This window comes from Buttiauxella sp. S19-1, from assembly GCF_022134725.1.
GTDB lineage: Bacteria > Pseudomonadota > Gammaproteobacteria > Enterobacterales > Enterobacteriaceae > Buttiauxella > Buttiauxella ferragutiae.
The window spans coordinates 1-54,827 of the sequence record NZ_JAHWLU010000020.1; the positions used below are offsets into that span (position 1 = coordinate 1).

Below are 54,827 nucleotides of genomic sequence, written 5' to 3' on the forward strand. Positions count from 1 at the left end.
GATTTACCAGGGGGAAGCTCAGGCTAACACCGGCATACCGGGGAATATTAAGGGCGAAACCACCCGTCGGGTGATGCGTGCGACGGTCGCCGGGAAAATACGCTGTTGTGTGAAGCTCGGTGATGTGGTGAATGAAGGGGACACGGTGGCGTGGATTGATGACACACCGGTGATTGCGCCGTTAGGCGGTATGGTGCGCGGGCTGCTCAATGAGGGGTTAAGCGTCACCGTCGGTTTTAAAATTGGCGATGTAGACCCGCGAGGACTGGCGGCAGATTTTACCACGGTGTCGGATAAAGCCCGCGCAATTGGCGGTGCGGTGCTGGAAGCGATGATGGCGTTACCAAAAAAGCCGCAACAAATGCAGCAGAAGCCAGTGCGTGAAGTTGATCTGGTGGATTAGGGTTTTGGCGGATGACGCTTCGCTTATCCGCCCTACGAAAACCGATTGGGCGGTTTGGTTTCGCAGGCGTCATCCACCATTGGCTACTGGCAAATCACCGTCCCCGTTTTCCCCTCAATACCTTCTTTGGCTTTTTCCAGCACCGTAATCAGCGTCTTACGCCCTGGGCGGCTGGCGGCAAACGCCACGGCGGCTTCCACTTTCGGTAACATTGAGCCTTTGGCAAAATGCCCCTCGGCAATAAAACGCTCAGCATCGCTCAGGCTCAGGTTATCCAGCCATTGTTCGGCCGGCTTGCCGTAGTTAATCGCCACTTTTTCCACCGCGGTGAGAATAATTAACATATCGGCGTTGATCATCTCGGCGAGTTTGGCGCTGGCCCAGTCTTTATCAATAACCGCGTTAGCGCCGCGTAGGTGGCTTCCTTCGCGAGTCACCGGTATGCCGCCACCGCCAACGGTGATCACCAGTTGTCCGGCACTGAGCATCGCTTTCACTGTCTCTTTTTCGATAATATCAACCGGTTTCGGTGAGGCGACCACGCGCCGCCAGCCGCGTCCGGCGTCTTCCATCATTTGATGCCCGTTAGCCATCAGCACTCTGGCTTCTTCGTGGGTGAAGAACGAGCCAATAGGTTTGGTCGGGGAGAGGAACGCAGGGTCGTTTTTGTCGACTTCCACCTGGGTGATAATCGTCGCCACGGGCGTTGCCAGCCCGCGCAGATGAAGCTCCTCACGAAGGGCGTTTTGCAGGTCATAACCGATATAACCCTGGCTTAACGCCACACAGACCGACATCGGCAACATCGGTGTATGGGCTTCGGTTTTGGCGGCTGCCTCAAACGCCCGGTTGATCATACCAACCTGTGGGCCGTTGCCGTGCGTCAGGACAACTTTATGTCCCTGCTCAACCAAATCGACAATAGCGCGAGCGGTGATTTTCACAGCGACCATTTGCTCTGCCAGGCCATCGCCTAAAGCGTTACCCCCCAGAGCCAGTACAATTGTCTTTTTCATCATCCTTACCTTATTCGTAGATTAGTGACAAACCTCAATGGTGGATGACGCCTGCGGCTTATCCACCCTACAAAACCAGAGCTTTCTGGAACGGGCAGGTCGGATAAGTGCTGCGTCATCCGACACTCGTGGAGCAAATGGTGGATGACGCCTGTGGCTTATCCACCCTACAAAACCAGAGCTTTCTGGAACGGGCAGGTCGGATAAGTGCTGCGTCATCCGACACTCGTGGAGCAAATGGTGGATGACGCCTGCGGCTTATCCACCCTACAAAACCAGAGCTTTCTGGAACGGGTAGGTCGGATAAGTGCTGCGTCATCCGACACTCGTGGAGCAAATGGTGGATGACGCCTGCGGCTTATCCACCCTACAAAACCAGAGCTTTCTGGAACGGGCAGGTCGGATAAGCGCTGTTTCATCCGACACTCGTGGAGCAAAGGGTGGATGACGCCTGCGGCTTATCCACCCTACAAAACCAGAGTTTTCTGTAACGGGTAGGTCGGATAAGCGTAGCGTCATCCGACATCAGCAACTTATTGTTAAGTATCGGAATAGTTAAAAGGCTGGCGCTTCAGGAAACGTCCATCTCCTGCTATTCCGGTAAATTTTCCGAGACTGAAAACCTTTTTGCCGCGTGACAAGGTGTGGCGTATTTGCCCTTCGCAAACCATGCCTTCATACGGGCTGTAATCGGCATTGTCGTGCAGTTCGCTGTGGAGAATCGTGGTGCGGGTTTTGGGGTCGATAATCACCACATCCGCGTCGAAGCCTGGGGCAATACAGCCTTTTTGTGGCCATAGCCCGAATAGCTGCGCGGGCATGGCACTGGTCAGTGAAACAAAGCGTTCGGGTGAAATACGCCCGCTCATGACCGCGGCGGAAAACACCAGCAGTAAGCGGTTTTCCACACCCGGAAGCCCGTTCGGGCAGCGGCTGAAAACACCGCCGGAAAGTGCTACCCGTTGTTGGTAAGGGAAAGTGCAGTGGTCGGTCGCGACGACATCAATCGCACCGTCGTTGATTCCACACCACAAGGCGTCTTGTTCGCGGACATCACGCAACGGTGGGCTGAGAATAAATTTCAATGCGTCTTCGCGTGAATACAGACGTTCATCCAGCATTAAATATTGCGGGCAGGTTTCCACCCACACCGGCTGATGGCGCGCTTTTGCCAGCCGTAGGTAGTCAAGCCCAAGGCCATTAGAAAGATGGACGATATACAGCGGTGCATTACCCGAAAGCCGCGCGAGGTTAATCATGCGTGCGATGGCCTCGGCTTCACATTCCGGCGGGCGGCTGCGGGCGTGGTAGAGCGGGGCGGTGAGGTTGGCTGCCAGGAAATCAGCACGCCGTTGGGCAATCACCGCATCATTTTCCGGGTGGACGGTGGTCAGCGCCCCGGCTTCGTTAAGCCGTTGCAAAGCACGCAGTACATCGCTGTCGTTCAGCTTGTAGAGATAGGTCAGATAGAGTTTAAAACTGCTGATACCCGCATCGACCATCGAGGGGATCTCGTCGATGATGGCATCATCAATGTGCTGGATAACACCATGAAAGCTATAGTCGACAACCGCTTTGCCACGCGCATAACCGTGATAAGCCTCGAGCTGGTGGTGCAGGTTGCAACCTGCCGGGCCAAATCCCATATGGTCAATAATGGTTGTTGTACCGCCACACGCGGCGGCGCGGGTGCCGGTAAAAAAATCATCACAGCTACGGGCCATTCCAACATCAATATTAAAATGCGTGTGCACATCGACTCCACCTGGCATCACGTAGCAGCCAGCGGCATCAATAACGTCGCAGTTGTCTGGAGCGGGAATATCCGCAGCAATGCGCTCGAACAAACCGTTGGCGATGAGTACGTCATGTTGTGCCTGGCCTGTGGCATTCACCACGCAGCCGTTTTTAATCAGCACTTTTTTGGGCGGCATTTGGGAAGGAATCATGTTGGAAACTCCGTCAACAACAGGCTCCGTTGGTGGCCCAACGGAGCATCGCCAGTAACAATTATTTTTTCAGTTCAGACAGGTAGGCTAAAGGAATCGAGGCATACAGCGCAGCACAAGTCACCAGATGGTCTTTCCAGGTTTTTTCGTTCGGCGCGTGGGCTTCAGGCTCTTTACCTGGGCCAAAGCCGATCACCGGAATACCGTGGCGGCCCATGATGGAAACGCCGTTGGTCGAGAACGTCCATTTATCCACCACCGGATCTTTGTGGAACAAGCCCTGGTAGGCTTTGCTGAGGGTTTTCACCGTGATGTGGTCTTCTTCCACTTTCCAGGTCGGGAAGTAACATTCGGTTGGATACACCAGACCGGTCCATGATGGGCGGTCATATTCGTACATCGACACCGTGGCGTTAACGGCTTTGACCGAGTCGAGCGCGCGGATCTCTTCCAGCGCACCTTCCCAGGATTCGCCCCAGGTTAAGCGTCGGTCAATGGAAACCGCGCAACTGTCTGCCACTGCGCAACGGCTTGGCGAGGTGAAGAAAATTTCCGAAACGGTTAGCGTCCCTTTGCCGAGGAAGTCGTCGTTACCCAGACGGGTGGCCAGTTGCTGCAACTCGTTGAGGATTGGCCCCATTTTGAAGATGGCGTTATCGCCGCGCTCTGGTGCGGAACCGTGGCAGCTCACGCCCTGCACATCAATGCGGATTTCCATGCGCCCGCGTTGGCCGCGATAAATCTGGCAATCAGTCGGTTCGGTACTGACCACGAATTCCGGGCGAATGCCGGATTGTTCAATGATGTACTGCCAGCACAGCCCATCGCAGTCTTCTTCCTGAACGGTGCCGGTCACCAGCAGGGTGTACTGATCTTCCAGCCCTAAATCTTTGATAATTTTACCGGCGTAGACCATTGAAGCCATGCCGCCTTCCTGGTCCGATGCGCCACGTCCACCAATCAACTCCTCGGTTTCCATGCCCTGATACGGGTCGAATGACCAGTTTTTCATGTTGCCGACGCCAACGGTATCAATGTGGGCGTCCATGGCAATCAGGTGTGGGCCGTGGCCGATGTAACCAAGAATATTGCCCATCGGGTCGATGACGATTTTATCGAAGCCGACTTTTTCCATCTCTTCTTTGATGCGATGCACGACGCGTTTTTCGTCGCAGCTTTCGCTTGGGATGGCAATCATGTCGCGCAGGAAGCGTGTCATATCGGCTTTGTAGTGTTCTGCTTTTTCTAATACTAATTTGAATGGAACCTGCTTAGTCATTTCTTTAACTCCCTTAATGAAACTCATCTGTGAACCGCCAGGGTTCACGCAGTTGTCGGGTACGCGCCTTCCCAGACCACTTCGCGGTAGTGCTTCACGTCGGTATCACCTTCGGTACTGATAACCAGTACGACGGAATCGCGGTTCAGCCCCAGTTTTGCCATCAGTGTTTCGCGTTGCGGGTGGTAATGAACGGCGGCCAGCACGCCGAGGCCAACGGCTCCCGATTCGCCAGAAATAATGCGCGGATCGTTGCCTAACGGGTTGCCCAGCACGCGCATCCCAAGTGCGGCAACCGAGTCCTGGCAGGAGATAAATTGCGTGGCGCAGTTGCGCAGCACCGTCCAGCCGAGTGGGTTAGGTTCACCACAGGCAAGACCTGCCATGATGGTGGCCATATCACCGCCAACGTTGACGATGTCGCCTTTCACACCCGAGCGGTAAATGCAGTCAGCCAGTTCTGGCTCAACCACTACGGAGTGCAAGTGCTGCGCCCCATAAACATCGGCCAGATAACCGAGCACGCCACCGGCCATTGCGCCGACACCCGCCTGTAAAAAGACGTGTGTTGGCCGCTTGATGCCCAGCTGTTTCATCTGTTCAACGGCTTCGTCGGCCAGAGTCGAATAACCCTGCATAATCCAGGTCGGGATTTTGGTGTAGCCTTCCCAGGCGGTGTCCTGTACCACTTCCCAGCCGCGTTCTTTGGCGGTTTGCATGGTCATACGCACGGTGTCGTCGTAATTCATGTCGGTGACGATACATTCCGCGCCGAGATTCAAAATGTGGTCTACACGTTCTTGCGCCGACCCTTTCGGCATATAAACCACTGCATGCTGCCCTAATTGCCGCGCAGCCCAGGCCACGCCGCGCCCGTGGTTGCCATCGGTGGTGGTGGCGAAGGTCATTTTTTCTTTGATGGTGTTTTTGATTTTCTCAAACGAGAAATCGTTGATATCCATCTGGTATTTTTCACACAGCAACTGTGCAATGGCGTAGGTGCCACCCAGCATTTTGAAGGCATTGAGGCCAAAACGCTGGGACTCATCTTTCACCAGAATTTTGCCGATACCGAACAAGCTGGCGAGCTCATTAAGCTCACACAACGGGGTCGGTTGATAACCGGCTATCTTCTGGTGAAAAGCGCGGGCTTTGCGGGTTTGTTCGCTGGTGAACAGCGGAGATATTTCACCATTGAATAAACGGTTTTGTTCGATAGCTAACTTCAATGAGAAAACAGACATAACCCAACCTCATTTAGCAAAAGATGTTTTGCTGAAGGAGGCTCTGGCCTGTAGGCCAGAGACCCTTTTATTTGACACGTTTCACAGCATCTTTAAGCAGTTTTTCAAGGATTTGACCCGGGTTCGCATATTTACGCGACAGGATCATTGCGGCGATGATGTACGGCTTCCAGCTGGCTTCTTTGTAGGTTTCGATGCGGTATTTTTCGAACACGCCTTCGGTGACTTCACCTTCTTTACAAGACACGCCGGAAATATCCGCAGGCAGGCAGTGCATATAAAGGGCTTCGCCGTCGCGGGTCAGCTTCATCATCTCTTCGGTGCAGTGCCAATTTTTGTGGTTAGCGTTTTGTGCCAGGCACTGTTTTTCCAGCGCTTTCAGGCCGTCGTGGTCATTGGCGCGCAGCAGGGTGGTGCGCTCTTCCATGACTTTGTAAGGCGCCCAGGATTTTGGATAGACGATATCGGCGTCTTTAAATGCCTCTTCCATTGAGTTGACCTGGCGGAAGCTGCCGCCGGAAGATTTGGCATTGTTTTTTGCTACTTCCACGACATCAGGAATCAACTCATAACCGTCGGGATGTGCCAGCGTGACGTCCATTCCAAAGCGGGTCATCAGGCCGATGATGCCTTGTGGTACGGACAGCGGTTTGCCGTAGCTTGGCGAATAGGCCCAGGTCATGGCAATTTTTTTGCCTTTTAGATTTTCCAGCGAACCGAAATGCTCACGCAGCCAGGCCAGATCGGCCATAGATTGCGTTGGGTGGTCAATGTCGCATTGCAGGTTGACCAGCGCAGGGCGTTGCGGCAGAACACCTTCTTCGTAACCTTCGTCCAGCGCGGCCCCCACTTCACGCATATAAGCATTGCCTGCACCAAGGAACATGTCATCGCGAATACCGATGGCGTCAGCACAGAAGGAGATCATATTGGCGGTTTCGCGCACCGTTTCGCCGTGGGCAATTTGTGATTTGCCTTCGTCGAGGTCTTGTTGCGCCAGGCCCAGCATGTTTAAAGCAGATGCGTAAGAGAAACGGGTACGGGTCGAGTTATCACGGAAAACGGAGATGCCTAAACCATTGGTAAAGACGTTGGTGGCAATGTTATCGGCACGCATGGATTTCAGTGCGGCCGCGACGTCGAGGACTTGTTTAAGCTCATCCGGACTCTGTTCCCAGGTTAACAGGAAATCCTTTTCATGAAGATGAGAGTTAAGTTTGCTGAGATCTTTAATTAAATCATTAATCGTTTTCATCAAAACACCCTTTGTTATGACTGGTCACAGGACGGCTGCACTGTGCAGGATTAACCCAACAAATCTATACTCGTCATCCTTCAAGCTACTGGGGTGTTGGCTGCACTAACAAACCCCAGTCACTTACCTAAATAAGCTCCTGGGGACTTGCTCCCTTGCCGCCTATCTGCAACTTGAATGCTAACGGGTATATGTGAGCTATTTATTGATTAACAATAATTATGCCAGGTGCGGGAAAATGGCCGATTGAGCGGGGCAGGTGAATTAAATGTGTGAACGCAATCGCTAAAATCATGCTTTCTTAATGAATTGAGTGTCGATTATTTCATGTCGGGATAAATCAAATAAAAATAAAATTTAGCGGGCTGACGGCACATTGCAGGATTATCATAAGCTCACTCCCCAAATTGATAACAGCACATGGTGGATTATCAATTTGATAAATTAACGGTGAAAGCATCGGGGTGTTAATTTGTGAGTAAATGAAAATAGGCCGATTATTATCACTGTTTTCATTTGCCAGATTAGTATTATGAACCTTGTTTTAAGGTCACCAGGAGTTCAGTAAGGGATAGTTAGACTATCAATAATTGCAAAGGGAAATTATCGATCATGATGGCTGTGAATACTCAGTCGGTGCTGATGCAGATTCAACCGACGATCATCCGTTTTGCGAAGATGCTGGCAAGTGTGTTGCAACTGGAAATTGAGATTGTTGATATCAACCTGGTTCGTGTAGCAGGCACCGGCCCTTATGCTAAGTCTTTGGGACGAAAGCTAAATGCTAATTCACGTTTGTTGAAACATGTCATTGAATCAAAGAAGGAAAAAGTCGTCACCCAGTCTGGTGTTGACCCTATTTGTGAAGGATGTACAGATAAGCAAAATTGCCGGGAAAAAGCCTTCCTTGGTACACCGGTCATGTTTCAGAACTCCTGCGTTGGTGTGATTAGCCTGGTGGCACTTAATTGCGAACAGCAAGAACGCATAAAAGACAATTTGCGCGAATTTTCAGATTACGTGCAGCATATTTCCAATATCTTTATATCCAAACTTCTCGAAGACCAAAGCGGTGAGAGTAACGCCAGCGGGATACTGTTAAGCCTGATCGATAATATGGATCAGGGGGTGTTGATCTTTGATAAAAATAATCAGCTGAAATTTGCGAACCCCGTCGCATTAAAAATATTAAAATCCAATCACGAGCAGTTGCTGGGGAAAACGATTTCTGCACGCGCGCTGACTTTTCAGAATTCTTTTACTAGCGGAAATATGCAATATATTATTTCCCTCGATAATCGTAGCGAAATAATTATTGGCCAGTTGCTTACGGTGCAGGAAAACCAGATTTTTTTAATGGCATTTCATCAATCACACACGGTTATTAATACTGATTCAAGTAACGAAGTTCCGCAGATCGAACATCTTATTGGCGAATGCCAGCCTATGCAGGCGTTAAAGCGTTTGATAGGCCGCATCGCACCTGGCCCGTCGAGTGTGATGATTACCGGTGAAAGTGGCACGGGTAAAGAGGTGGTCGCCTGGGCGATTCATAAACTTAGCAACCGTAATGACAAACCCTTTATCGCGATTAACTGCGCCGCCATCCCTGAACAACTGCTGGAAAGCGAACTGTTTGGTTACGTCAAAGGTGCATTTACAGGTGCGTCGACCAACGGTAAGCAAGGGTTGATTCAGGCCGCCGATCAGGGGACGCTGTTCCTTGATGAAATTGGTGATATGCCATTAGTCATTCAGGCTAAATTGCTGCGTGCCATTGAAGCACGCGAAGTTCAGCCTATTGGCTCAAGCCGCCCCATCCCGGTTGATATCCGCATTATTTCTGCCACCAATCAGAATCTGGAAAAGTATGTTTCTGAAGGGAAGTTTCGCGAAGATCTCTATTACCGTCTGAATGTCATTCCGGTGATACTGCCGCCGCTGCGCGATCGCAAAGAGGATTTGTCTTTACTGATCCACTATTTTCTCAATTTGCACACTAAGCGTATTGGGCTGGTTTATCCGGGGATTGCAGCTGATGTTATGGCGCTGCTGGCAGCGTATCAATGGCCGGGAAATCTGCGTGAGTTAAGCAACATGATGGAGTATTTGGTGAATGTGGTTCCTTCCGGCGAAGTGATCACCACGTCGCTGTTGCCACCGAACATCGTCAATCAGCGGCATATTGTGGTTGATTTCAGCCGTGCGCGTACCGAGCAACCTCAAGAAATCAGCGAGTTACCTGAACATGGCGCACATGCGCTTGAGGAGATGGAAAAGCAGCTTATTGCCGAAGCGTTGGTGCGCCACGGTAATAAGAAACTGGCGGCGGATGAATTGGGGATAGGGATTGCGACCCTGTACCGCAAAATAAAGAAGTATGGTACTGACGATAAGCCTCTTTCGTAGATCGGATGACGCAAAAGGTGGATGACGCCTGCGGCTTATCCCCCTACAAAACCCAATCACGGGTCGGATGACGCAAAAGGTGGATGACGCCTGTGGCTTATCCCCCTACAAAACCCATTCACGGGTCGGATGACGCAAAAGGTGGATGACGCCTGCGGCTTATCCCCCCTACAAAACCCAATCACGGGTCGGATAAGCGTTAGCGTCATCCGACACCTGTGGCTAATGGCTGCTCCCGGCATCACATTTGCGCACCGCATCGACAATCATCTGGTAACCGGTGCAGCGGCATAAATTGCCCGCCAATCCCTGGCGAATTTGTAGCACTGTCATGGGCTGGCTGCGCGGTTTTGCCAGTAATGCGCTGGTGGCCATGATAAACCCAGGGGTGCAAAACCCGCATTGTACCGCGCCGCTTTCGGCAAAGGCTTGCTGAATGGCGGACGGCTTCCCGTGCAATGATTCCCCTTCGCTGGTACGAATCGTTTTACCGTGCGCCCATACCGCCAGATAAAGGCAGCTATCAATCGCGGTGCCGTCAACCAGCACCGTGCAGGCTCCGCATTCCCCGACGCAGCAACCCTGTTTAATACTGAGAAAACCCTGGGCGCGTAATACATCGGATAACGGCATCGCCGGGGAGACATTCAACTGATAGTTGGCGCCATTAATCCGGCAGTTGATGGTTTTGCTGTTCATTGCGATGTCGCTATTCATTAATTTCCCCTCCAGCCTGTTTCACCGCCTGTTCGATAACGCGTTTGGTTAGCGTGCTGATCAGGTGCAAACGGAACGATTTTTCAGCACGCCAGGACGTTCTGGGTGACACATCCTGCGCGACCGCTTCCGCAATTGCCGCCAGGGTTTGTCGGGTTAAAGGCTGCCCAGCCGCGGCTTGTTCGGCATGAGCACAACGTACCGGCGTGGGGGCGGCAACCCCGAAGGCGAGTTTGATTTCCCGGAAGCGGCCCGCATCTAATTCACATAATGCGCTACAACCAATGGTGGAAATATCCATCGCATCGCGCATCGCGTATTTGAAACTCGCAGCTCCTTTATTACGGTAATTTTCTGGCTTGAAATGGAAGGCTACCAGCACTTCTCCGGCGGTTAATGCCACTTTACCTGGCCCGGTGTGGAAACCGTTAATCGAGGTCAAGCGCGTCCCCTGCGGGGTGGCAATTTCCAGCTCGGCTTCGTAAATCAGCGACGGGCAGGCAGAGTCGGCACTGGTTGCGCCATTGCAAATATTACCGCCGTAAGTGGCGACATTACGGATTTGCGGCCCGGCGATGACGGCAGCGGATGCTGCCAGCGCCGGAAGGTGTTGCTGCACTAGCGGATGTTCGATGAGTTCGCTAAAGGTGGTGCCGGAGCCGATGCGAATTGCGCCGTGGGCGTTGCATGTCACGCCGCGCAATTCGGCTAAATCATGAATGTCGACGATATGGCGAAAACGTGGGTTGAGATGATGGAGCTGAATTAATACGTCGGTTCCACCCGCCAGCAAGCGGGCCTGGTCATCTTCCATCAGCAGGGCGACCGCGTGCGCGACGCTCTCTGCATGGTGGTAACGTTCAATGTCATACATAGCATTATCCTTTTATCAGCCCGGCCTCGACAAACTCCTGGTACAGGCGTTTTGGCGTCAGGGGAAGCGTGTTGATGGCAACACCTGTCGCCATGCGCACCGCGTTGCGAATCGCTGCGGCAGGGGAGATAATCGGCGGTTCGCCCAGCGCTTTGTGACCGTAGGCTGACTGCGGTTCGTCAGTTTCCACAAAGGCGCACTCCAGCGTCGGCAGGTCGGGCATGGTCGGCATTTTGTAATCCAGCAGGTTAGGGTTACGCACCACGCCGCTTTGCTCATCGACAATGATTTCTTCAAACAATGCCCAGCCAATGCCCATTCCCATACCGCCATGAACTTGCCCTTCAGCCAGCGTAGGGTTAAGGATTTGCCCCGAATCATGCAGATTTAAGATACGGTTGATGGTGACTTTGCACAGCGGTATATCGACGGTGACGTCCACAAATGTGCAGCCGTAAGTCGGCGGGTTGGTCTGGGTTTTAAAGGAAGTTTCTGCCGAAAGTTGCCCGCCCAACTCTGGATGGTAGAAAGTGTGCATCGCAAGCTCAGCCACGCTCAGCAGCACCTGTTCAGGACGAGTTTCCAGTACGATATTGCCATTGATAATCGTCAGGTTCATTTCGGGAAGATGTAGCATTAGTGCCGCGTGCTGGAGGATTTTTTGCCGTAAAATTTGCGCGGCTTCGCGCAAAGCCGGTGCGGTGACATAGCTTTGGCGCGAGGCAAATGCACCGGGGTCAAAAGGCGTGATGTCGGTGTCCTGCGTGGAAATGGTATGGACCATCTCGAAAGGCATGCCGATGGTTTGTGCGACCATTTGTGCAAACACGGTATCGGCACCTTGCCCGACTTCGGTGGCGCCGCTTTGCAGATTGATGATTCCGTCCTGGTTGAGCACCAGGCGCACGCTGGCAATTTCGACGCCAACTGGCCAGGTGTTTGAGGTATAGCTAAAACAGGCGACACCTACGCCACGTCGCACGTCGCCCTGAGTTTGCAGGCAGGCCGCTTTGCGCACATCCCAGCCGAAACTTTCGCGCCCTTGTTTCAGGCATTCAAGTAAACCGGCGCTGTATATTGGCCTGTTGTACAAGCTGTTGATATCGCCTTCGCGGGCGGCATTGAGTAAACGGATGTCTACCGGGTCGATGTTTAAAGCAACGGCGGCATCATCCAGTAATGATTCCAGCGCAAAGATCACTTGTGGCGCGCCGTAGCCGCGCATCGCCCCCGCTGAAGGAAGATTGGTGTAGGCGGTAGTCGCCTTGAAGCCATAGGCACTGCGCGGATAGAGCCAGGAAATTTTACTGCCCGCGGCGGCGGCAATCGAATGCCCGTGCGAGGCGTAAGCGCCCGTGTTGGAGAGAATATCGAGCTGAAACCCTTTTAACTCACCTTCAGACGAGATACCCAATTGCGCATCAATCTGGAAGGCATGACGGGTGCGTGAGGCGTAGAAACACTCTTCACGGCTGATTAACACTTTGACCGGAATACCGCCCAGTTTCAGCGTCAGAAAGGCCGCCATCGGCTCTTCCAGCACATCCTGTTTATTGCCAAAACCGCCGCCAATATATGGCTTTATCACGCGGATTTTTGACCAGGACATATTGAGCGCTTGCGCAGTCACGCGGCGCACGATGTGCGGAATTTGGGTGCTGGAAATTATGGTGATGCGGCCGGGTTGTTCCATCCAGGCAAAGCAGGTGACGCCTTCCATATGGCAGTGCTGCACGACAGGGGTTTTAAAGCGCCCGGAGTACTGGTGATCTGCCGCTTGCATCGCTGCGATGGGGTTGTTGGTGGCGGCTTCGCTGCGTTTGAGCAGATTGCCCCCTTCATGAATCGCGGTGGCATCAGCGGTGAGGGCGGCTTCGGGCGAGGTGATAACGGGTAACTCTTCCCAGGTGACCACCACCGTTTCAGCAGCTTTTTCCGCCGTGAGTTCATCTCGTGCCACGACAATTGCCACAGCATCGCCGAAATGCCGGACATGTTGCGTCAGCAAACGGCGGTCGGCAATATCCTGTTTTGTGGGGTCGAGCGTCCAGGCATGTCCTGCGGTGGCAAAGAGGGTATCCGGCACATCTTCCCAGGTAAAGACGGCGACAACACCGGGAATTTCAAGCGTGGCGCGGTAATCAATGGCACGGGCATAGCCGTGGGCGATTGGGCTGCGAACGTATTTGGCATAGCACATGCCAGCCATCAGTATATCGTCGGTATATCTGGCTTGCCCGGTGATTTTGGCAAGCGCATCCACCCGCAAGCAGGGCAATCCTAATGGTGCTTTACCCATTCTTTCTGACATGGTTTTGTCTCCATCCTCAGGAATAAGGTCACGCTTCGTTTAGCTCCTGAGTGAAGCAAGATGTACGCCAGTCATCGCTAATGGCCATTTCTTATCATCAAACTGTGATAGTCATCGGAAAATAAGCTGTTGTTCAGGAAGGGGATGGTGCCAGGAAGAAGAAATTTTTTTCTCACAATGATAGGCAATGATCATTATGATAAATCGACGATATGTTTAGTGTGGACTCACCTTTCTGGCAGTCCATCACTCAAATTTTGACCGCGGCTAAATCGTTATTTTTTTGCCACCGCGACTGACTGTCGTTGCTTGTCCATCGGCACCGTAGAGGTTCGGTTCCTGATGTGGTTTGAGTACCGCAAGCGCTTGTTCATTGCGCGCTAACTGGTCCTCTAATAACCAACCGTTATGCTGGTTAATATCACGTAAGTGCTGTGTTTTTTGCGTAATCGTCTGCCAACGTTGGCTAATATCAGTGCTGCCGATACTTTCGACTTTCTGTGCGGCACGACGCTGCTGCTCAAGATAATCAAGCGTCGCTAACAATGAGCTTTTATCTTCAGTGATACGTTGTAATGCACTGCCATTCACATGGCCTGCTGATAATTGTTGTTGCTCAGCGTCCATCACCTCTTTAAGAGAGTTGAGTACCGCAGTCATTTGATCCATCACTTCTAACAGACGATTCATGCCATTATTTACTCAAGATAGAGCTTTGAGCTTCCTGGATTAACGCATCGGCGATCTTGCCGGTATCCATTTTCAGCTCACCGTTACGGATCGCTGTTTTGAGTGCTTCAACGCGTTCCATATTGATATCCCCGCTACCCGGCTGAATTAACTTAGCCTGTGCGTCACTGAGTGTCACATTGGTGCTTTTCGGGGTGGTGCTTTTTTCCAGTTGGCTCTTTTGAATCGGCGCTTCTGGCGTTTCGCGTGGTTGTACAGTGCTTACCGGTTTCAAAGGCGACGTGCGATCAATGCTCATTATTAATTCCTCATCGAGGGGTAATATCTATCATCTGTTAATACACTATCGGCAGACATCTCGGAACCTTTAAAACCTTCTTAATCCCTAACGGAATTTTATAAGTTAATCAGAATATTCCCATCCGTGTCGACGACTCCGCTGACTATCTGACCCGAACTCATTCGTACCCGTGCATTCTGTGCCACGGCGGCATTATTCAGTGCCTTGCCCTGGCTATTGACGCTAAATCCTTCACCAGCGGCGACCACTTGCACCTGCTGCCCGGCTTTGACTCGCCATGTCTGGCGCACCATTGACAGCAGAATCGGTTGATCTGCGGCGATGTCGCGCAGCGTCACGGCACTGCTGGCCTGGTTGATATCGAGCATAGCGCGTGGTGGCAGTTGATCGAGCCGCCCACGTTTGAGCTGAAGCTGGCCTGCATCTATGACGCTACCGCGCGGTAATGGCTGCGCGGCTACAACGTAATTTCCGGTGGCCTGCACCTGGGCCTGTATGTAGCGTTTGTCGTTACCGCAGCGCGCCATCACGCTCACGTTTCCCCACAGGCGGCTATTCCCCGGCATAGAAAAATCAGGGAGTGGGCAGGGAGGTAATTGCGCATCAGGCGTTTTGACTATTACCGACACTTCATCACTCATGCCCGCCAGGCGCTGCTGGAAAAACTGGCTCAACGGCGCATCCAGAATGCTGGCTAATGCCTGCGGGCAAGCCAGCAAAAGGGCAATGGTGCTCCAGGTTTTCAGACCGGTCATGACGTTTCTCCTTGTTCAGGTGGCAGTGATTTTAACTGCACAGCGAAATGATCAAGGCGACAAATAGCGACGCATTTTGCGTCTATTCCAACGATAACGCACGCGTAAGGAGCTTTAAGCTGTCGGACAAATCCTAATTATGCGGAGGGAACATGCTAGACAAACTGGATGCCGCGCTGCGATTTCAGCAAGAAGCGATAAATTTGCGCGCCCAGCGTCAGGAAATTCTGGCAGCAAATATCGCCAATGCGGATACCCCGGGCTATCAGGCTCGCGATATTGATTTTGCCAGTGAAATGAAAAAAGTGATGGAACGGGGTCGTGCCGAAGGCAGCGGTGTTGCGCTTGCGCTCACGTCCGCGCGCCATATCCCTGCGGCAACACACTCAGCACCTTCGCTTGATCTTCTTTACCGCGTTCCGGACCAGCCATCGATGGATGGTAACACCGTCGATATGGACCGCGAGCGTACACAATTTGCCGATAACAGCCTGAAATACCAGTCCGACCTTACGGTTCTCGGTGGCCAAATCAAGGGCATGATGTCGGTGCTGCAACAGGGTGGCTAATAGATGGCATTACTGAATATTTTTGATATCGCAGGCTCGGCGATGACGGCCCAATCCAAGCGGATGAACGTGGCGGCGAGTAACCTGGCTAACGCCGATAGTGCCACCGGCCCTGACGGACAGCCTTATCGCGCTAAGCAGGTTATTTTCCAGGTTGATGCCGCTCCGGGGGCTGAAACGGGTGGCGTAAAAGTGACGGGCGTTGAAGAGAGCCAGGCACCGGACAAACTGGTGTTCCAGCCGGGTAACCCGTTGGCTGATGCCAAAGGTTATGTGCGGATGCCGAATGTGGATGTGGTGGGTGAGATGGTCAACAGCATGTCGGCGTCACGCAGCTATCAGGCCAACGTCGAAGTCCTCAACACCGTGAAAAGCATGATGTTGAAAACCCTGACGCTGGGTCAATAAGGAGTGATTGATGGGCATCGCCGTTAATATGAATGACACCACCACCAGTGGTGTCAGTGCGACTTCGGGTAACAATAATCTGACAGGCAGCAACGCCGCTGACCTGCAAAGTAGTTTTTTGACGCTGTTGGTCGCGCAGCTGAAAAACCAGGACCCAACCAACCCTCTGCAAAACAATGAATTGACTACGCAACTGGCGCAAATCAGCACCGTGAGCGGCATTGAAAAACTCAATACCACGCTCGGTTCGGTTTCCGGTCAGTTGACCAATAACCAGTCTGTGCAGGCCAGCGCCTTGATTGACCACGGCGTGATGATCCCTGGCAGCAAAATTCTGGCAGGCAGCGAAGCGACCACGCCATTTGGTGTTGAGCTGCAACAGGCCGCCGATAAAGTCACCGCCACCATTACCGACAGTAGCGGCAAAGTGGTGCGTACTCTCGATGTGGGGGCGCTTAGCGCAGGCGTCCATACCTTTACCTGGGATGGCAGCATGACGGACGGCACCACCGCACCGGACGGGGCCTATAACGTCGCTATCAACGCCAGTAATGGCGGGACACAACTGGTGGCTCAACCGCTGAATTTTGCGTTGGTCAATGGCGTGACACTCAGTAATGGTACGACCTTGCTCGACCTCGGAACTTACGGCACCTCCACCCTCGACGACATCAGGCAGATTATTTAAGCCTTCAACCCTTGCAGGAGTAAAACATGGGCTTTTCTCAAGCGGTCAGCGGCTTGAATGCTGCGGCCACCAACCTCGACGTGATTGGTAACAACATTGCCAACTCCGCCACTTACGGTTTTAAATCCGGCACCGTTTCTTTTGCCGATATGTTTGCCGGCTCCAAAGTGGGCCTCGGCGTAAAAGTTGCGGGCATTACCCAGGACTTTAACGACGGCACCACCACTAACACCGGCCGTGGCCTGGATGTGGCGATTAGCCAGAATGGTTTCTTCCGCCTGGTCGATACCAATGGCTCGGTGTATTACAGCCGTAACGGCCAGTTCAAACTGGACGAGAATCGCAATCTGGTGAACATGCAGGGGATGCAGTTGACCGGTTACCCGGCAACCGGTACGCCGCCAACGATTCAGGAAGGCGCAAACCCAGTTGGGCTGGCTGTGCCAAATACCTTGATGGCGGCGAAAACCACCACCACGGCGTCGATGCAGATCAACCTGAACTCTACCGACCCAACGCCAACGAAAACCCCGTTCAGCGCGACAGATTCCGATACCTACAACAAGAAAGGTTCTATCACTGTCTATGACAGCCAGGGTAACGCCCATGATATGAACGTCTTTTTTGTGAAATCGACGACGGCGAACACCTGGGATGTATATACCCAGGATAGCAGCGTGGCGGGTAGCCCAGCGACCAAAGGCGCATCGATGGTATTTAGCCCAAATGGCACGCTGATTTCAGGTGGCACTAACTCCCTGACCACCGGGACTATCAATGGCGCGACTCCGGCGACATTTGATCTGAGCTTCCTGAACTCGATGCAGCAAAACACCGGCTCCAACAACATTGTTGCCGCGAATCAAAATGGCTATAAGCCAGGCGACCTGGTGAGCTACCAGATTAACGAAGACGGCACCCTTGTTGGCAATTACTCCAACGAGCAAACCCAATTGTTAGGCCAGATTGTGCTGTCGAATTTTGCTAACCCGGAAGGTTTGTCCTCTGAGGGCAACAACGTGTGGTCTGCGTCCAATTCTTCTGGCGTGGCGCTGCTGGGAACGGCGGGTTCCGGTAACTTCGGCACCCTGACCAACGGTGCGCTGGAGTCTTCGAACGTCGACCTGAGTAAAGAACTGGTCAACATGATTGTCGCGCAGCGTAACTACCAGTCGAATGCGCAGACCATCAAAACCCAGGATCAGATCCTCAACACCCTGGTTAACCTGCGTTAAGCACTGACGGGATAGCTTAATGGATCACGCAATTTATACCGCCATGGGTGCGGCCAGTCAGACGCTGAACCAACAAGCGGTGACTGCCAGCAACCTGGCAAATGCTTCAACACCGGGCTTTCGCGCACAGCTAACCGCATTGCGTTCGGTGCCAATAGAAGGGCTTTCGTTGCCGACGCGCACCCTGGTGACGGCTTCAACGCCTGGCGTGGATATGTCGCAAGGTCAGCTTGATTACACCCAACGCCCGCTGGATGTTGCCCTGCAACAAGATGGCTGGCTGGCGGTACAAAGTGCTGATGGTACTGAAGCTTATACCCGTAACGGCAATATGCAGGTTAGCCCTGCCGGGCAACTGACCATCGGCGGGCAACCGGTGATGGGAGAAGGTGGCCCGATTGCTGTGCCTCAGGGCGCGCAACTGACTATCGCGGCAGATGGCACTATTTCTGCACTGAACGCGGGTGACCAGCCGAATACCGTGGCACCGATTGGCCGCCTGAAACTGGTGAAAGCCACCGGCCAGGAAGTGGTGCGCGGTGATGACGGTTTCTTCCGCCCGAGTGCGCTGGCGCAAGCTACGCGTGGTGCCACGTTGCAGGCGGATGCCAGCATCTCGTTGATGCCTGGCGTGCTGGAAGGCAGCAACGTTAAGCCCGTCGAAGCCATGACCGACATGATTGAGAACGCCCGCCGTTTTGAGATGCAAATGAAGATTATTTCAAGCGTTGATGAAAACGAGCAGCGCGCCAATCAGTTGTTGGCGATGAGTTGATAGCCGAACGGTTTTTGTAGGTCGGATAAGCGAAGCCTCATCCGACAAACGAAATACAGATCTAACAGGAATCAAAAATGATCAGTTCTTTATGGATCGCTAAAACCGGTCTTGATGCCCAGCAAACCAACATGGATGTGATTGCCAACAACCTGGCAAACGTCTCCACCAATGGTTTTAAGCGTCAACGCGCGGTGTTTGAAGACTTGCTTTACCAGACGATTCGCCAGCCTGGAGCGCAATCTTCTGAACAGACCACATTACCGTCCGGTTTGCAGATTGGTACGGGTGTGCGTCCGGTGGCTACCGAGCGCCTGCACAGCCAGGGCAACCTGTCGCAGACCAACAACAGCAAAGATGTGGCGATTAAAGGCCAGGGCTTTTTCCAGGTGCAATTGCCGGACGGCACCAGCGCCTATACACGCGATGGTTCTTTCCAGGTCGACCAGAACGGCCAGTTGGTCACCGCGGGCGGTTTCCAGGTTCAGCCAGCGATCACTATCCCTGCTAATGCACTCACCATTACCGTTGGACGTGACGGCATTGTCAGCGTGACGCAACAAGGGCAGGCACAGCCGGTTCAGGTGGGGCAGCTGAATTTGACCACCTTTATGAATGACACGGGTCTGGAAAGCCTGGGTGAAAACTTGTATGCCGAAACCCAGTCTTCCGGTACGCCAAACGAAAGCACACCTGGGCTGAATGGCGCAGGGCTTTTGTATCAGGGGTATGTTGAGACCTCTAACGTGAACGTGGCTGAAGAACTGGTGAATATGATCCAGGTTCAGCGCGCCTACGAAATCAACTCTAAAGCCGTTTCAACCACTGACCAGATGCTGCAAAAGCTGACGCAGTTGTAAGACGTTTGCCGGTGTGAGTGTTTCGCACCGGCTGTCGTTATCTGAATGACCTGAAGATGAAAGCAATGCAAAACCCAATGGTTCTTCGTCCTATCGTGATGTTTCTGGTGCTCTCCACAAGTGGCTGTGCACTGGTGCCAACTAAACCGCTGGTGGAAGGGGCAACATCGGCCCAACCTGTGCCTGGCCCTGCACCTGTGGTTAATGGCTCTATTTTCCAGACGGCGCAACCGCTGAATTATGGCTATCAACCGCTGTTTGAAGACCGCCGCCCACGTAACGTTGGCGATACGTTGACGATCCAGCTTCAGGAAAATGTCAGTGCCAGTAAGAGTTCGTCGGCGAATGCCAGCCGTGATGGCAAAACTAATTTTGGCTTTAACGTCACGCCGCGCTATCTCGAAGGTCTGTTCGGTAATAACCGCGCCGATGTGGATGTGGAAGGCGGCAACAGTTTCAACGGTAAAGGTGGGGCGAATGCCAGTAACACCTTTAGCGGAACCTTAACCGTGACGGTCGATCAGGTGCTGGCAAACGGCAACCTGCACGTCGTGGGTGAAAAACAGATAGCCATTAACCAGGGCACCGAATTTATTCGTTTCTCCGGTGTGGTCAATCCTCGCACCATCAGTGGCTCCAACACCGTGCCGTCCACACAAGTGGCGGATGCGCGCATCGAATATGTCGGAAACGGCTATATCAACGAAGCGCAGAACATGGGCTGGATGCAACGCTTCTTCCTTAATTTATCGCCGATGTAAGCGAGGGATTTATGACCAGATATTTATTCGGATTGCTGATGCTGGTGGCAACGCTAGCGCAGGCTGACCGTATCCGCGACCTGACCACGGTTCAGGGCGTGCGTGAAAACTCCCTGATTGGTTATGGCCTGGTGGTTGGCCTTGACGGAACGGGTGACCAGACCACACAAACGCCGTTCACCACGCAAACCATGAACAACATGCTTTCGCAGTTGGGGATTACCGTTCCTGCGGGCACCAATATGCAGCTCAAAAACGTGGCTGCGGTCATGGTGACGGCTAAGTACCCGGCGTTTGCTCGCTCGGGGCAAAATATTGATGTGGTGGTTTCTTCAATGGGTAACGCCAAAAGCTTGCGCGGCGGCACATTGCTGATGACGCCAATGAAAGGGGTCGACAACCAGGTTTATGCCCTGGCGCAAGGCAATATTCTGGTCGGTGGTGCGGGGGCTTCTGCGGGTGGCAGCAGCGTTCAGGTGAACCAACTGAATGGCGGGCGTATCACCAATGGCGCGATCATCGAACGTGAATTACCGGGAACGTTTGGTTCAGGCAATCTCATCAGCCTGCAACTGAACAATGATGATTTCACGCTGGCGCAGCAAATTACCGACACCATTAACCGTTCGCGTGGCTTTGGCAGCGCGTCGGCGATTGATGCTCGCACCATCCAGATTCGTGTCCCAACCGGCAACAGCTCGCAAGTGCGTTTGCTGGCCGATATTCAGAACCTGGAAGTGAACCTGCCAGCACAGGACGCCAAAGTGATTATCAACTCACGTACCGGTTCGGTGGTGATGAACCAGGAAGTGACACTGAATACTTGTGCGGTGGCGCAGGGCAACTTGTCGGTGACGGTCAACCGCCAGGCACAGGTGAGCCAGCCGGATACACCATTTGGTGGCGGTCAAACTGTTGTCACCCCGCAAACGCAAATCGACTTGCGCCAGAATGGCGGGGCGCTGCAACGGGTTAACGCCAGTGCCAACCTGAACACCGTGGTTCGTGCTTTGAACACGCTGGGCGCATCACCAATGGAGTTGATGTCGATTCTGCAATCTATGCAAACCGCGGGTTGTTTGCGGGCCAAAGTGGAAATTATCTGATGCTTAACGAGTCCCAATCACTGGCGAATGCGGCGTGGGATGCTAACTCTCTTAACGAGTTAAAAGCCAAAACAGGGCAAGATCCGAAAGGCAACATGAAGTCGGTTGCCCGCCAGGTGGAAGGGATGTTCGTGCAGATGATGCTGAAAAGCATGCGCGAGGCGCTGCCGAAAGATGGCTTGTTCAGCAGTGAGCAAACGCGGATGTACACCAGTATCTATGACCAGCAAATTGCCCAACAGCTCAGCGCAAAAGGCCTTGGGCTGGCGGACATGATGGTGGAGCAAATGGGCGGCAATGCTGACCCATCGGAAGAGGCTGGCAAAGTACCGATGAAGTTTGATATGCAGACGGTGACCAGCTTCCAGAACCAGACCATCACGCAAATGGTGCGTCAGGCCATCCCGAAAGCACCGTCTAACGAAGAACCGCTAACCGGTGATAGCAAAGACTTCCTGGCGCAGCTTTCGTTACCCGCACGCCTTGCCAGTGAACAGAGCGGCATTCCTCATCACTTGATTCTGGCGCAAGCGGCACTGGAGTCAGGCTGGGGGCAACGGCAAATTCTGACTGAAAAAGGTGAGCCGAGTTTTAACCTGTTTGGCGTCAAAGCCAGCAGTAGCTGGAAAGGGGAGGTGACTGAAATCACCACCACCGAATATGAAAACGGTGAAGCGAAAAAGGTAAAAGCCAAGTTCCGCGTGTATAGCTCTTATCTGGAGGCGCTTTCTGATTACGTCGGCTTGTTGACACGCAACCCGCGTTACGCCGCCGTGACTAATGCCAATACCGCAGAACAGGGCGCACAAGCGTTGCAAAATGCGGGGTACGCCACCGATCCGAACTATGCCCGTAAGCTGACGGGCATGATTCAGCAGATGAAAGCGATGGGTGAGAAAGTGGCGAAAGCGTATAGCAACGACCTGTCTAATCTCTTCTAAGTTCTCACTATTAAATACTCAAGTCCTGCCGGGAACTGCCGATACTTACTGACAGGAACCGTGATTAATGCGCTAAGGAAATTTCATGTCCAGTAGCCTGATTAACAGTGCCATGAGTGGCCTGGGTGCTGCCCAGGCGGCACTGAATACTGTCAGTAACAACATTTCTAATTACAACGTCACAGGCTATACCCGCCAGACTACCGTGTTATCTCAGTCGAAAAGTACGCTGGGTGCTGGAGGATGGATTGGCAACGGTGTGCAAGTCAGCGGTGTGCAACGTGAATATGATGCGTTCATCACTAACCAACTGCGCGCGGCACAGACGCAAAGCAGTGGTCTGAGTACTCAGTATCAGCAAATGTCGAAAATCGACAATATGCTGTCGGGTAGCACCAACACCCTCGCCACCACCATGCAAAGTTTCTTTACTGGCCTGCAAACGCTGGTCAGTAATTCTGAAGACCCGGCTGCTCGCCAGGCGTTGCTTGGCAATGCCAGCGGCCTGGTAAACCAGTTTAAGGTGACGGATCAGTATCTGCGCGACCAGGATAAGCAGGTGAATACTGCTATCCAGAGCAGCGTGGAACAAATCAATAATTACGCCAGCCAGATTGCGAATCTGAATAATCAGATTTCACGCCTTACCGGTGTGGGCGCGGGCGCATCACCAAACGATTTGCTCGATCAGCGCGACCAGTTGGTCAGCCAGCTTAACCAGATTGTCGGTGTTGAAGTCAGTGTGCAGGACGGTGGCTCGTATAACGTGTCGATCGCCAACGGTTTAACCCTGGTGCAAGGCGACAAAGCTAATCAACTGGCGGCTGTCGGCTCCAGTTCTGACCCGTCACGCATTACTGTGGCGTATGTTGACCCGGTTTCTGGCACCACTGAAATCCCTGAAAGCCAGCTGAAGAATGGTTCGCTGGGCGGCATGTTGACTTTCCGTTCTCAGGATTTGGACAGCGCGCGTAACCGCCTCGGGCAGTTAGCTTTAGCGTTCTCTGATGCGATTAATCAGCAGCACAGCGCGGGCATTGATGCCAATGGCGCGGTGGGGAAAGATTTCTTTGATTACGGCGGCCCGTCTGTTTTAAGCAACAGTAAAAATGCCTCTCAATCGACAGTACTGACTGCACAAGTCACTGACAGCAAAGCGGTTCAGGCCAGCGACTATAAAGCTGTGTTTAACGATCCTGACTGGGAAATCACTCGCTTGTCGGACAATAAGAAATTCACCGCAACCGAGGCCGTTGATGGCAGTGGCAACAAGAGTCTGAGTTTCGACGGCTTAAAAATCGACATTAGCGGTACGCCAGCGACCAAGAATGACAGTTTCGTTATTAAGCCGGTTTCAGATGTTGTGGTGAATATGAACGTCTTAATTAGCGACGAAAGTGAATTGGCATTAGCGGCCAATCCTTCGGGTGGCGATAGCGACAACCGTAATGCTCAGGCGCTGTTGGATTTGCAGAGCAGTAAAGTCGTCAACGGCAACAAATCGTTTAACGATGCGTATGCCAGCCTGGTGAGTGATGTGGGTAACAAAACCAGCACGCTGAAAGTCACCAGTACCACGCAAGATAATGTGGTCACGCAGTTGAGTAACCAACAGCAGTCCATCTCTGGTGTCAACCTTGACGAAGAGTACGGTAACTTGCAGCGTTTCCAACAGTATTACCTGGCGAATGCCCAGGTTCTTCAGACGGCATCAACTCTGTTTGATGCGTTACTGTCCATCCGTTAATTAAGGAATCTGGCGTATGCGTATCAGTACCGCAATGATGTACCAGCAAAACATGCGTGGCGTGACCAACGCACAAAGTGAGTGGCTGCGCTACGGCGAGCAAATGTCGACGGGTAAACGTGTCACTAAACCTTCTGATGACCCGATTGCCGCATCGCAAGCGGTGGTGTTGTCTCAGGCTCAGGCTCAAAACAGCCAGTACGCGCTGGCTCGTACTTTTGCGACACAGAAAGTGTCGCTGGAAGAGAACGTACTGGGGCAGGTGACCACGGCGATTCAGTCTGCGCAGGAGAAAATCGTTAACGCCGGTAACGGTACGTTAAGCGATGACGATCGTGCTTCACTGGCTACCGATCTGGAAGGTGTCCGCAATCAGATCCTCAACCTTGCCAACAGCACAGATGGCAACGGGCGTTTTATTTTTGCGGGCTATAAAACGGATTCTGCACCGTTTAGCGGTGGGGCAAACAGCATCGTTTATACGGGCGGTGGTACTGCTGTGACCCAGTCTGTTGATGCCGCACGCAGCATGACGATTGGCCACACGGGCACGCAAGTGTTCAACTCGCTGACCAGTAATGCGGTGCCGGAACCCGATGGCAGTGACTCGGAAACCAATCTGTTCAACATGCTTGATTCTGCGATTGCCACCCTGAGAAAACCCGCTGAAGGCCTGGATGATGCCGACAAAGATCTTTTAACCGCGGCTATCGATAAAACCAACCGTGGGCTGAAAAACTCCCTTAATAACGTTCTGACCGTGCGTGCAGAGCTAGGCACACAGCTTAATGAGCTGGATAAGCTTGATGATTTAGGTAATGACCGTGCGTTGGGACAGTCGCAGCAAATGAGTGATTTGGTGGATGTAGACTGGAACTCGGCGATATCTTCCTATGTGATGCAGCAGGCAGCACTTCAGGCGTCTTACAAAGCATTCAGTGATATGCAGGGGATGTCTTTGTTCCAGCTGAATAAATAGTAGCTTTACCGTTTGGGGCGTGCCATGAAACTGGGTGCGCTTTATGTGCCCACTTCATTACCCCGAAGTGGGCTTTTTTTTGCCTTATCCCACAAGACTCTCAGAAATAAAAAAGCCAGTCAGTTTCCTGACCGGCTTTTTCGCAACGCTTAGCGATTATTCAGCGCTTTGCGGGCGTGTAGCTGGAGCTGTTGCCTGGTGAGTTGCGCTGTTTCCACCAGCAGAACCGCGGCCACTGAACTCATATGTTGGGCGTACCCAATCGCTCTGGCGTGGTGCTTCCGGAGTATATTCCGGTGCCGGAGCTTTAGTCATCGGCGCGGCTGCATGTTTAGTCACATGAGCAACAACAGGCTGTGCAGCTTTCACTTCAGGAACCACAGTTTCTGCTACAACAGTTTTCTCAACTGGCGTCTCTTCAGCTTTGGTTTCTGCAACCGGAGTCTCTTCAGCTTTAGTCTCTGTCACTGCCGGCTTAACTTCTTCTACCGGAGCCTCTGGCGTAGTTTCTTCAACTACGACTGGAGCAACTTCAGCCACTTCTGCTGCCTGCTGTTGATGCGTTTCAACGGCAACGTCATCCTGAGCTGGCGTAACTTCGTCAATCACTTGTTCAGCAACAACGTCGTCTTCAGTGGCAATCAGATGTGGCTGCTCAGTGACCGAAGCCGCAATCACTTCTGGATGAGTGGTTTCAACGTGTGCCGGTTCAACCGCTACAGGTTGCGCTGCTGCCTGAACGACTGGCGGAACAATAACCACTTCTACAGGCTCTTGCTCGTGAGAAACAAAGACTGGAGCATGATCAACGTGATTCTCGTACTGCGAATCTTCCTGGGAACGGGCAACCGGGTAGCTGATCCAGGCTTTACCAGAAGCAAGTTCAGGAGAAGCACAAGCAACGATCAATGGCATCGGTGACTGCGTTGGGTAACGCTCATCACGATAACGACGGCGACGTTGACCACTGACACGCAAGTGACGTGGGGAACGGCGAGAGCGACGCGGCATACCGTTAGAATCGTTACGTGAATCGTTGTTGTCATCATGCTCAACAACAGGTTTCTCGATAACTGCTGGTAACGGAATCGTCGCCAGTTCGGTACGTGCAGCAGGTGCAGCGGTCACTTCGGCTACGTCTGGAGTTGTCACAGTTTCAGTTACGGAATCTGCTGCAGATTCGAAACGAATTTTCTGGCTCAATTGACGTTGCTTACGGCGAGGCATCACCTGGACGCGTTCTTCCTGCTCGGTATCAGCTTCAACTTCTACCGGTTCATCGCGCTGCAGAACTTTAACTTCCTGCTGTGCCTGGCGTTTGTCATCGCTACGACGACGGTTGCGTTCACGACGTGGCTGCTGCTCGTCGCGTGCTTTAGGCTTTTCAGCTTCTTCAGCAACGGCCGGGCGGTTTTCACGGACTTCAGCATTTTGCTGCTGACCCTGGCGGCGATTACGGCGGTTATCGTCGCGATCGCGGTTTTCGCGCGGCTCACGATTATCACGATTATCACGATTATCACGATTTTCGCTGCGATTTTCACCACGGCTTTCGCCACGGTTATCACGATCGCGGTTGTTGCGATCGCCACGATCGTTACGGTCACGACGGTTGTTCTGGCGACGGTTATTACGACGATCCTGACCCTGACGCTGGCCTTCAGTCTCAGCCGGTTTCGCTTCCTGAACTTCTTTGCTTTCAGTAGTCGCTTCGCCTGCGAACAGGTTTTTCAGCGCACCGAAGAAGCGGCTAATCAAGCCAGGTTGCTCAGCTGTTGCCGTTTTCGCGACCGCAGGTTTAGCAGCAGGAGCTGGTGTGGCTACCGGTGCAGATTCTGGCGGTGCTGGCGGCACGTCTGGCATCACGAAGGTCGCGAGCGCAGGTTGCTCTGGGCGTTTACGCTCGGCGTACTCTTCATCAGAAGGCATCGCCATCTCTTCTTCATGCAGCTTAGGCAGCATGTAGCTCAGCGTTTTAGTTTCTTCGCCTTTGCGCACGCGCAGTACGGAGTAGTGTGGTGTTTCCATCTGATCGTTAGGAACGATGATGGCTTTCACGCCGCCCTGACGGGTTTCAATCGCGCTAACTGCATCACGTTTTTCGTTCAGCAGGTAAGACGCAATCGGCACCGGAACAATCGCATGAACTTCCTGGGTATTCTCTTTCAGCGCTTCTTCTTCAATCAGACGCAGAATGGAGAGTGCCATGGATTCGTTGTCACGCACCGTACCTGTGCCGCTACAACGCGGGCAGACGTGGTGGCTGGACTCGCCCAAAGAAGGGGAGAGACGCTGACGAGACATTTCCAGCAGGCCAAAGCGAGAGATATGGCTAATTTGGATACGAGCTCTGTCCTGACGGACAGCTTCACGCAGACGGTTTTCTACCGCACGCTGGTGGCGCACAGGCGTCATGTCGATGAAGTCGATAACAATCAAACCACCGAGGTCACGAAGACGCAGTTGGCGCGCGATTTCATCAGCCGCTTCAAGGTTGGTATTGAACGCCGTTTCTTCGATGTCACCACCGCGAGTTGCGCGCGCGGAGTTGATGTCGATGGCGGTTAACGCTTCAGTGGAGTCGATAACAATCGAACCACCGGATGGCAGACGAACTTCGCGCTGGAAAGCGGATTCAATCTGCGACTCAATTTGGTAGTGGCTAAACAGCGGGATTTCACCGGTGTAGAGCTTAATTTTGCTGCTGAAATCAGGGCGACCCAGAGCACCGATATGCTGGCGAGCCAGTTCGAGTACTTTCGGGTTATCGATAAGAATTTCACCGATGTCCTGACGCAGGTAATCGCGGAAAGCACGTACAATAACGTTGCTTTCCTGATGGATAAGGAATGGAGCAGGGCGATTTTCTGCCGCTTTTTGAATCGCTTCCCAGTGCTTCAGACGGAAGCTTAAATCCCATTGCAGTGCTTCAGCGGATTTACCCACGCCAGCAGTACGTACAATCAGACCCATGCCATCTGGTAGTTCCAGAGAGGAAAGGGCTTCTTTCAATTCAGTACGATCGTCACCTTCGATGCGGCGGGAAATACCACCAGCACGTGGGTTATTTGGCATCAGTACTAAATAACTTCCTGCCAGACTAATAAAGGTGGTTAAGGCTGCGCCTTTATTACCACGTTCTTCTTTATCAATCTGGACAATCACTTCCTGGCCTTCACGCAGAACATCTTTAATGTTCGGACGACCATGTGATGAATAATTAGACGGGAAGTATTCGCGGGCAATTTCTTTAAGAGGAAGGAAACCATGACGTTCCGCGCCGTAATCTACAAATGCCGCTTCCAGACTTGGTTCAATACGGGTGATTTTGCCTTTATAGATGTTGGCTTTTTTCTGTTCGTGTCCAGGACTTTCAATATCCAGATCGTACAGACGTTGCCCATCTACAAGGGCGACACGCAACTCTTCTTGCTGAGTCGCGTTTATTAGCATTCTTTTCATCGTAACTTACTCATTATTCTTACATTGGTGACAAAGCTACGGGCATGGTGACGCTGACCGGGAGTGAACCGATGGCCTCGTGACTAAACGCTAAGTCGCCAACCTCACGGTTGTCGCTTGCTGAGAGGCGCAAAGTGTCGGTAGCCTGTATTTCATACGGAAATACAGCGCAATTATCGTGGGAATAACCTTAGAATATATCTTAAGAGTTGATTCCAATTTACCGGTCAGGCTGCAACCCGCAGCCCGCTAACTGCCTGAAGGTACAATACGTCTTACGCCATTGCTGCGTGGATGGACGTTCAGGCAAAACTGGTAATTCCGCAAAATTCCTTGTTCTAACAAGTATCAACACGGAAAACCGCAACATTATTCCATTGCTAACCTTATTATAGCAAGATGACTTTTGCCTTTGATGCCTCGTTTCTTACAGTTTTTTAACTCACTTTTTCGCTGCATGTCGCAGAAATCTGAAAAAGGGCAGTCAGGCGACTTAAAACCAGGCAGATTCTCAGTTAAGCACATAAAAATGAGTGGCGCTATGCGCGCACGCTATTTAGAATCGCCGACCATGAAAACTCCGACACCTTCAGTACAAATCGTTGCCATTTCTTCTGATGAAGCTGGGCAGCGTATCGATAACTTTTTGCTCTCCCGCCTGAAGGGCGTGCCGAAAAGTATGATTTATCGCATTTTGCGTAAAGGCGAAGTGCGCGTGAATAAAAAACGCATTAAGCCTGAATATAAAATCCAGGATGGCGACGAAATTCGTATTCCGCCGGTTCGCGTCGCCGAACGTGAAGAACAAGCCGTATCGCCACATCTACAAAAAGTCGCCGCGCTGACGGATGCGATTATTTATGAAGATGATCACATCCTGGTATTGAATAAACCTTCAGGTACTGCGGTTCACGGTGGCAGTGGCTTGAGCTTTGGTGTGATTGAAGGCTTGCGTGCGTTGCGCCCGGAAGCGCGTTTCCTTGAACTTGTGCATCGTCTTGACCGTGATACATCGGGCATTTTGCTGGTGGCGAAGAAACGCTCCGCCCTGCGTTCACTGCACGAGCAGTTGCGTGAAAAGGGTATGCAGAAGGATTACCTGGCGCTGGTACGTGGCCAATGGCAGTCGCATGTCAAAGCGGTGCAGGCTCCGTTGCTAAAAAATATTTTGCAGAGCGGTGAGCGTATTGTACGCGTCAACAGTGAAGGCAAACCGTCAGAAACACGTTTTAAAGTGGAAGAGCGTTATGCTTTCGCCACATTAGTACGTTGCAGCCCAATCACCGGGCGAACCCATCAGATTCGCGTGCACACGCTGCATGCCGGGCACCCCATTGCGTTCGATGATCGCTATGGCGATCGCGAATTTGATAAGCAACTCGCAGGCACTGGCCTGAATCGTTTGTTCTTGCATGCCGCAGCATTGCGTTTCACCCATCCCAATACCGGTGAAGTTATGCGTGTTGAAGCGCCGCTGGATGAGCAATTGAAACGCTGTCTTACGGTGTTACGCAACGCGGGCTAACCGTTTAGAGTGGAGGCGCGAAGGTGTCTCCACTCTAAGTCAGCTATATGAGTAAAGGGTTACATCCCTCGTTGTTGAGCATCTCGCACAAGCTAATTAACGGCAGCCCAACCAGGGTGTTCGGATCCTTACCGGACAGTCTGTCGAATAATGTGATCCCCAAACCTTCACTCTTAAAACTTCCAGCGCACTGTAACGGCTGTTCTTTTCGCACGTAATTGCGGATTTCTTGTTCACTCAGATGACGAAAATGAACATCAAAAGGTTCGCAAATCACCTGTAAATTTCCGGATGCTGAATTATAAAGCGCCAACCCGGTATAAAAAGTGACAATACTGTTGCGGGCAGTCAGCAATTGTTCCACTGCTTTTTCTTCGGTGTGCGGCTTTCCGACGATTTTTCCCTCTAAAACGCAGACCTGATCTGAACCGATAATCAGATGATTTGGATATTCCTTGCTCAACGCCTGTGCTTTTGCTTGCGCCAGTCGCACGACCAGCTGGCGGGCATTCTCACCGGGAATCGGCGTTTCATCGACCTGTGGAGACGCGGTAGTAAAGGGGATACCGAGCTTTTCTAGTAGCTCTCGACGGTATGGCGAAGTTGAAGCCAGAACAATTTGCGTCATATTTTTTTCATTAATGATAGCGATCCGAGAAAAGGCATTTTAAACTATGCCACCGCAATGTGTGCGAATAAGTAGAAAAGGCGCTGTTTACAGGCTTTTTCTTTGACTCTATGACGTTACAAAGTTAATATGCGCGCCCTATGCAAAAAGTAAAATTACCCCTGACTCTCGATCCGGTTCGTACGGCTCAAAAACGCCTTGATTACACGGGTGTTTACACCCCTATTCAGGTTGAGCGTGTCGCCGAATTTGTAGTCAGTGTAGACAGTGATGTGGAATGCGATATGTCATTTGCCATCGATAACCAACGCCTCGCGGTTCTTACCGGTGATGCGAAGGTTTCGGTAACATTGGCATGTCAGCGTTGCGGAAAGCCGTTTGCCCATCAGGTCTACACACAGTATTGTTTTAGCCCGATCGTCAAAGACGAGCAGGCTGAAGCACTCCCGGAAGGATATGAACCAGTTCAGGTCAACGAATTTGGTGAAATCGATCTTCTGGCGTTGGTTGAAGATGAAATTATCCTCTCCTTGCCAGTTGTTCCGGTGCATGATTCTGAACACTGTGAAGTGTCCGAGGCGGACATGGTATTTGGCAAACTGCCTTCCGAGGCGGAGAAACCAAACCCATTTGCCGTATTAGCCAGTTTAAAGCATAAGTAATTGAGGAGTAAGGTCCATGGCCGTACAACAGAATAAACCAACCCGTTCTAAACGTGGCATGCGTCGTTCCCATGACGCGCTGACCACAGCAGCAGTGTCCGTGGACAAAGTTTCTGGCGAAACTCATCTGCGTCACCACATCACCGCCGACGGTTTCTACCGCGGTCGCAAGGTTATCGCTAAGTAATTGGCGATACCTTGAGACGTCTAACCCTTGCGTTAGATGCCATGGGTGGGGACTTCGGTCCTTCCGTGACAGTGCCTGCAGCTTTGCAGGCACTGGACTCTAACTCTCAGCTAAACCTTCTATTAGTCGGCGACCCCGACGCCATCACGCCATTACTTGCCAAAGCTGATTTTGAAAAACGTTCACGAGCGCAGATAGTTCCTGCGGAATCGGTTATTGCCAGTGATGCAAGAGTTTCGCAAGCGATTCGTAACAGTCGCGGAACCTCAATGCGAGTGGCGCTTGAGTTAGTAAAAGAAGGGCGAGCGGAGGCTTGTGTCAGTGCAGGAAATACTGGTGCGCTGATGGGCCTGGCTAAATTATTGCTCAAACCGATTGAAGGGATTGAGCGCCCAGCGTTGATGACGGTTTTACCGCATCAACAAAAGGGTAAAACTGTCGTGCTGGATCTCGGTGCGAACGTTGATTGTGACAGTAATATGTTGGTGCAATTCGCGATAATGGGTTCTGTGATGGCTGAAGAAGTACTCGGCATCAACTCCCCGCGAGTCGCTTTGCTGAACATCGGCGAAGAGGAGACTAAAGGTCTCGATAGTATTCGTGATGCCTCAGCTTTATTAAAAACAATGCCTTCTATCAACTATATTGGCTATCTTGAAGCGAACGAGCTGTTGACGGGAAAAACCGATGTGCTGGTGTGTGATGGCTTTGTCGGTAACGTCACCCTCAAGACGATGGAAGGGGTTGCCAGAATGTTCCTTTCGCTTTTGAAATCTCAAGGTGAAGGGAAAAAAAGGTCGTGGTGGCTAATTATATTGAAGCATTGGTTACAAAAGAGCCTGACCAGGCGATTCAGTCACCTCAACCCCGACCAGTATAATGGCGCCTGTCTGTTAGGATTGCGCGGCACAGTGATTAAGAGTCACGGAGCGGCCAATCAGCGAGCGTTTGTTGTCGCTATTGAACAGGCAGTGCAGGCGGTGGTGCGGCAAGTCCCTACACGGATTGCTGCCCGCCTGGAATCTGTATTACCCAAGAGTGACTGACGTACATGTATACGAAGATTATTGGTACGGGCAGCTATTTGCCCGAACACGTGCGTACCAACGCCGACCTGGAAAAAATGGTGGATACTTCTGACGAGTGGATTGTCACCCGTACAGGTATTCGTGAACGTCGAATTGCTGGGCCAGATGAAACCGTTGCAACAATGGCTTTTGCTGCGGCTACGCGTGCGCTTGAAATGGCAGAAATCGATAAGTCTGAAATTGGGCTGATTATCGTTGCCACAACTTCTTCAACGCACGCTTTCCCAAGTGCTGCCTGCCAGGTGCAGGCAATGTTAGGGATTAAAGGCTGCCCTGCATTTGATGTTGCAGCCGCTTGCGCAGGTTTTACCTACGCCCTGAGCGTGGCAGACCTATATGTGAAGTCTGGTGCAGTAAAACATGCGCTGGTTATTGGTTCTGATGTGCTGGCTCGTACTTGCGATCCTACCGATCGTGGCACAATTATTATTTTTGGTGATGGTGCAGGGGCGGTTGTACTGAGTGCTTCTGAAGAGCCTGGTATCATTTCAACCCACCTGCATGCTGACGGTCGCTATGGTGAACTGCTGATGCTACCGAATGTCGATCGCGTGAATCCTGAAAATTCGATTCACCTGTCGATGGCCGGCAATGAAGTCTTTAAAGTCGCGGTTACAGAGCTTGCACACATTGTTGATGAGACCCTTGAGGCGAATAATCTGGATCGTTCGGATCTCGATTGGTTGGTGCCGCATCAGGCTAACTTACGCATTATCAGTGCCACGGCCAAGAAACTTGGCATGTCATTAGATAATGTGGTTGTGACTCTTGATCGCCACGGCAACACCTCTGCGGCCTCTGTACCGGCAGCGTTTGACGAAGCTGTTCGTGATGGTCGAATTCAACGTGGCCAACTGGTATTGCTCGAAGCCTTCGGTGGCGGCTTTACCTGGGGTTCAGCACTGGTTCGTTTTTGATTATTAGGGATTTAACCATGACTCAATTTGCTTTTGTTTTCCCAGGCCAGGGTTCGCAAGCACCAGGTATGCTGGCAGAAATCGCAGCAGCAAACCCTGTTGTAGAAGCGACCTTCCGTGAAGCTTCTGCTGCTCTGGGCTATGATTTGTGGGCATTGACCCAACAAGGTCCTGCGGAAGAGTTGAACAAAACCTGGCAGACTCAACCTGCTTTGCTTACCGCATCTGTTGCTTTATGGCGTGTCTGGCAGCAGCAAGGTGGCAAAACGCCTGTTATGATGGCAGGCCACAGTCTGGGCGAATATTCTGCTCTGGTTTGTGCTGGTGTGATTGATTTTGCTGACGCGGTGCGTCTGGTTGAATTACGTGGCAAATTGATGCAGGAAGCGGTTCCTGCTGGCACAGGTGCAATGTATGCCATCATCGGTCTTGATGATGCATCAATTGCCAAAGCTTGTGAAGAAGCGGCTCAAGGCGAAGTAGTCTCTCCGGTGAACTATAACTCACCAGGCCAGGTCGTGATCGCGGGTAATAAAGACGCAGTTGAGCGTGCAGGTGCAGCTTGTAAAGCCGCCGGTGCAAAACGTGCACTGCCATTGCCTGTCAGTGTGCCTTCTCACTGTGCGCTGATGAAACCAGCGGCAGATAAACTGGCAGTCGCGCTGGAAAATATTACTTTCAATGCGCCAACTGTTCCGGTTGTGAACAATGTGGACGTGAAGTGCGAAACATCACCAGAAGCTATTCGTAGCGCGCTGGTGCGCCAATTGTACAGCCCAGTACAATGGACTAAATCAGTTGAATTTATGGCAGCACAGGGTGTGACCCAGTTGCTGGAAGTAGGGCCTGGTAAAGTATTGACTGGCCTGACAAAGCGTATTGTTGACACACTGACAGCATCGGCGATTAACGAGCCGGTAGCTCTGTCAGCGGCGCTCGAGCAATAAGACGAGGATGACCATGAGTTTTGAAGGAAAAATTGCGCTGGTAACCGGTGCAAGCCGCGGTATTGGCCGCGCAATCGCGGAAACCCTAGTGGCCCGTGGTGCGAAAGTTATCGGTACTGCGACCAGCGAAAGCGGTGCGCAGGCGATCAGTGATTATCTGGGCGATAACGGCAAAGGCTATATGCTGAATGTGACCGATCCTGCTTCGATTGAAGCTGTTTTAGGAAATATTCGCGCAGAATTTGGTGAAGTTGACATTCTGGTCAATAATGCCGGTATCACTCGTGATAATCTGTTAATGCGCATGAAAGATGACGAATGGAACGATATCATCGAAACCAATCTGTCATCAGTTTTCCGTCTGTCAAAAGCGGTAATGCGCGCTATGATGAAAAAGCGTCATGGTCGTATTATCACTATTGGTTCCGTGGTTGGTACCATGGGAAATGCTGGTCAGGCAAACTACGCTGCGGCGAAAGCGGGTCTGATTGGTTTCAGTAAATCACTGGCACGTGAAGTTGCGTCTCGTGGTATTACTGTAAACGTTGTTGCTCCGGGCTTTATTGAAACGGACATGACGCGTGCGCTTTCTGAAGAACAGCGTGCGGGTATACTGGCGGAAGTTCCAGCGGGTCGTTTAGGCGACGCAAAAGAAATCGCCAGTGCTGTTGCATTTTTAGCCTCTGACGAGGCGGGTTACATCTCTGGTGAAACCCTGCACGTCAATGGCGGAATGTATATGGTTTAACCACGATACAAAATATTTGCGTTATTTGGGCGAATGCCCGCAAAATAGCGTAAAATCGTGGTATGACCTGCCGGGATTTAGTTGCATCTTTTTCAACATTTTATACACTACGAAAACCATCGCGAAAGCGAGTTTTGATAGGAAATTTAAGAGTATGAGCACTATCGAAGAACGCGTTAAGAAAATTATTGGCGAACAACTGGGCGTTAAGCAGGAAGAAGTTATCAACTCCGCTTCCTTCGTAGAGGACCTGGGCGCTGATTCTCTTGACACCGTTGAGCTGGTAATGGCTCTGGAAGAAGAGTTTGATACTGAGATTCCGGACGAAGAAGCTGAGAAAATCACCACTGTTCAGGCTGCCATTGATTACATCAACGGTCACCAGGCGTAAGTGAACATCTCCAGGCGGTCATTCGACCGCCTGAGTTTTATCTAATTGTCCCACTAGTATTATTTTTTCCCTCCCTGGAGGACAAACGTGTCTAAGCGTCGTGTAGTTGTGACCGGACTGGGCATGTTGTCTCCTGTCGGCAATACCGTAGAGTCTAGCTGGAAAGCTCTCCTTGCCGGTCAGAGTGGCATCAGCCTAATCGACCATTTCGATACTACCGCCTATGCAACGAAATTTGCTGGCTTAGTAAAGGATTTTAACTGTGACGACATCATTTCGCGCAAAGAACAGCGCAAAATGGATGCCTTCATTCAATATGGAATTGTTGCTGGCCACCAGGCCATGCTGGATTCTGGTCTGGAAGTAACAGAAGAGAATGCAATCCGTATCGGTGCCGCAATTGGTTCTGGTATTGGTGGTCTGGGTCTTATCGAAGAGAACCACTCCTCGTTGGTCAACGGTGGTCCACGTAAGATCAGCCCATTCTTTGTACCATCCACTATTGTGAATATGGTAGCAGGTCATTTGACCATTATGTTTGGCCTGCGCGGCCCAAGCATTTCCATTGCTACAGCTTGTACTTCTGGTGTGCATAACATCGGTCAGGCAGCACGTATGATCGCCTACGGCGATGCAGACGCTATGCTGGCAGGTGGCGCAGAGAAGGCGAGTACTCCGCTGGGCGTGGGTGGCTTTGGTGCGGCACGTGCACTTTCTACCCGTAACGAAAACCCACAAGCGGCAAGCCGTCCGTGGGATAAAGACCGTGATGGTTTTGTACTGGGTGATGGCGCAGGCATGATGGTACTCGAAGAGTACGAACATGCTAAGAAACGTGGCGCGAAAATCTATGCAGAAGTCGTTGGTTTTGGTATGAGCAGCGATGCTTATCACATGACTTCTCCGCCGGAGTCAGGTGCAGGTGCTGCACTGGCGATGGAAAATGCTCTGCGTGATGCAGGCATTACCCCTGGTATGGTGAGCTATGTGAATGCGCATGGCACTTCAACGCCAGCTGGCGATAAAGCTGAAACACAAGCGGTTAAGACTATTTTTGGTGAAGATGCCAGGCGTGTTCTGGTGAGCTCAACTAAGTCTATGACCGGTCACCTGTTAGGTGCTGCAGGGGCTGTAGAGTCAATCTACTCCGTCCTCGCACTGCGCGATCAGGCGATTCCACCAACAATTAACCTTGATAACCCTGACGAAGGTTGCGATTTGGACTTTGTTCCTCATGTTGCTCGCCAGGTGAAAGGAATGGAATACACTCTGTGTAATTCATTCGGGTTTGGTGGTACCAACGGCTCATTGATCTTTAAAAAGATCTAAGTCGTTACTTATAAAGGGCTCGCTTGCGGGCCCTTTATACATCTGAAATGTCCCCTCTTGCTGCAAACCCTTCGCACTGGCACTCTTAACTCACAGAACATTGAGGAGTTGTAATGTATTTAATCAATGGTGAGTTAACGGAAAATCTGGCGGCGAACGATCGCGCTGTGCAGTTCGGTGATGGCTGCTTCACCACGGCGCGTGCTTGCAACGGCAGCATTCGTTTTTTAGAACAACACCTCGCTCGATTGCAGCAAGCCTGTGAAAAACTCCTGATTCCATTTGTCGATTGGTCACTGCTGGAAAATGAAATGCAGCAAATGGCGGCGGTTGAACAACAAGCCGTGTTGAAGGTGATCATAACCAGAGGCAGCGGTGGGCGTGGTTATAGCGCCGCAAATTGCGTGCAGCCGACTCGCTTATTGTCGGTTTCTGCTTACCCTGCTTTTTATCCTCAGTGGCGCGCACACGGTATCTCCCTGGCGCTTAGCCCAATTCGGATGGGTATCAACCCACATCTCGCCGGAATTAAACACCTGAATCGGCTCGAACAAGTGATGATTCGTACGCATCTTGAACAGATGCCAGCCCAGGAGGCGCTGGTTCTTGACAGCGATGGGTGGCTTACGGAATGCTGTGCCGCTAATTTATTCTGGCGTAAAGGAACACAGGTATTTACGCCGTATGTAGATAAATCTGGTGTGAACGGCACCATGCGTCAGCATATTATCGCCTGTCTGGCTGAATCATCATGGCAGGTGACTGAAGTGCGCGAAAGATTAGACAGCCTGGCGACGGCTGATGAAGTGCTAATTTGCAACGCATTGATGCCGATTATCCCTGTGAACCAGGCTGAATCCTGGCGATATAAATCGCATGAGCTTTATCAATTTTTAGCACCACTTTGTGAGTAACCAATTATCAATGAAAAAGATGCTACGTTTCTTCCTGCTGTTGTTAGTGGTGCTTGGCGTGGCGGCAGGTGTTGGCTTATATAAAGTCCGTCAACTCGCCGACAGCCATCTGACCATCAAGCAAGACACCATATTTATGCTCAAGCCGGGCACGGGTCGCCTGGCGTTGGGTAAGCAGTTATATGAAGAAAAATTACTGAATCGCCCACGAGTATTCCAGTGGCTGTTAAAAGTTGAGCCAGACCTCGCTAAATTTAAAGCGGGCACTTATCGCTTTACCCCGCAAATGACGGTTCGAGATATGCTCAAACTGTTAGCCAGTGGCAAAGAAGCTCAATTTCCTATTCGATTTGTCGAAGGGACTCGTTTAAGTGACTGGCTAAAACAATTGCGCGAAGCACCGTTCATTCAGCACACCCTTAAAGACGATAACTACGCCACCGTTGCCGAAGCTTTAAAGCTTGAGCATCCAGATTGGGTTGAAGGGTGGTTCTTCCCCGATACCTGGCTTTACACTGCTAACACCACCGATATTGCGCTGTTAAAACGCGCCCATGAGCGCATGGTCAAAGCCGTTCAGACTGCATGGGATGGCAAAAAAGACGGATTGCCGTACAAAACGCAAAACGATTTGGTCACCATGGCCTCGATAATCGAGAAAGAAACCGCTGTGGCAGCAGAAAGAGATCAAGTCGCCTCGGTGTTCATCAACCGTTTACGCATCGGCATGCGTTTGCAAACCGACCCAACGGTAATTTACGGTATGGGTGAGAGCTATAATGGTAAGCTGTCGCGCAAAGATCTGGAAACGCCGACGCCATATAACACCTATGTGATTAGTGGCATGCCGCCAGGCCCAATCGCGATTCCTGGTAACGCTTCGTTGCAAGCCGCGGCAAACCCCGCGAAAACACCGTATCTCTATTTTGTCGCTGATGGAAAGGGCGGTCATACATTTAATACCAACCTTGCAGGCCATAATCAGGCTGTGCAGGTGTATCTCAAAGCACTGAAGGACAAGAATGGTCAGTAAATTTATCGTCATCGAAGGGCTCGAAGGGGCAGGGAAAACTAACGCACATAATGTGGTGGTTGCGACTTTAAAAGAGCTGGGGGTGACCGATCTGGTCTTCACGCGTGAACCCGGCGGCACGCCTCTTGCGGAAAGATTGCGTGAGTTGACGCTGAACAACAAAGGCATCGGCGATGAAATCGTAACGGATAAAGCTGAAGTGTTGATGTTCTACGCAGCACGCGTACAGCTTGTTGAAACGGTCATCAAACCGGCGCTGTCACGCGGAGCATGGGTTATTGGTGACCGTCATGACCTCTCGACGCAAGCATATCAGGGCGGTGGCCGTTGTATTGACCAGCAATTACTGATGGCACTGCGTAATACCGTGCTGGGTGATTTCTATCCTGATCTGACCATTTATCTTGATGTCACGCCGGAAGTTGGCCTGACTCGCGCCCGTGCGCGTGGTGAACTGGATCGCATCGAACAGGAGTCTATCGACTTCTTTAACCGCACCCGCGCCCGTTATCTGGAACTTGCTGCAAGCGACAGCCGTATCCGTACCATTGATGCGACACAAACCCTGGATAAAGTTTCACTAGACGTGCGTAACGCCGTGCTTGAGTGGGCTAAGGGGCTGGCGTAATGAAATGGTATCCATGGTTACGCGCGCCGTTTGAGCAAATCCTCAGCCAGTATCAGGCTGGGCGCGGGCACCATGCACTGTTGTTACATTCATTGTCTGGCATGGGGGACGACGCATTAATCTACGCTCTCACACGCTGGTTGATGTGCCAGAAACCGCAAGGAACGAAAAGCTGTGGCCAGTGCCGCAGTTGCCAGTTGATGCAGGCGGGAACACATCCTGACAGCTACGTGGTCGCGCCAGAAAAGGGCAAATCCAGTCTTGGTATTGATGCTATTCGTGAAATAACTGAAAAGCTTTACAGCCACGCTCAGCAGGGTGGAGCAAAAGTGGTCTGGCTGGAAGATGCCGGTTTACTTACCGAGGCGGCGGCTAATGCGTTGTTGAAAACACTCGAAGAACCGCCATCCAATACCTGGTTCTTTCTGGGGTGCCGTGAACCTGCGCGTTTACCCGCCACACTGCGTAGTCGCTGCCTGTACTGGTATCTGACTCCCCCAGACGAAAACTTTGCTCTCGCCTGGCTGGCCCGGGAACTCACGCTGGATAACGCGCAGCTGCGCGCCGCATTGCGCCTGAGTTCTGGCGCTCCCGCCGGTGCGCTGGCTCTGTTGCAACCTGAACAGTGGAAGCACCGCCAGACACTGTGCGAGAAACTCAACGAAGCTTGCGCCACAAAGAACATGCTGGCGTTATTGCCTGCTTTGAACAGTGATGATGCGACCGTTCGCGTCCATTGGTTATGCTCACTGTTGGTTGATGCACTAAAATGGCAGCAGGGTGCTACGCCGTGGTTGACCAATGATGATCAACATACATTGGTGGCAAATATTGCCAACAGCGCAAGCCCCGCGATGCTACAAGCTATTTTGCATAGCTGGTTTTCCTGCCGCGAAGCATTGCTGAGTGTCGTAGGTGTGAACCGCGAATTATTACTGACTGAACAATTGCTCACCTGGGAGCGTTTAATGCAACCAGGTGCTGTCCTTCCTTCCTTCCATCTTTAAGAGTATCTGTATGTTCCTGGTTGACTCACATTGCCATCTTGATGGCCTGGATTATCAATCCCTGCATAAAAGCGTCGATGACGTCCTGGAAAAAGCGGCGGCACGTGATGTGAAATTCTGCCTTGCGGTTGCCACTACGCTCGACGGTTATCGCAATATGCGCCAATTAGTTGGTGAGCGTCAGAATGTCGCTTATTCATGCGGTGTACACCCGCTGAATCAGGACGAAGAATATGACGTCGAGGAACTTCGCCGCCTGGCCGCCGATCCTGGCGTCGTCGCGCTGGGGGAAACGGGATTAGATTACTTCTATACCCCGGAAACCAAACCCCGCCAGCAGGAATCATTCCGCCATCATATCCAGATTGGTCGTGAACTTAACAAGCCGGTGATTGTTCATACCCGAGATGCACGCGCCGATACCCTGGCCATTCTGCATGAAGAGAAAGTGACAGACTGCGGTGGGGTACTACACTGTTTTACAGAAGACAGAGAAACTGCTGCAAAATTGCTCGATATGGGTTTTTACATCTCTTTCTCCGGTATTGTGACTTTCCGCAATGCCGAACAACTCAGGGAAGCGGCGCGCTATGTGCCACTGGATCGCATACTGGTGGAAACCGACTCACCTTATCTTGCTCCGGTGCCACATCGTGGTAAGGAAAACCAACCAGCAATGACGCGCGATGTGGCGGAATATATGGCGGTACTGAAAGGTGTTTCACTTGAGGAATTGGCCGTTGTGACGACAAAAAACTTCGCCACTTTGTTCCATATTCCTGACTCCCGCCTGCAATCCGTTTGATAAGTCTAAGTTATTTTAAAGCTCGTAATTAATGATCGAAGCGAGTACAGTGCACCACCCCAAAAAAGGTGGTGCAGACTCTTTTTGTAACGTTTAGAAACGTGTTTTGTAAATTAATGAAAGTTTTTCATATGGCTTTTAGAGAAACGTGATAGCCGTCAAACAAAAAATCTTCGATTTATTTTACTCTGCGTAATAAATCAAAGGGCACTTAAGATGCCTGTATATGGACCGGATCTCCCCCCAGTCCGATGCGCATAACGCGTAAAAAAAAGCACAAATACTCAGGAGCACTCTCAATATGTTTAAGAATGCATTTGCTAACCTGCAAAAGGTGGGTAAATCGCTGATGCTGCCAGTATCCGTACTGCCAATCGCAGGTATCCTGCTGGGCGTCGGTTCTGCAAACTTCAGCTGGCTGCCAGCAGTCGTTTCTCATGTAATGGCGGAAGCTGGCGGTTCAGTATTCGCCAATATGCCGCTGATTTTTGCTATCGGTGTGGCATTAGGCTTCACGAATAACGATGGCGTTTCTGCATTAGCCTCTGTGGTTGCATACGGCATCATGGTTAAGACCATGGCGGTTGTTGCACCTTTGGTTCTGCATATTCCTGCTGAAGAGATCGCGGCAAAACACCTGGCTGATACCGGTGTTCTGGGCGGTATCATCTCTGGTGCCATTGCAGCCTACATGTTTAACCGTTTCTACCGCATCAAGTTGCCAGAATACCTGGGCTTCTTCGCGGGTAAACGTTTCGTACCGATCATCTCCGGTCTGGCTGCGATCTTCATGGGTGTTGTGCTGTCCTTCATCTGGCCTCCAATCGGTACGGCTATTCAGACCTTCTCTCAGTGGGCTGCTTACCAGAACCCGGTTGTGGCATTCGGCATCTACGGTTTCGTAGAGCGCTGCCTGGTACCATTCGGTCTGCACCACATCTGGAACGTTCCATTCCAGATGCAAATTGGTGAATACACCAACGCTGCAGGTCAGGTCTTCCACGGCGATATCCCACGTTACATGGCAGGTGACCCAACTGCGGGCAAACTGTCTGGTGGCTTCCTGTTTAAAATGTACGGTCTGCCTGCTGCGGCTATCGCAATCTGGCACTCAGCTAAACCTGAGAACCGTGCAAAAGTCGGCGGTATCATGATCTCCGCTGCGTTGACCTCGTTCCTGACCGGTATTACCGAGCCAATCGAGTTCTCCTTCATGTTCGTTGCTCCAATCCTGTACATCATCCACGCGGTGTTGGCAGGCCTGGCATTCCCAATCTGTATCCTTCTGGGTATGCGTGACGGGACTTCCTTCTCTCACGGTCTGATTGACTTCATCGTGCTGAGCGGTAACAGCAGCAAATTGTGGTTGTTCCCAATTGTTGGCCTGTGCTACGCGGCGATTTACTACACCGTGTTCCGTGTGCTGATTAAAGCGCTTGACCTGAAAACTCCAGGTCGTGAAGACGCAACATCTGAGACGACTACCACTTCCACAAGCGAAATGGCACCAGCTCTGGTTAGCGCTTTCGGCGGTAAAGAAAACATCACTAACCTGGATGCGTGTATTACCCGTCTGCGTGTTAGCGTGGCCGACATTTCTAAAGTCGACCAGGCTGGCCTGAAGAAATTGGGTGCAGCAGGTGTAGTTGTAGCTGGTTCAGGTGTTCAGGCAATCTTCGGTACTAAATCCGATAACCTGAAAACTGAAATGGATGAGTGGATCCGTAACAGCTAATAAGAAGTTGGGGAGACTGAGGGAGGCCATTGGCCTCCCTTTTTTACGTCTACAATTCACAGGTTAAGGTTGAAAGAGTAGGTGTAACTCGCTCATACTCTTGGGCTATGTCACATAAAGTTCGCCACACATGAATAAAAGGTAACGTCATGGCCGAAGAAACCATTTTCAGTAAAATTATCCGCCGGGAAATTCCGGCTGATATCGTTTATCAAGATGAGTTAGTCACTGCATTCCGTGACATATCGCCACAGGCTCCAACCCACATCCTTATCATTCCTAATGTGCTGATCCCAACGGTTAACGACGTAACTACTGAGCATGAACTGGCACTAGGGCGCATGTTGATCGCAGCAGCAAAAATTGCTGAACAAGAAGGGATTGCAGAAGACGGCTATCGTCTGATCATGAACTGCAATCGCCATGGTGGACAGGAGGTTTACCACATTCACATGCACCTGCTGGGTGGCCGTGTGCTTGGGCCGATGCTGGCGCATAAAGGATAAATTGATGAAAGCGAACTCGCTGTTAACGCTACTGGCCATCATTTTTATGGTGGGATGCAGTTCCAAACCCGCGATTCCTGTCAGCGATGATCAAACGCTGGTGATGGAAACCTCGGTGCTTGCGGCGGGGATTAGTGCTGAAAAACCTGATATTTCAAGTGATAGCGGTGCCACTGTTTCACGTAGCCAGTTGTATAATGAGCAGTCTAAACCAGTCATCATCAGCTATCGTTTTTATTGGTATGACGACAAAGGGCTGGAAATTCATCCTCTCGAGCAGCCGCGCACGATTACGATACCTGCAAAATCTAGCGTTTCGGTGTCATCCATAGCCAGTTATCCAGACGCACGTCAAGTTCGTCTATCTCTCTCTTTATAAGGGGTGAATTTTGATTAAGGGAATCCATCGTTACCTGGTAATTATCGCCGCGGCGATGATTTTATCCGGGTGTATTAACCGTGGTGAAGCTCCTGCTCCTGTGGAAGAAGTGAAGCCAGTTCCGCAGCAGCCAGTTGAACCGCCACCGACTGTTCCAACGGTGCCGACTGTGCCAACTCAGCCAGGCCCAATTGAACAGCCACAGCCGACTATTCCTGCCACACCTAAAGTTCGTAGCTACGATTGGGGCAGCGCGATGCAGCCGATGGTTGGCAAAATGTTACAAGCCGATGGCGTGACAGCCGGCGGCGTCCTGCTGGTGGATAGCGTGAACAATCACACCAATGGTTCGCTGCAAACTGGTAAAGCGACCGAAGCGCTGCACGGTGCGTTGGCAAACAACGGCAAATTTACCCTTGTGTCGCCACAACAGCTTTCGCTGGCAAAACAACAACTCGGGTTATCGCCACAAGACAGCCTGGGTTCTCGTACTAAAGCGATTGGTATTGCCCGTAACGTTGGTGCGCAATATGTGCTGTATAGCAATGCCAGTGGCAACGTGAATGCACCAACGCTGAAAATGCAGTTGATGCTGGTACAGACCGGCGAAATTATTTGGTCAGGCAGCAGTGCTGTTCAGCAAACCCAATAATTCGACACTGCAAAGTGTGATTGAAAAGTATCTTCCGGCGGCTCAGGCCGCCGGTTGCTTTTCTCCTCTTGAAGGATTGAGCGGCGGGAGCCTGCATTTCACCATTGGCACGCGGGAGTATGTCGCGCGACAACAGCTTGAAACCCCGATGCCGGGTGTTTCTCTCGCCCGGCAATATCGAGCGTTAACTCGAATTTCTCACGAAATTGGGTCACGTCCAGTTTGCCTCGCGAATGGCTGGTTAATCGTTGAATGGCTGGCTGGGGAGGTAAAATCGGAACTACCCTCACTGCATTCGCTCAATTCCTTACTGTATGATTTACATCATCAACCTTGTTTCGGCTGGCGAATCAATTTGTTGCCTTTACTGGAACACTATTGGCAAATGGCCGGGCCTGAGCGAAGAAGCCTGGCCTGGTTGCGTTGGCTTAAAAAGATGAACAAGCAGGGCGAGCCAAAACCGCTGCGCCTTGCTGCACTGCATATGGATATTCATGCCGGTAACCTGGTGCATCAGGCGCAAAGTATCAAACTCATCGACTGGGAATACGCCGGTGATGGGGATGTGGCGCTGGAGCTGGCGGCTATTATTGCGGCCAATAATATTGATGGCGAGTCTTTGGTTCGCGCTTATGCTCAATTGAACCATATTCAGGTGGATAAATTACGCCGACAGGTCAGCCGCTGGCAACCGTGGGTTATTTTGCTGATGGCATCCTGGTATGAATGCCGCTGGCAACAAACGCAAGACAGAACATTTATAACCCTTGCAGACGAAGCATGGTGCCGTCTGCGAGCGTTTGATTAATTAAGAGAGGTCGATGTGGGTCCGGTAATGTTAGATGTGGCAGGCTTTGAGCTGGATGCCGAAGAGCGTGAAATTCTAAAGCACCCACTGGTCGGTGGGCTGATTATTTTTACCCGCAACTATCACGATCCTGAGCAACTCCGTGAGCTGGTTCGTCAAATCCGTGAAGCTTCTCACAATCGTCTGGTGGTTGCGGTTGACCAGGAAGGTGGGCGAGTTCAACGTTTCCGTGAAGGCTTTACCCGTTTGCCAGCAGCACAATCTTTTGCCGCAATACATGGCCTGGAGTTGGGTGGGAAACTGGCACAAGAAGCTGGCTGGTTGATGGCCAGCGAAATGATTGCCATGGATATCGACATCAGTTTCGCGCCAGTATTGGATATCGGCCATATCAGTGCCGCCATCGGCGAGCGTTCCTACCATGAAGAACCGCGTAAAGCGCTGGCGATGGCGACTCGCTTTATCGACGGTATGCACGCCGCAGGTATGAAAACCACCGGTAAACATTTCCCAGGCCACGGTGCGGTAACGGCTGATTCCCATAAAGAAACCCCGCGTGACCCGCGTGATGAAGCGCTGATCCGTGAACACGACATGCAGATTTTCCGCACTCTGATTACTGATAACAAACTCGACGCCATTATGCCGGCGCACGTTATCTATACCGATGTCGATCCGCTTCCGGCGAGTGGTTCTCCGCACTGGCTGAAAACCGTTTTGCGTGGCGAGCTGGGCTTTAATGGCGTTATTTTCTCGGATGATTTATCAATGGAAGGCGCTGCCATCATGGGGAGCTACGCTGAACGCGGACAAGCTTCTTTGGATGCAGGTTGCGATATGATCCTGGTCTGCAATAATCGTAATGGTGCGGTTAGCGTGTTAGATAACCTGTCTCCGGTCAAAGCAGAGCGTGTTACAGGTTTGTATCATAAAGGTTCATTTACCCGCCAGGAGCTGATGTCGTCAGCGCGCTGGAAGCAAGCAAACCAGCAACTTGAGGCGCTGCATGAGCAGTGGGAAGCCCACAAGGCGGGTCTTTAACTCATCAGGCCAAATGGCCTGAATTCGTGTGGTGAGGATGCAATGATTATCTATTTACACGGTTTCGACTCTAATAGTCCTGGTAACCATGAAAAGGTGCTGCAACTCCAGTTTATCGATCCGGACGTCCGCCTTATCAGTTACAGCACGCGGCATCCGAAACACGATATGCAGCATCTGCTCAAAGAAGTAGACAAAATGTTGCAACTCAGTGTCGATGAGCGGCCACTGATTTGCGGTGTCGGGCTTGGCGGTTTCTGGGCCGAGCGTATTGGTTTCTTGTGTGATATTCGCCAGGTGATTTTTAACCCAAATCTGTTCCCGCAAGAGAATATGGAAGGGAAAATCGACCGTCCTGAGGAATACACCGATATTGCCACCAAGTGCGTGCAGAATTTCCGCGAGAAAAACCGTGACCGTTGCCTGGCCATTTTGTCGCGTAATGACGAAGCGCTGGATAACGCACGAGCCGCAGAGCTGCTGCATCATTACTATGAGATCGTATGGGATCAGGAACAGACCCATAAATTCAAAAATATCTCACCACATTTGCAGCGGATTAAAGCGTTCAAGACTCTCGGCTAGCCGCGGGCTAAATAAGCAAAAAGTGAAAGGGTCAGCCAGGTGCTGGCCCTTTTTGTTTATCTTTTCGGCATAAAAATTTGACGCACATCAATTTTGGTATGACCAATACACCATCCATGTTATTCTTTGGTCATATTCGTGAGTTTGTTTAGCTAACTTGTTGTTAATTAAATGCTATTTACATAACCTTTAATTAACAATTGGTTAATATTTTAAGGGGGTCACTTTGACTACGCCATTAAGAAAGATTGTCATTGTCGGTGGTGGTGCTGGCGGACTTGAACTGGCCACTCAGTTAGGTAAAAAACTGGGTCGTGGTAAAAAAGCTAAGGTTACGCTTATCGACCGTAACCACAGCCATTTATGGAAACCGCTGCTGCACGAAGTGGCAACCGGTTCACTGGACGAAGGTGTAGACGCGCTGAGCTATCTGGCACATGCACGTAACCATCATTTCCAGTTCCAGCTTGGTTCCGTGGTCGACATTAACCGCGAAAGCAAAACTCTGACGCTCGCAGAACTGCGTGACGACAAAGGTGAGCTGCTGGTCCCTGAACGTAAAATTCCTTATGACACGCTGGTGATGGCGTTGGGTAGTACCTCCAACGACTTCAACACCCCAGGCGTTAAAGACAACTGTATCTTCCTCGATAACCCGCATCAGGCGCGTCGTTTCCATTCCGAAATGCTGAATCTGTTCCTCAAGTATTCTGCGAACCTCGGTGCCAGCGGCAAAGTTAACATCGCTATTGTTGGCGGTGGGGCGACGGGGGTTGAGCTGTCTGCTGAGCTGCATAATGCGGTGAAACAACTGCACAGCTACGGTTATAAAGGCCTGACTAACGAAGCGTTAAACGTAACGCTGGTCGAAGCCGGTGAACGTATTCTGCCTGCATTGCCGCCACGTATTTCTGCGGCGGCACACAGCGAGCTGACTAAACTGGGCGTGCGTGTTCTGACGCAAACCATGGTGACTTCCGCAGACGCGGGCGGCCTGAATACCAAAGACGGCGAATACATCGCAGCGGATTTGATGGTCTGGGCGGCAGGGATTAAAGCACCCGACTTTATGAAAGACATCGGTGGCCTTGAAACTAACCGTATCAATCAGTTAGTGACTGAGCCTACGCTGCAAACCACGCGTGACCCTGATATTTACGCGATTGGCGACTGTGCTTCATGTGCGCGCCCTGAAGGTGGCTTTGTGCCGCCACGTGCGCAAGCGGCGCACCAGATGGCGTCACTGGTTTTAACCAACATTCTTGCGCAGATGAAAGATAAGCCTCTGAAATCTTACATCTATAAAGACCACGGTTCGCTGGTGTCGCTGTCTAAGTTTTCCACCGTTGGCAGCCTGATGGGTAACCTGATGCGCGGCTCGATGATGGTAGAAGGGCGCATGGCGCGTTTCGTCTATATCTCGCTGTACCGTATGCACCAGGTTGCACTTCATGGTTACTTCAAAACCGGCCTGATGATGCTGGTGGGTAGCATCAACCGCGTGATCCGTCCGCGTCTGAAACTGCACTAATCGTCTGGCCAGCATGAAATTCAAACCCGACCACGCGTCGGGTTTTTCTTGCTTAGGAATTCTCTCAAACAGCTGTTTTCTCCGTAAGAATCTGCGTTTTTCATCCGTTGTCTGATTTGCCTGGTCCTACTCTGGTTGCAAAATTGTAAGCAATAGCAAAGTCAGGAGGATGTCCTGTGAATAAATCAATGTTAGCGGGTATAGGTATCGGTGTGGCCGCAGCACTGGGTGTGGCGGCGGTTGCCAGCATGAACGTTTTCGACCGTGGTCCTCAGTTCGCACAGGTGGTGTCAGCGACACCTATCAAGGAAACGGTAAAAACGCCACGTAAAGAGTGCCAGAACGTCGCGGTGACTCATCGCCGACCGGTACAAGATGAAAACCGCATCATCGGTTCAGCACTGGGTGCGGTTGCCGGTGGCGTGATTGGTCATCAGTTTGGCGGCGGACGCGGTAAAGATGTTGCCACAGTGGTGGGCGCATTAGGTGGGGGTTACGCAGGTAACCAGGTGCAAGGCAATATGCAGGACCGCGACACCTACACCACGACACAGCAAAAATGTAAAACCGTGTACGACAAGTCAGAAAAAATGCTCGGTTATGACGTCACATACCGCATCGGCGATCAGCAAGGGAAAATCCGCATGGATAAAGACCCTGGCAACCAGATCCCGCTGGATAACAATGGCCAGTTGGTTTTGACTAAAATCTAACCGATAACATGCCGGTATCATAGGGTGGATAAGCGATAGCGTCATCCACCAAAAAATGTAAACCCATCTGCAAAGATGGGTTTTTTGTTAATGGCGGCCACGTAACTGCTGCTGTAATTCCAGCAGCGCCGTCACTTCGGCTATCCGTCGCTGAGTGTAAGCAGGGATCTCCTCGGGTAAGCGTAAAAACAGCCTGTTCTCACCAAACACCACGTCATGTAAACAACGGTCATATAACGGCCCTGCAAGGGTTTGACGCCTGGTTTCGTGCTCAGTCGTCCGTTCAATCACTTCATTCTGGCCTTCACGGTCGATATTGATGACTCGCCCATCATGCAGATAGATACGCATGCCTTTTTGCCCACCCGCAGGGCCAGCATATTTATTAAGATGGAGAGTGAACGGAATATCGCTGAGGGTGCCGGTCAGCAGGGCTTCACCTTCTGCGGTGGTAAAATCGCCTGCTGCAATCTCATTTCCCAGACGGTCACGTGCGTAGCTCAACTCAATCTCTAACCGATGGTTACCACCTAACTGATAGAGTGTTTCGCGCATCATGGCGAGGACATGCGTGCCGATATCAACAATCACGCCGTCAGGATGACGTAGCTGGCGGGTATCCGCCTCACCGGTGGCAAAATTCAACGCGGCAGGCTCACCAGCGGCATTAAACCCACTGGGTTCCTGCAAAAAACCTTCGATGCGGCTTATTTCACTGATGTTGTGAATGCAGTCGCTAGCTTGAGTGCGAATCATCCAGTGATCCAGCGCCAGAACACGAGCGGCAGCTTGCGGTTGCTCGAGTAATGTTTCGAGTTTCTTAAGTTGCGTGAGCGTGGCGGCAACCGGCTTTTCAACGACGATTGCAGAAACACGGCTTTGCAAAACCCTTTCGAGCACGGGTAAATGATGAAGCGAAGAAGTGGTGATTAGCACCACGTCGAGCGGTTTAGCCAGCAGCGTATCAAGCGAATCACAACGGCTAATTCCCTCAAGCTGGCGCGCTGGGTCAGCGTCATAACCATAAAGTTCGAGAGCGGGAAGGGACATACGGCGTAAAGCCGGAAGATAAGCGGTTTCGATGACCGAACCTAAACCAATGATACCTGCCAACATATTCATAGTACCTATAATTAGAGTCCCTATGTTTTAAATGACTATCGATTTCGGGTCGAGTACCAATTTGCGTGTGGGCGTAAAAACAGACCGGTTTTTGACCGGCCTGTAGAAACCACCTTAGAACAGCAGAGAGTAGTTCACACCGTAAGTGCGTCCACGGCCCTTGTATTCATACAGCGATGGGCTGCCGTAAGTTGGGCTATACAGCAGTGGTGCGCGCTGGCCCCATACGGTGGTGTAATCTTTATCCAGTAAGTTTTCGATGCTGAAGCTGAGTTTACCCACGGGTAACGCATAGCTACCAATAAAGTCGATAGTGTTGTAACCGTTGATTTTATTGTCGCTGGCATCAGTCAAATCAAACGTCTGCTGGCTTTGAACACGCAGGCTCCATGGATCTGGCGCCCAGCCAACGTAGGCGGTGGCTTTCGATGGGCTGGCGTAAATCACGTCCCATTTCTGCCATTTTCCGTCAACTTTGGTTTCGGATTTCAGCACGTTGAAGTTAATCCCGGTGCTCCAGGTTGAATCCGGAATGAAGTAATCCACCGCACCTTCAACACCGTAAATACGACGCTTATCATCCTGAACATTGATGGTCATATCTGCACGGTTGATGGCGATAGATTTATCGGACAACGAGTAATACGCCGCAATCTGGCTGCGCAGGCTATCACCGGTATAGCGCCAGCCTAACTCATAAGAATCGACCTTAATGCCCTGAAGTTTAGACTGCCCAACGTTAACGCTGTTCACGAGCTGGTAATGGCCATTAACCAGGCGGTAAGTCCCGTTGCCGTAATATTTGCCAGGATCAGGCAATTCAACGCCTTGCGAGAAGTTGAACCACGCTTGTTGGCGCTCGGTAATGTGCATCAGTAAGCCAGCATTGAATAACGCGTTGTCGTAATCGGTGCTGCCACCAGGGATGGCATCGGCCGATTTTGCGATACCGTTCGCAATACCTTGCTGCTGAGTAAACCCAACAAAGTCATCAACTTTATTCTCGGTCCACTGGTAGCGCACACCGCCGCTTACGGTAAACAGGTCGTTGATGTCATAGCTGGTTTGCAAGAACGGCGCGAGGTTAGTAATGGTGTAGCCAGGGTAGCGACCGGTGGTGTAAATGCTTTGGTTATTCAGGCCACCTGAGGCGTTCGCTTTTGCTAAATCAAAGAACATTTGGTTCGAGGTAAAGCTCTCGTGATCGGCGTCCACACCATAGGTAATCTGCCAGCCGTCGAGCGGTTGGCTGGTCATTGCCAGTTTCGCACCGTACTGATCGGTATCTTGTTGCGAGGCGGAGAAACTGGTGACTGTGTTACGTGTCAGCGTCGGGAACGGATAGAACGTCAGGGACTCATCGCGATAATAAATCTGCCCCACCAATTCCTGCCCGAGGAAATCGCTGTTGGAATATTGCAGGCTAATGAGATGGCGCTCGGTGCCAGGAATACGGTCTGAATTAAGCTGGTCACTGACATACGCCTTGCCATTGCCGGTTACCGCCGAGAAATTATTCCCTAAATCCAGGCCGTAATCATCATCACCCTGGCTTTTGTAATACTGTGTCACCAGTTGCAGCTGTTGGGTTTCATCAATATTTAATGTGCCCGTACCCATGACATCCAGACGGTCAGAATACTGCAAACCGGTCTGTGTATTGTCGAGCAGGGTTTGGTCGCCGTTGCCGTCATACCAGCCACCAAATTTTTGATACGCCACCGATAAACGCCCTGATGCATGATCGTTACCGCCAGAAATCGCGCCTGCGACGCGCTCGTCGTGATCTTTGCTACTGTTGAAACCTGATTTAATCCCGCTTTCAAATTCCAGCTGTGTTTCAGGCTGGCCTTTCTTCGTCACGATATTAATCAAGCCGCCGGTACTGCCGCCGCCATACAGTGATGTCGCACCGGAGATCACTTCAATATGCTCGATGTTAAACGGGTCAATGGAATCTAGCTGGCGGCTATCGGTACGGGACGAGTTCATGCGCACGCCATCCACTAACACCACGATAGAGCGGCCACGCATATTCATGCCGTAGTTGGTGCGGCTTTGGCTGCTGACATCCAGACCGGGAATTAACTGTGCAAGTGCGTCTTTCAGCTCCTTGCCTCCCTGAATCTGCTGTTCAAGCTCAGCGCCTTCTATGACCCAGGTGGTCTGTGCCATTTCAGCCACAGTACGGTGTGTACGGTTGGCAGAAACCAGAATGTTTTCTTCGGAAGTTTGCTGCGCGACAGCCGGAGCCATCATCGCCAGAAGCAACGGGTTAAGCACCCAGCGCGCGTTTTTATGCATCATCATCATTCCTTAGATGGAAAATATTAACATTTATAAATGTTTTGAAATAAGAACGAGCTGGATTTTGCCGATAACGGTTCTCATTATCAATCTCAATTGATAGTATTTCTCAAATTAATCTCATGAATAATCACATGATTTCTGTGGTTTATTTTTTGTGGATGTAGCCGGAGACGGCAGAGGAGTCGAAATGGCAGGGGTGCAAGGCTATCGATTGTTTAATGTGCAGCTAGTGCATAAATCACAAGTTTCACCTTCGTTGTTGAGCCTGGTGTTTGGCGGTCCGGACATTGCAAACATGAAATGTGATGCACCCGATCAGCGCATCAAAATGCTTTTTCCGTCAGAGGACGGTTCAATCCCAACGTTGCCAGAGCAAGCACAGTGGTATCAGCTACTGCAAGAATTGCCCAAAGAGAAGCGGCCTATTGTGCGCACTTATACCTTGCGCCACGTCGATGCTGCGCGCCAGGAAGTGACGGTTGAATTCGTCAGCCATGGTACCGAAGGCCCGGCTTCTGCGTGGGCGATTGCCGCTGAAGCTGGCGACAAAATACAAATTGTCGCCCCGAATGCTGCTTATTCTGGTGACAGTGGTGGATATGAATGGACGCCGCCTCAGGGCCTGCGTCAGGCACTCATTATTGCCGATGAAACCGCATTGCCTGCGGCACGAGGCATTCTTGAACTGCTGGCGACGCAGCCAAATCCACCACAAATACAGGCATTTTTCGAGGTGCCAGAGCAGGGCGATTGTGTGGATTTAAGCGCATATAGCTTTGCCAGCATTCACTGGTTGCCGCGTAAAACCTCTAACGCGAGACACGGGGAGTGCTTGCTAAAAGCAGTCAGAACCGACGCACAACTGCCTAAAACGGCGGGCGTTGCTGAAACGGTCAATGAGGAAGCCGAAGGTGAATTACTGTGGGATAAAGCCACGACCGCCAGCAATACGTTTTATGGCTGGGTTGCGGCAGAGTCGACGGTGGTGAAAATGCTGCGGCGATATTTGATAGGAGAATGTGGCGTGAACCATGATGCTATCAACTTTATGGCTTACTGGAGTAAAGGGCGGCAACGGTAAAGCAGTGTTTTAGCTAAGGCGGATAAGTTTGCGTTATCCGCCTTAGCGCAGTTTAAACTTTCTTCAATTCTGGCAGCAGCCGCATCGTGGTATTCACTATCTGCAACAGCTCTTCATAACTGGCATTTTCACGCGCACTGACTGACATCCCCTGAACGATACAACACAGATACTTCGCCAGTTTTCGGACACAGCTTGCAGACGGAATCTCGCCTCTTGCCTGGCGTTTGCTCAGAAAACGTATCAGCGTTTCTTCCTGCATGGCATGGCGGGCTTTGATCACGGCTGAAATATCATCCGAAGAGGTCGCCAGCACTGATGAAGTACAGATGATAAAGCAGCCCGCAGGTGTGTCTTTGTCGGTGAAAAGTTTCGCAACATGAGACAGATAATCTTCCAGAGCCTCTTCGAGACTGCGTTCTTCGCAGAATAAACACGCTTCGTGTTTTTGCGCAAAACGGGCGATATAACGATCCAACACGGCGCGAAATAACCCCTCTTTATTGGTGAATTCGGCGTACAGCGTCGGGGCTTTCGCGCCGGTAGCTTCCACTAAATGCGCCATAGAAGTGGCTTCGTAGCCGTGTTGCCAGAACAAAGCCATGGCCTTGTCGAGTGCTGCTTCCCTGTCAAACACCTTCGGACGGCCACGGCTTTTTTTGATGCAACTTATATCAGATGACATATGTGCCGTTTAACCTTTGTCTGTTTAATGAACGATCATTATAAAAATAATAACACTCAGTAGCTATAGGCATTTAGGATAAAAATAAATTAATCCTATCGTAATGAAAAATAGTATGTTTATAAAATAATTAACG

At 51.4% G+C, this 54,827-nt stretch carries 52 protein-coding genes and 1 pseudogene; 37 read left to right on the forward strand and 16 right to left on the reverse strand.

What is annotated here, in order from left to right; all coding sequences use genetic code 11:
• A pseudogene (locus MES37_RS07080) lies at positions 1-403 on the forward strand (selenium-dependent molybdenum cofactor biosynthesis protein YqeB); the annotation flags it as partial.
• A gap of 83 nt (positions 404-486) precedes the next feature.
• On the opposite strand, the gene arcC reads toward MES37_RS07080, so the two are convergent.
• From arcC to ygeW, 5 genes are all read right to left on the reverse strand, one after another.
• Positions 487-1,419, reverse strand: a complete 933-nt coding sequence (arcC, locus tag MES37_RS07085; protein ID WP_064547867.1) for a carbamate kinase — start codon at positions 1,417-1,419, stop codon at positions 487-489.
• A gap of 539 nt (positions 1,420-1,958) precedes the next feature.
• A complete protein-coding gene (hydA, locus tag MES37_RS07090) occupies positions 1,959-3,368 on the reverse strand; it encodes a dihydropyrimidinase (RefSeq protein ID WP_273693582.1) in 1,410 nt (469 codons plus the stop codon).
• A 61-nt stretch (positions 3,369-3,429) separates the two neighbouring features.
• On the reverse strand, positions 3,430-4,647 hold the full coding sequence (locus MES37_RS07095; RefSeq protein ID WP_064548004.1) for a YgeY family selenium metabolism-linked hydrolase: 1,218 nt from the start codon (positions 4,645-4,647) through the stop codon (positions 3,430-3,432).
• A 44-nt stretch (positions 4,648-4,691) separates the two neighbouring features.
• Complete coding sequence (gene dpaL / locus MES37_RS07100; protein WP_064547865.1) at positions 4,692-5,891, reverse strand: diaminopropionate ammonia-lyase; 1,200 nt, start codon at positions 5,889-5,891, stop codon at positions 4,692-4,694.
• Positions 5,892-5,958: 67 nt separating this feature from the next.
• Positions 5,959-7,146, reverse strand: coding sequence for a knotted carbamoyltransferase YgeW (ygeW, locus tag MES37_RS07105; RefSeq protein WP_064547862.1), 1,188 nt, complete (start codon positions 7,144-7,146; stop codon positions 5,959-5,961).
• A 612-nt stretch (positions 7,147-7,758) separates the two neighbouring features.
• Between ygeW and MES37_RS07110 the strand changes: the two genes are divergently transcribed.
• The gene (locus MES37_RS07110) at positions 7,759-9,555 is read left to right on the forward strand and encodes a sigma 54-interacting transcriptional regulator (RefSeq protein WP_133522669.1); all 1,797 of its coding nucleotides are present in this window, start codon (positions 7,759-7,761) and stop codon (positions 9,553-9,555) included.
• Between the two features lie 222 nt (positions 9,556-9,777).
• On the opposite strand, the gene xdhC is transcribed toward MES37_RS07110, so the two are convergent.
• From xdhC to flgA, 6 genes are all read right to left on the reverse strand, one after another.
• Positions 9,778-10,272 (reverse strand): xanthine dehydrogenase iron sulfur-binding subunit XdhC, encoded by a 495-nt coding sequence (xdhC, locus tag MES37_RS07115; RefSeq protein ID WP_370918135.1) that lies wholly within the window; start codon positions 10,270-10,272, stop codon positions 9,778-9,780.
• Positions 10,265-11,146 carry a xanthine dehydrogenase FAD-binding subunit XdhB gene (xdhB, locus tag MES37_RS07120; RefSeq protein WP_232886534.1) on the reverse strand — a complete coding sequence of 294 codons (882 nt, stop codon included), beginning with the start codon at positions 11,144-11,146 and terminating at the stop codon, positions 10,265-10,267. The genes xdhC and xdhB overlap by 8 nt, the downstream gene beginning before the upstream one ends.
• Before the next feature lie 4 nt (positions 11,147-11,150).
• Positions 11,151-13,445 (reverse strand): xanthine dehydrogenase molybdenum-binding subunit XdhA, encoded by a 2,295-nt coding sequence (gene xdhA, locus MES37_RS07125; protein WP_237930809.1) that lies wholly within the window; start codon positions 13,443-13,445, stop codon positions 11,151-11,153.
• Between the two features lie 279 nt (positions 13,446-13,724).
• The gene (flgN, locus tag MES37_RS07130) at positions 13,725-14,147 is read right to left on the reverse strand and encodes a flagella biosynthesis chaperone FlgN (protein WP_064547854.1); all 423 of its coding nucleotides are present in this window, start codon (positions 14,145-14,147) and stop codon (positions 13,725-13,727) included.
• Positions 14,148-14,151: 4 nt separating this feature from the next.
• Entirely contained in the window at positions 14,152-14,445 is a 294-nt protein-coding gene (gene flgM / locus MES37_RS07135; RefSeq protein WP_064547852.1) for a flagellar biosynthesis anti-sigma factor FlgM, read from the reverse strand.
• Between the two features lie 98 nt (positions 14,446-14,543).
• Positions 14,544-15,203 (reverse strand): flagellar basal body P-ring formation chaperone FlgA, encoded by a 660-nt coding sequence (gene flgA / locus MES37_RS07140; protein ID WP_064547850.1) that lies wholly within the window; start codon positions 15,201-15,203, stop codon positions 14,544-14,546.
• Between the two features lie 152 nt (positions 15,204-15,355).
• On the opposite strand from flgA, the gene flgB reads away from it, so the two are divergent.
• The 11 genes from flgB (at position 15,356) to flgL (ending at position 25,272) form a co-directional block, all read left to right on the forward strand.
• Positions 15,356-15,772: a flagellar basal body rod protein FlgB gene (flgB, locus tag MES37_RS07145; protein WP_064547847.1), complete on the forward strand. Its 417-nt coding sequence runs from the start codon at positions 15,356-15,358 to the stop codon at positions 15,770-15,772.
• A 3-nt stretch (positions 15,773-15,775) separates the two neighbouring features.
• Complete coding sequence (gene flgC, locus MES37_RS07150) at positions 15,776-16,180, forward strand: flagellar basal body rod protein FlgC (RefSeq protein WP_121813866.1); 405 nt, start codon at positions 15,776-15,778, stop codon at positions 16,178-16,180.
• A 10-nt stretch (positions 16,181-16,190) separates the two neighbouring features.
• Positions 16,191-16,868 carry a flagellar hook assembly protein FlgD gene (gene flgD / locus MES37_RS07155; RefSeq protein ID WP_237930779.1) on the forward strand — a complete coding sequence of 226 codons (678 nt, stop codon included), beginning with the start codon at positions 16,191-16,193 and terminating at the stop codon, positions 16,866-16,868.
• Positions 16,869-16,894: 26 nt separating this feature from the next.
• Positions 16,895-18,103: a flagellar hook protein FlgE gene (gene flgE / locus MES37_RS07160; RefSeq protein WP_121813865.1), complete on the forward strand. Its 1,209-nt coding sequence runs from the start codon at positions 16,895-16,897 to the stop codon at positions 18,101-18,103.
• 19 nt (positions 18,104-18,122) lie between these two features.
• Positions 18,123-18,878, forward strand: a complete 756-nt coding sequence (locus MES37_RS07165; RefSeq protein WP_064547838.1) for a flagellar basal body rod protein FlgF — start codon at positions 18,123-18,125, stop codon at positions 18,876-18,878.
• A gap of 77 nt (positions 18,879-18,955) precedes the next feature.
• Positions 18,956-19,738 carry a flagellar basal-body rod protein FlgG gene (flgG, locus tag MES37_RS07170; protein WP_064517889.1) on the forward strand — a complete coding sequence of 261 codons (783 nt, stop codon included), beginning with the start codon at positions 18,956-18,958 and terminating at the stop codon, positions 19,736-19,738.
• Between the two features lie 65 nt (positions 19,739-19,803).
• Positions 19,804-20,499 carry a flagellar basal body L-ring protein FlgH gene (locus MES37_RS07175; protein WP_121815654.1) on the forward strand — a complete coding sequence of 232 codons (696 nt, stop codon included), beginning with the start codon at positions 19,804-19,806 and terminating at the stop codon, positions 20,497-20,499.
• Between the two features lie 11 nt (positions 20,500-20,510).
• A complete protein-coding gene (locus MES37_RS07180; RefSeq protein WP_064547836.1) occupies positions 20,511-21,605 on the forward strand; it encodes a flagellar basal body P-ring protein FlgI in 1,095 nt (364 codons plus the stop codon).
• The gene (flgJ, locus tag MES37_RS07185; protein ID WP_064547834.1) at positions 21,605-22,546 is read left to right on the forward strand and encodes a flagellar assembly peptidoglycan hydrolase FlgJ; all 942 of its coding nucleotides are present in this window, start codon (positions 21,605-21,607) and stop codon (positions 22,544-22,546) included. Before MES37_RS07180 ends, flgJ begins: the two co-directional genes overlap by 1 nt.
• An 85-nt stretch (positions 22,547-22,631) precedes the next feature.
• The gene (gene flgK / locus MES37_RS07190; RefSeq protein ID WP_064547832.1) at positions 22,632-24,293 is read left to right on the forward strand and encodes a flagellar hook-associated protein FlgK; all 1,662 of its coding nucleotides are present in this window, start codon (positions 22,632-22,634) and stop codon (positions 24,291-24,293) included.
• 16 nt (positions 24,294-24,309) lie between these two features.
• Entirely contained in the window at positions 24,310-25,272 is a 963-nt protein-coding gene (flgL, locus tag MES37_RS07195; RefSeq protein ID WP_064547830.1) for a flagellar hook-associated protein FlgL, read from the forward strand.
• 156 nt (positions 25,273-25,428) lie between these two features.
• Here the strand turns inward: flgL and rne are convergent, their stop codons facing one another.
• The gene (gene rne / locus MES37_RS07200; RefSeq protein WP_237930788.1) at positions 25,429-28,734 is read right to left on the reverse strand and encodes a ribonuclease E; all 3,306 of its coding nucleotides are present in this window, start codon (positions 28,732-28,734) and stop codon (positions 25,429-25,431) included.
• Between the two features lie 571 nt (positions 28,735-29,305).
• Here rne and rluC point away from each other — a divergent pair.
• Entirely contained in the window at positions 29,306-30,259 is a 954-nt protein-coding gene (gene rluC, locus MES37_RS07205) for a 23S rRNA pseudouridine(955/2504/2580) synthase RluC (protein ID WP_167558332.1), read from the forward strand.
• A 43-nt stretch (positions 30,260-30,302) separates the two neighbouring features.
• Here rluC and MES37_RS07210 read toward each other — a convergent pair whose 3' ends face one another.
• Positions 30,303-30,887 carry a Maf family protein gene (locus MES37_RS07210; RefSeq protein WP_121813862.1) on the reverse strand — a complete coding sequence of 195 codons (585 nt, stop codon included), beginning with the start codon at positions 30,885-30,887 and terminating at the stop codon, positions 30,303-30,305.
• Between the two features lie 140 nt (positions 30,888-31,027).
• On the opposite strand from MES37_RS07210, the gene yceD reads away from it, so the two are divergent.
• The 22 genes from yceD (at position 31,028) to MES37_RS07320 (ending at position 49,493) form a co-directional block, all read left to right on the forward strand.
• Positions 31,028-31,549, forward strand: coding sequence for a 23S rRNA accumulation protein YceD (yceD, locus tag MES37_RS07215; protein ID WP_034456169.1), 522 nt, complete (start codon positions 31,028-31,030; stop codon positions 31,547-31,549).
• Positions 31,550-31,565: 16 nt separating this feature from the next.
• A complete protein-coding gene (gene rpmF / locus MES37_RS07220) occupies positions 31,566-31,736 on the forward strand; it encodes a 50S ribosomal protein L32 (RefSeq protein ID WP_034456167.1) in 171 nt (56 codons plus the stop codon).
• A gap of 11 nt (positions 31,737-31,747) precedes the next feature.
• Positions 31,748-32,782 carry a phosphate acyltransferase PlsX gene (gene plsX, locus MES37_RS07225; RefSeq protein WP_133522663.1) on the forward strand — a complete coding sequence of 345 codons (1,035 nt, stop codon included), beginning with the start codon at positions 31,748-31,750 and terminating at the stop codon, positions 32,780-32,782.
• Positions 32,783-32,787: 5 nt separating this feature from the next.
• On the forward strand, positions 32,788-33,741 hold the full coding sequence (locus MES37_RS07230; protein WP_064547819.1) for a beta-ketoacyl-ACP synthase III: 954 nt from the start codon (positions 32,788-32,790) through the stop codon (positions 33,739-33,741).
• A gap of 17 nt (positions 33,742-33,758) precedes the next feature.
• Positions 33,759-34,688: an ACP S-malonyltransferase gene (gene fabD / locus MES37_RS07235; protein ID WP_064547817.1), complete on the forward strand. Its 930-nt coding sequence runs from the start codon at positions 33,759-33,761 to the stop codon at positions 34,686-34,688.
• A 13-nt stretch (positions 34,689-34,701) separates the two neighbouring features.
• Positions 34,702-35,436 (forward strand): 3-oxoacyl-ACP reductase FabG, encoded by a 735-nt coding sequence (fabG, locus tag MES37_RS07240; protein ID WP_064547814.1) that lies wholly within the window; start codon positions 34,702-34,704, stop codon positions 35,434-35,436.
• A gap of 154 nt (positions 35,437-35,590) precedes the next feature.
• Positions 35,591-35,827, forward strand: a complete 237-nt coding sequence (acpP, locus tag MES37_RS07245; protein WP_034456161.1) for an acyl carrier protein — start codon at positions 35,591-35,593, stop codon at positions 35,825-35,827.
• A gap of 87 nt (positions 35,828-35,914) precedes the next feature.
• On the forward strand, positions 35,915-37,156 hold the full coding sequence (gene fabF / locus MES37_RS07250; RefSeq protein WP_237930790.1) for a beta-ketoacyl-ACP synthase II: 1,242 nt from the start codon (positions 35,915-35,917) through the stop codon (positions 37,154-37,156).
• Between the two features lie 113 nt (positions 37,157-37,269).
• Positions 37,270-38,070 carry an aminodeoxychorismate lyase gene (pabC, locus tag MES37_RS07255; protein WP_064547810.1) on the forward strand — a complete coding sequence of 267 codons (801 nt, stop codon included), beginning with the start codon at positions 37,270-37,272 and terminating at the stop codon, positions 38,068-38,070.
• A gap of 10 nt (positions 38,071-38,080) precedes the next feature.
• On the forward strand, positions 38,081-39,103 hold the full coding sequence (yceG, locus tag MES37_RS07260) for a cell division protein YceG (RefSeq protein WP_133522660.1): 1,023 nt from the start codon (positions 38,081-38,083) through the stop codon (positions 39,101-39,103).
• Positions 39,093-39,731, forward strand: coding sequence for a dTMP kinase (gene tmk / locus MES37_RS07265; protein WP_064547808.1), 639 nt, complete (start codon positions 39,093-39,095; stop codon positions 39,729-39,731). The genes yceG and tmk overlap by 11 nt, the downstream gene beginning before the upstream one ends.
• Positions 39,731-40,738, forward strand: a complete 1,008-nt coding sequence (gene holB, locus MES37_RS07270; protein WP_237930793.1) for a DNA polymerase III subunit delta' — start codon at positions 39,731-39,733, stop codon at positions 40,736-40,738. The genes tmk and holB overlap by 1 nt, the downstream gene beginning before the upstream one ends.
• A 10-nt stretch (positions 40,739-40,748) precedes the next feature.
• Entirely contained in the window at positions 40,749-41,543 is a 795-nt protein-coding gene (locus MES37_RS07275) for a metal-dependent hydrolase (RefSeq protein ID WP_064547804.1), read from the forward strand.
• A gap of 301 nt (positions 41,544-41,844) precedes the next feature.
• Positions 41,845-43,278 (forward strand): PTS glucose transporter subunit IIBC, encoded by a 1,434-nt coding sequence (gene ptsG / locus MES37_RS07280; protein ID WP_064547802.1) that lies wholly within the window; start codon positions 41,845-41,847, stop codon positions 43,276-43,278.
• A 149-nt stretch (positions 43,279-43,427) separates the two neighbouring features.
• Complete coding sequence (gene hinT, locus MES37_RS07285) at positions 43,428-43,784, forward strand: purine nucleoside phosphoramidase (RefSeq protein ID WP_064547800.1); 357 nt, start codon at positions 43,428-43,430, stop codon at positions 43,782-43,784.
• Between the two features lie 4 nt (positions 43,785-43,788).
• Positions 43,789-44,163: a YcfL family protein gene (locus MES37_RS07290; RefSeq protein WP_064547798.1), complete on the forward strand. Its 375-nt coding sequence runs from the start codon at positions 43,789-43,791 to the stop codon at positions 44,161-44,163.
• A 55-nt stretch (positions 44,164-44,218) separates the two neighbouring features.
• The gene (gene lpoB, locus MES37_RS07295; RefSeq protein WP_232886550.1) at positions 44,219-44,815 is read left to right on the forward strand and encodes a penicillin-binding protein activator LpoB; all 597 of its coding nucleotides are present in this window, start codon (positions 44,219-44,221) and stop codon (positions 44,813-44,815) included.
• On the forward strand, positions 44,793-45,623 hold the full coding sequence (gene thiK / locus MES37_RS07300) for a thiamine kinase (protein ID WP_064547794.1): 831 nt from the start codon (positions 44,793-44,795) through the stop codon (positions 45,621-45,623). Before lpoB ends, thiK begins: the two co-directional genes overlap by 23 nt.
• A gap of 15 nt (positions 45,624-45,638) precedes the next feature.
• A complete protein-coding gene (nagZ, locus tag MES37_RS07305) occupies positions 45,639-46,664 on the forward strand; it encodes a beta-N-acetylhexosaminidase (protein WP_133522658.1) in 1,026 nt (341 codons plus the stop codon).
• Between the two features lie 42 nt (positions 46,665-46,706).
• Positions 46,707-47,249: an alpha/beta hydrolase YcfP gene (gene ycfP / locus MES37_RS07310; protein WP_064547789.1), complete on the forward strand. Its 543-nt coding sequence runs from the start codon at positions 46,707-46,709 to the stop codon at positions 47,247-47,249.
• A gap of 226 nt (positions 47,250-47,475) precedes the next feature.
• Positions 47,476-48,780, forward strand: a complete 1,305-nt coding sequence (locus MES37_RS07315; RefSeq protein WP_064547787.1) for an NAD(P)/FAD-dependent oxidoreductase — start codon at positions 47,476-47,478, stop codon at positions 48,778-48,780.
• Between the two features lie 176 nt (positions 48,781-48,956).
• Positions 48,957-49,493 (forward strand): glycine zipper 2TM domain-containing protein, encoded by a 537-nt coding sequence (locus tag MES37_RS07320; RefSeq protein ID WP_064547785.1) that lies wholly within the window; start codon positions 48,957-48,959, stop codon positions 49,491-49,493.
• 87 nt (positions 49,494-49,580) lie between these two features.
• Here the strand turns inward: MES37_RS07320 and MES37_RS07325 are convergent, their stop codons facing one another.
• Complete coding sequence (locus MES37_RS07325) at positions 49,581-50,609, reverse strand: Gfo/Idh/MocA family oxidoreductase (RefSeq protein WP_237930795.1); 1,029 nt, start codon at positions 50,607-50,609, stop codon at positions 49,581-49,583.
• Positions 50,610-50,729: 120 nt separating this feature from the next.
• A complete protein-coding gene (iutA, locus tag MES37_RS07330) occupies positions 50,730-52,919 on the reverse strand; it encodes a ferric aerobactin receptor IutA (protein WP_064547996.1) in 2,190 nt (729 codons plus the stop codon).
• Between the two features lie 193 nt (positions 52,920-53,112).
• On the opposite strand from iutA, the gene MES37_RS07335 reads away from it, so the two are divergent.
• Positions 53,113-54,006 carry a siderophore-interacting protein gene (locus tag MES37_RS07335; protein ID WP_237930798.1) on the forward strand — a complete coding sequence of 298 codons (894 nt, stop codon included), beginning with the start codon at positions 53,113-53,115 and terminating at the stop codon, positions 54,004-54,006.
• Positions 54,007-54,058: 52 nt separating this feature from the next.
• Here MES37_RS07335 and MES37_RS07340 read toward each other — a convergent pair whose 3' ends face one another.
• Positions 54,059-54,691, reverse strand: a complete 633-nt coding sequence (locus MES37_RS07340; RefSeq protein ID WP_237930801.1) for a TetR/AcrR family transcriptional regulator — start codon at positions 54,689-54,691, stop codon at positions 54,059-54,061.
• Positions 54,692-54,827: the final 136 nt, after the last annotated feature.

Coding starts and splice junctions, on each gene's coding strand:
- arcC (WP_064547867.1), bottom strand. CDS start 1,419: ATGAAAAAGACAATTGTACTGGCTCTGGGGGGTAACGCTTTAGGCGAT.
- hydA (WP_273693582.1), bottom strand. CDS start 3,368: ATGATTCCTTCCCAAATGCCGCCCAAAAAAGTGCTGATTAAAAACGGC.
- MES37_RS07095 (WP_064548004.1), bottom strand. CDS start 4,647: ATGACTAAGCAGGTTCCATTCAAATTAGTATTAGAAAAAGCAGAACAC.
- dpaL (WP_064547865.1), bottom strand. CDS start 5,891: ATGTCTGTTTTCTCATTGAAGTTAGCTATCGAACAAAACCGTTTATTC.
- ygeW (WP_064547862.1), bottom strand. CDS start 7,146: ATGAAAACGATTAATGATTTAATTAAAGATCTCAGCAAACTTAACTCT.
- MES37_RS07110 (WP_133522669.1), top strand. CDS start 7,759: ATGATGGCTGTGAATACTCAGTCGGTGCTGATGCAGATTCAACCGACG.
- xdhC (WP_370918135.1), bottom strand. CDS start 10,272: ATGAATAGCGACATCGCAATGAACAGCAAAACCATCAACTGCCGGATT.
- xdhB (WP_232886534.1), bottom strand. CDS start 11,146: ATGTATGACATTGAACGTTACCACCATGCAGAGAGCGTCGCGCACGCG.
- xdhA (WP_237930809.1), bottom strand. CDS start 13,445: ATGGGTAAAGCACCATTAGGATTGCCCTGCTTGCGGGTGGATGCGCTT.
- flgN (WP_064547854.1), bottom strand. CDS start 14,147: ATGAATCGTCTGTTAGAAGTGATGGATCAAATGACTGCGGTACTCAAC.
- flgM (WP_064547852.1), bottom strand. CDS start 14,445: ATGAGCATTGATCGCACGTCGCCTTTGAAACCGGTAAGCACTGTACAA.
- flgA (WP_064547850.1), bottom strand. CDS start 15,203: ATGACCGGTCTGAAAACCTGGAGCACCATTGCCCTTTTGCTGGCTTGC.
- flgB (WP_064547847.1), top strand. CDS start 15,356: ATGCTAGACAAACTGGATGCCGCGCTGCGATTTCAGCAAGAAGCGATA.
- flgC (WP_121813866.1), top strand. CDS start 15,776: ATGGCATTACTGAATATTTTTGATATCGCAGGCTCGGCGATGACGGCC.
- flgD (WP_237930779.1), top strand. CDS start 16,191: ATGGGCATCGCCGTTAATATGAATGACACCACCACCAGTGGTGTCAGT.
- flgE (WP_121813865.1), top strand. CDS start 16,895: ATGGGCTTTTCTCAAGCGGTCAGCGGCTTGAATGCTGCGGCCACCAAC.
- MES37_RS07165 (WP_064547838.1), top strand. CDS start 18,123: ATGGATCACGCAATTTATACCGCCATGGGTGCGGCCAGTCAGACGCTG.
- flgG (WP_064517889.1), top strand. CDS start 18,956: ATGATCAGTTCTTTATGGATCGCTAAAACCGGTCTTGATGCCCAGCAA.
- MES37_RS07175 (WP_121815654.1), top strand. CDS start 19,804: ATGCAAAACCCAATGGTTCTTCGTCCTATCGTGATGTTTCTGGTGCTC.
- MES37_RS07180 (WP_064547836.1), top strand. CDS start 20,511: ATGACCAGATATTTATTCGGATTGCTGATGCTGGTGGCAACGCTAGCG.
- flgJ (WP_064547834.1), top strand. CDS start 21,605: ATGCTTAACGAGTCCCAATCACTGGCGAATGCGGCGTGGGATGCTAAC.
- flgK (WP_064547832.1), top strand. CDS start 22,632: ATGTCCAGTAGCCTGATTAACAGTGCCATGAGTGGCCTGGGTGCTGCC.
- flgL (WP_064547830.1), top strand. CDS start 24,310: ATGCGTATCAGTACCGCAATGATGTACCAGCAAAACATGCGTGGCGTG.
- rne (WP_237930788.1), bottom strand. CDS start 28,734: ATGAAAAGAATGCTAATAAACGCGACTCAGCAAGAAGAGTTGCGTGTC.
- rluC (WP_167558332.1), top strand. CDS start 29,306: ATGAAAACTCCGACACCTTCAGTACAAATCGTTGCCATTTCTTCTGAT.
- MES37_RS07210 (WP_121813862.1), bottom strand. CDS start 30,887: ATGACGCAAATTGTTCTGGCTTCAACTTCGCCATACCGTCGAGAGCTA.
- yceD (WP_034456169.1), top strand. CDS start 31,028: ATGCAAAAAGTAAAATTACCCCTGACTCTCGATCCGGTTCGTACGGCT.
- rpmF (WP_034456167.1), top strand. CDS start 31,566: ATGGCCGTACAACAGAATAAACCAACCCGTTCTAAACGTGGCATGCGT.
- MES37_RS07230 (WP_064547819.1), top strand. CDS start 32,788: ATGTATACGAAGATTATTGGTACGGGCAGCTATTTGCCCGAACACGTG.
- fabD (WP_064547817.1), top strand. CDS start 33,759: ATGACTCAATTTGCTTTTGTTTTCCCAGGCCAGGGTTCGCAAGCACCA.
- fabG (WP_064547814.1), top strand. CDS start 34,702: ATGAGTTTTGAAGGAAAAATTGCGCTGGTAACCGGTGCAAGCCGCGGT.
- acpP (WP_034456161.1), top strand. CDS start 35,591: ATGAGCACTATCGAAGAACGCGTTAAGAAAATTATTGGCGAACAACTG.
- pabC (WP_064547810.1), top strand. CDS start 37,270: ATGTATTTAATCAATGGTGAGTTAACGGAAAATCTGGCGGCGAACGAT.
- yceG (WP_133522660.1), top strand. CDS start 38,081: ATGAAAAAGATGCTACGTTTCTTCCTGCTGTTGTTAGTGGTGCTTGGC.
- tmk (WP_064547808.1), top strand. CDS start 39,093: ATGGTCAGTAAATTTATCGTCATCGAAGGGCTCGAAGGGGCAGGGAAA.
- holB (WP_237930793.1), top strand. CDS start 39,731: ATGAAATGGTATCCATGGTTACGCGCGCCGTTTGAGCAAATCCTCAGC.
- MES37_RS07275 (WP_064547804.1), top strand. CDS start 40,749: ATGTTCCTGGTTGACTCACATTGCCATCTTGATGGCCTGGATTATCAA.
- ptsG (WP_064547802.1), top strand. CDS start 41,845: ATGTTTAAGAATGCATTTGCTAACCTGCAAAAGGTGGGTAAATCGCTG.
- hinT (WP_064547800.1), top strand. CDS start 43,428: ATGGCCGAAGAAACCATTTTCAGTAAAATTATCCGCCGGGAAATTCCG.
- MES37_RS07290 (WP_064547798.1), top strand. CDS start 43,789: ATGAAAGCGAACTCGCTGTTAACGCTACTGGCCATCATTTTTATGGTG.
- lpoB (WP_232886550.1), top strand. CDS start 44,219: ATGATTTTATCCGGGTGTATTAACCGTGGTGAAGCTCCTGCTCCTGTG.
- ycfP (WP_064547789.1), top strand. CDS start 46,707: ATGATTATCTATTTACACGGTTTCGACTCTAATAGTCCTGGTAACCAT.
- MES37_RS07325 (WP_237930795.1), bottom strand. CDS start 50,609: ATGTTGGCAGGTATCATTGGTTTAGGTTCGGTCATCGAAACCGCTTAT.
- iutA (WP_064547996.1), bottom strand. CDS start 52,919: ATGCATAAAAACGCGCGCTGGGTGCTTAACCCGTTGCTTCTGGCGATG.
- MES37_RS07335 (WP_237930798.1), top strand. CDS start 53,113: ATGGCAGGGGTGCAAGGCTATCGATTGTTTAATGTGCAGCTAGTGCAT.
- MES37_RS07340 (WP_237930801.1), bottom strand. CDS start 54,691: ATGTCATCTGATATAAGTTGCATCAAAAAAAGCCGTGGCCGTCCGAAG.